Raw genomic sequence first — 54,792 nt, forward strand, 5'->3', positions numbered from 1 at the left:
ATCGACGCCGCGCTGGAACGCCTCGACGCCGGCACCTATGGCATCTGCGAGAGGTGCGGTCGGCCGATCGCACCGGGCCGGCTCGAGGCGCGGCCGGTCGCGCGGACCTGCATCGGGTGCGCGTCGGGCTGAGGCGGCGGCGAGCGCTCTCGAGCCCACGGCTCGAGGGTCGGGGCGAGGTGCGCCGTGGCCGAAGGTGCTCGTCGGGCATCGATGGGACCGGATCCTTGCCGGGATCGTCGATGCCCGCGGCAGGTGGTCACCCGCGGTGGGCCGGACCCGATGATCACCTCGAACTCCAGGAGCAGCAGCTCTTCGTCCTGCAGGACGACGTCGACAAACCGCTCGCGGGTGGTGTCGAGGATGTCGTCGTGCTCGATCAGTGCCATGGTCATGTCGCACCCCTGGTCACGCGTCGATCGCCGTGTGACCACCGCCCCGGGCGGTGATCTGGATCTTGCGGGGCTTGGCCTGCTCGGCCACCGGGATCCGCAGTGTGAGGACACCGGCGTCGTAGGCGGCGTCGATGCTGCTGGTGTCCAGGTTGTCCCCGAGGATCAGCTGCCGGGTGAAGGTGCCCCTGCGCCTCTCGGCAGCGATCATCTCCTGTCCAGCGTCTCTGGCCGGGCGCTCCGCCCGCACGGTGACCACGTTGCGCTCGACGTCCAGGTCGACGTCCTCCGCCCGGAGGCCGGGCAGGTCGAACTCGACGACGAAGGTGTCACCCTCACGCCACGCATCCATCGGCATCGATGTGGGGGCCAGGCTCCCGTCACCGCGGAACAGCTGCTGGGTCACCCTGTCCAGCTCACGGAACGGGTCGGTGCGCATCAGCATCTGCGTCATCTTCGGACTCCTTCCTCGTGTTGACCACCTCCACAATCTGTGACGGTGGTGATAGATTTTTTATAGCAGACACCAAGGACGTACTCAAGAGGCACTGGAGAATCATGACGACGGACCCGGCACGAGGCGTGTACGGCATCTCGGTGGCGGCCGACCTGGTGGGCATGGGCTCGCAGCAGTTGCGCTGGTACGAGACGCAGGGGCTGTTGAGCCCGGATCGCACCGAGGGAGGCACCAGGCGCTACAGCGAGGACGACCTGGTGCGTCTGCGCCGCATCGACGTGCTCCTCGACGCCGGACTCAACACCGCCGGCATCTCGATGGTCATCGACCTGCAGGACGAGGTCGATGGTCTGCGTGAGGAGCTGGCGAAGGGCAATCTCGACACCTGATGTGAGGACCGAGGAGGGCGAGCATGACGACCATCTCTCAGCACCGACCGGCGACGACGCTCGAGCGTCCCATCGGCGCAGGCGGGCCCGCTCCGGGAGCCCAGCGCCCGACGGCCGCCGCGTCGGGGACCGACCTCTGCATGCTCACCGTGAGGGAGCTCATTGCCCAGCTGGCGCGCAGCGAGGACCAGCTCAAGCTCGCTCGCCTGCAGCAGGGTGAGCAGCAGGTCGGTTCGATGCGACAGCTGCGTGACCGGCAGGCAGCGATCATCCGGGAGCTGCGGTCTCGGCCCGCCTGAGCCGCCGTACCGGTTGAAAAGGCTGTACCGCCTCCCCGGAGGGGCTGGGAGGGGTCAGTCGGCGAGCAGGCGGGAGCGAGCTCGTCGAGCCGGCGAGCCAGCTCATCGTCGCGTCGAGCGACTCGGCGACCGGTCGGCCGATGCCGCGGTTGGTGAACCAGGCGTAGCCACCCCCTTCGGGGCCGCAGCCCTCGCGGGTCAGTCGGTGGCAGCCGATCGGTGGTCCAAGCCGGTCCGCCAGACGCTGGGGTCCGCGACGGCGAACCGGCGGCCGGAGATGACATCGGGGGTGATGCGCACGAAGCGGTCCTTGCGCCCGCCGTGCCAGGGGTGCAGCGGGAGGTCGGCCGTGTCCATGACGTCGTGCTGCTCGGTGATCGAGTGCGCGCGGCCCCGGACGACGACGCTCCATGCCTCGCCGGTGGCCTCGTCGAGACCGTCGGCCTCCAGCGCGACGGGGGTTCCGCTGATCCCGGCGACCTTGGTCCCCTCACCGGTGCGGAAGATGACGGTGCCCTGATCGACGACGAAGTTGAGCGGGAAGATGTCCGGATGGTCGTCGAGCCAGACCGCGAGACGGCCGACCGTGGTCGACCTCATCAACGACCAGCACGCGTCGGCCGTCAGCTCTTGGACTGCCTGTGGAGCACTCATTGTGCCGCCTCTCGAGGGTCCTTCGAGGTTAGCGCGGACCGCCAGGAGAGGCCATGGGGCGTCCAGGCTCCGGTAGCCGTCCCGATCCAGGAAGCCCCGGGATCGACCTCGGCCAAGACCCTTGGCCGGACTCGAGGAAGCTGCGGCTGGTGGAACGGTCCCGAGCAATTGGCCGCTGAGCAGCGGCGGGTCTTCGAAGCCTCTTGTCCACACCCCCAGGGCGAAGGGGGCGACCGTCCACAGGGCTTCGTGAGCCGGGGACGCTGTCGGTGCTCCTACTTACGATCGAGGTATGTCAGAGGCGACGGTGCGTTACGCGGATCCGGGGTTGCTCCCGGGGTTGCGAGACGCGTTGCGCGCGTTGACATATGGCGATGTCTCGACGATATGGCAGGTCCCCGACAGCGACGTGGGAGAGGCCCTTGCCCTGGTGGGGCAGATCCGTCAGCTGACCGAGGTCGCCGAGGTCGCGGCCGTGCGTGAGGGGGTCTCGCGGGGTCTGCCGACGCAGGAGTCGTGGTCGGTGCGTGACTGGGTCGGTGTCAGCGAAGGGCGCCGGGCACCGCGTCCGCAGATGCGCCACGTGGGGTCGGTGGTGCGGGTGGCCGAGGCCGGCCTGCGGACCGGGAGCGGCCTGAGCGAGCCGGCCCCGGAGGCAGCCCCGCACTACGACACGGGCGACGAGGCCTCGTCCAGCCCGGCGGCCGGCGTGCCCGACGTGGTCGCAGCCTTCACCGAGGGTGACCTGCCGTTGGGCAAGGCCGACCAGCTCGTGCGGTTCGAGGAGGGCGTGCGCCGGGTCGCCGACGCGGACCTGCTGGCGGATGACCTGGGGATCCTGCTCGGTCAGGCCCGCGATGACGAGGTCTTCACCGGTCCGCAGGACCGGACTCGGGAGCGGGTGTCGGGCTTGGACGAGAAGAAGTTGGCCGCGGCCATCACGATGACCACGCGGATGCTGCGTCCGGACAAGGACCTGCGTGAGGACGACGAGCGGCTCAAGGCGTCGCGCTCGTTGACCCAGCACACCGACGGGTGCGGGCTGACGCGCTACAAGCTGGTGCTGGACCCCGAGGGTGCCGCCATCATCGACGCTGCGGTCGCTGCCCTGTCGGCCCCGGTCAAGGGACCTGAGGGCGAGCTGGACGAGCGGACCCCGGCCCGACGTCGCGCGGACGCCCTGCTGGCGATCGTCGGCCGAGGAGTGTCCTCACCCGGCCAGGCGCCCAAGAGCGACAAGGCCCAGGTCGTCGTGACCATCAGCCTGACCGCGCTCACGGCCAACCTCACGGCCGGACGGTGCGGAGCCTGCGGGCAGGACCTGCCGACCAATGCCTTCGGCCAGCCACTCACCCATGTGGGCGACCTCGTTGGCGGTTTGGGCGGCGGCGTCGATCGTGGCGGCGCTGGACACGGGTTGGGTGCTGCGGGAGTGGCCGGGGGTGGTCACGCGGGTGGGCTGACGGCGACCGGGCAGGTGCTGGCGCCCGCGGTGGTGCGCAAGATGGCCTGCGAGGGCGCGATCATCCCCGCGCTCCTGGGCACCGACTCCGAGCCTCTCGAGCTGGGCCGTGCGGCCCGCTACTTCAGTCCGGGACAAAAGCGGGCGCTCTACCTGCGAGACGGTGGCTGTACCTTCCCCGGCTGCACCATGCCCGCCCACTGGTCAGACGCCCACCACGTCGACTACTGGTCCCTGGGCGGCAGTACCGACATCGGGCGGGCAGCGCTGCTGTGCGAGCGCCACCACACGACGGTCCACATCCATGACCTGACCTGCACCATCACGGCCGCCGGCGTCACCTGGCACACCTAGCAGGCCCGCCCCGCACCCGGCCCCACACGGGGCCGGGACACAGGCCTGCCATGACCGGCTCCCACTGCTGAAGCGAATTCACTCCCCGACTCCTGCCCCGTCGGCGCTCTAGGCTGCGGGCGTCGTCCCCTTCGTAGGAAGCAGCCCATGACCGACCTCGCCCAGGACCCCCGCCGAGCCATCGAGCTGTGCCGCGCAGCGGAGGAGCGCCTGGCGGCGACGGTCGCCGACCTCGGTGACGACGAGCTGAGGGCACCCAGCCTCCTGCCGGACTGGTCGGTCGGGCACGTGCTCACCCACCTGGCAAGCAATGCCGACGGTCACGCCCGCCGGGTCGAGGGGGCGCTGCGCGGCGAGTCCCTCGGCAAGTACGCCGGGGGTGCCGAGCAGCGCCGCGACGAGATCGAAGGGGGTGCCCACCGGCCTGCGGTCGAGGTCCTGGCGGGCCTTCGGGCGAGCCGGGCGCGGCTGCTGGATCTCTTCGGGACGGCCGACGCCGCGGGCTGGCCGCACGGCGAGCTCCTCGGTGGCGAGGCCTACCCCGTCACGGCCTGCCCGGCGCACCGCCTGCGAGAGGTCGAGATGCACCACGTCGACCTCGGCCTGTCGTACACGGTGGCGGACTGGCCGCAGGAGTACGTCGACTGGGACCTGCCTGTCCTGCTCGCGACTCTCCCGGACCGGTTGGACGCGCTGGACCAGCGGAGTCTCATGGCCTGGGTTGCCGGGCGGGGGGTGGCCGACCCGGGCTGGAACGTGGGTGCGTGGGGATGACATCGCGGACCCAGAGCCAATCACCGACCCGCGTCTTCCCACAGCCTCCGGGCCGATGCGCGGCCTTTCCACAGGTCGTCGGCCGTCACAGGGCTGACACCACCCGCGCCTAAGGTGGATGACATGCCGATCCCGCCCCCTTCGCCAGCTCGGAGATGACCCGTGGTCTGGGATCTCGACTCGGCGACATGGATGCGTGTGCTGTCCGACCAGCGCCTCGACGAGGCGCTCGACCGCGGCACCCTGCAGCGAGGTGCCGACTATGCCCGCGAGGGCATGGTCACCCAGATCGCCACGCTCAACCGCGGCCGGGTCGTCGTGGCCAAGGTGCGAGGCTCCGGCTCGCAGAGCTACCAGACGATCGTCTCCCAGCACAGTCACCCCAAGGACGACGTCCTCGAGTGGAGCGCGCGCTGCAGCTGCCCCGTCGCGACCGACTGCAAGCACGCGGTGGCGGTCATCCTCACCGTGCGTGAGGTGCTCGGCGTCGCCGCGGTGGTGCCGTCCTGGGAGCAGGCACTGTCTCCCTTCGCCGCGGAGCAGCCCGCCGAGCGTCTCGAGCAGGGAGGGTCGCCCATGGCACTGATCGTCGAGATCGTCCTCGACTCACGTGGTGTGTGGAACCAGCCGCCAGAGCCACGTGTGCGGCTGCGGCCGACTCGCCGCACCAAGGCGGGCGGCTGGGCGAAGAAGTACGGGTGGTCCGAGGTGCGCGGCCACGGCTGGTCCTCGGCGACGGTGCTGGAGTCCCATCGTCAGGTGCTCGACGAGCTCGCCAAGCTGCACGACCTGCGGTCCGGGGGCGGCTATCGCTACTCGTACGGCACGGCGATGGCCTGCTACCTCGACGATTTCGGCGCAGACGTGTGGCCGGCGCTGCGACGGGTCCGAGACGCGGGCGTGGCCCTCATCGACGGTGAGTCCCATGAGCCGATCGAGCTCGACGACTCGCCGGCCGAGATGGTGCTCGACGTGACCCGCACCGGTGGGGGACTGCTCTTGCGCCCCGTCGTCGAGGGACTCGCGGGAGGCGGCGACGACGAGGACCAGATCGAGGAGATCCATCTCGTCGGCGATCCGAGCCACGGACTGGTCATCACCCGCGAGGACGGCAGCCTGACGCTGGCGTCGCTCGCATCGCCTCTGGCGGCGGACGTGACGTCGTTGGTCGGACTCCAGCAGGGGGTCGAGGTCCCCGAGGCCGATGTCGATCGTTTCCTCGCGCTGTATCTGACCCGCCTGCGACGACGCCTCCCGGTGATCTCGTCGGACCACAGCGTCGACCTGCCCGACTCCGTCGCGCCTCGGCTGCACGTGCACGTGCGTGCTGCCGGCCATGGCATCCGTCTGGACCTCGGCTTCATCTACACCGCGGGGGCGCAGAGCCATGTCGTCGGTGCCGCAGCAGCAGGCGCCGTCCCCCGTGACCACGCAGCCGAGCGTGCCCTCGTCCGGGAGATCGAGGCCTTGACGGCCATCCCCGGAGCGATCTCGGGGGACCGAGCCGGTCACCGCTGGATGCTCCAACCCTCCGTCAGCCTGCGCGGGCCCCACGCCATCCACGTGCTCACGCAGGTCGTGCCCCTCCTCGACGACGATCCGCGCGTCGTGGTGGATCTCGACGACGACCTCCCCGCCTACGAGGAGCTCGACGACGAGCCGCGGATCGCGATCGGCGCCGGCGACGCAGCGGGCGGGTCCGACTGGCTCGACCTGCACGTCTCGGTGACCATCGGTGATGTCGAGATCCCCTTCGAGCCGCTCTTCGAGGCGCTCGTCCGCGGCGACGAGCTGATGCACCTCGAGACCGGCGAGTGGTTCCGCCTCGACCACCCCGTCCTCACCGACCTGCGCGCGCTCATCGCGGAGGCCCGCGAGCTCGCCGAGCCCGAGACCGGCCACGTGCGCCTGAGTCGCTATCAGGCCGACCTCTGGGACGAGCTGTCCGATCTCGGCGACATCCGGGTCGAGCGCGAGCACGAGTGGCGGGCCAGCGTCGAGACCCTCCGCGAGATCGACACCCTGCCCGCCCCCTCGGTGCCCCGCTCGCTCGGGGCGACGCTGCGGCCGTACCAGCTCGAGGGGTATCACTGGCTGACGACGCTGTGGGATGCCGGCCTCGGCGGCGTGCTGGCCGACGACATGGGCCTGGGCAAGACCGTGCAGACGCTCGCGCTGATCGCCCGGGCCCACGAGGCAGGCGATCTCGATCGTCCCGTCCTCGTCGTGGCCCCCACGAGCGTCGTCGGCACCTGGGCGAGCGAGGCGGCGAAGTTCGTCCCCGACCTCGAGGTGTGCACCGTCGGGTCCACCCACAAGCGCCGGGGGAGCTCGGTGGTCGAGGCCGTCGAGGGCGCCCAGCTCGTCGTCACCTCCTATGCCGTGCTGCGCATCGACGCCGAGCAGTTCTCCGAGGTCGAGTGGCGCGGGGTGATCCTCGACGAGGCGCAGTTCGTCAAGAACGACCGGTCCAAGACCCACCAGGCACTGAGGGGGCTGTCCGCTCCCTTCGTCCTGGCGGTGACGGGGACCCCGCTGGAGAACTCGCTGATGGACCTGTGGTCCCTCTTCGCGCTCGCGGCACCAGGGCTCTATCCCCGCCGCGACCAGTTCAACGACCTCTATCGCAAGCCCATCGAGTCCGGGGCGCAGCCCGAGCTCCTCGACCGGCTGCGCCGGCGCATCCGTCCGCTCATGCTGCGGCGTACCAAGGACCAGGTGGCGCTCGACCTGCCGCCCAAGCAGGTCCAGGTGCTGCCGGTCGACCTCACCCCGACCCACCGCCGGGTCTACGACCGGCACCTGCAGCGCGAGCGCAAGCGGGTGCTCGGCCTCCTCGAGGACCCGGACGGCAACCGCGTGGCGATCCTCGCCTCGCTCACCCGGCTGCGTCAGCTGAGCCTCGATCCCGGGCTCGTCGACGAGGAGCTGCTCGGGCAGGGTGCCTCGGCCAAGGTCGACGTGCTCGTCGAGCACCTGCGCGAGCTGGCGGTCGAGGGGCACCGGGCCCTGGTCTTCAGCCAGTTCACCGGATTCCTGCGCCTCGTCCGCGATCGCCTCGACGCAGAGGGCATCACGACCAGCTATCTCGACGGCTCGACGACCGACCGGCCCGAGGTCATCGACGGCTTCAAGCAGGGCGAGCAGACGGCCTTCCTCATCAGCCTCAAGGCCGGGGGCGTGGGTCTGACCCTGACCGAGGCCGACTACGTCTTCGTCCTCGATCCCTGGTGGAACCCCGCGGCCGAGGCGCAGGCCATCGACCGGGTGCACCGCATCGGGCAGGACAAGCCGGTCATGGTCTACCGGCTCGTCTCGACGGGGACGATCGAGGAAAAGGTGCTCGCCCTGCAGGAGCGCAAGCGGGACCTCTTCGAGCGGGTCGTCGACGAGGGCGGAGCGCTGTCGGGGGCGATCACCTCGACCGACATCCGAGCGTTGCTCGACCCCGGAGAGTGAGGCGCGGACGCGGCGGGCGCCCACGCGCTGCTGCTCGACGCCCACGCGTCATGCTGCTCGGCGCCCACGCGTCACGCTGCTCGACGCTCAGGGTTGCTCGACGCTCAGGGTTGCTCGACGCTCAGGTCCCCCTCGCGGTAGCGCTGCCGCAGCACCTTCTTGTCGAACTTGCCGACCGAGGTGCGCGGCACCTGGTCGATGAAGGCAAAGGCGTCGGGGAGCTGCCACTTCGCGAAGTCGGCGGACAGGAATTCGCGCAGCTCGGCCGCGGTGACGCTGGCCCCGTCGCGCACGACGATGCTGGCGAGGGGGCGCTCCTGCCACTTCTCGTCCGGGATCCCGACGACGGCGGCCTCGAGCACGGCCGGGTGTCCCATGAGCGCGTTCTCGAGGTCGACCGACGAGATCCACTCGCCGCCGGACTTGATGACGTCCTTGGCCCTGTCGGTCAGCGTGATGTACCCGCGCTCGTCGAGGTTGCCCACGTCGCCCGTGCGCAGCCAGCCGTTGTCGAACTTCGCCTCCGACTCGGGGTCGTCGGACAGGTAGTAGCTCGCGGTGACCCACGGGCCGCGGACCTCGAGCTCGCCCACGGCCACCCCGTCACGCGGCAGGACCTCGCCGTCGTCACCGACGATCCGGCCCTCGACCCCGCACAGGAGCCGACCGGCCGTGCCCTTGTAGCGCCACTCGTCCTCACCCTCGGCGCCGAGGGGAGCGTTGGCGACGGAGGCGACTGGTGATGTCTCGGTCATGCCCCAGGCCTGCACCATGTCGAGTCCGTGGCGCTCGCGCAGGGCCTTCATCAAGGCGACGGGGACGGCGGACCCACCGCACAGGATCCGACGCAGGGAGTCCAGCTGCAGATCCGGGTTGTCGTCGAGGTGGGTCAGGACGTCGTTCCAGACCGTCGGCACCGCCCCCGAGATCGTGGGTCGGGTCTCGCGGATGAAGCGGACCAGGGGCTCGGCCTGCAGCCACCGGTCGGGCATGCACAGCGAGGCGCCGCTCATGATCGCCGCGTAGGCCAGCCCCCACGCGTTGGCGTGGAACATCGGCACGATCGGCAGGACCCGGTCGGCGAAGGTCAGCCCCGCGACATCGCCCGTGCAGACCGCCAGCGAGTGCAGGTAGGCCGAACGATGGCTGTAGACGACCCCCTTCGGGTTGCCGGTCGTCCCGCTCGTGTAGCACATGGCCGCGGCGTCCCGCTCGTCCACCTCGGGCCAGTCGAAGGTCTCCTCCTGCTGCGCCAGGACGTCCTCGTAGAGCAGGATCTCCTTGCCGCTGGAGCGAAGGGAGTCCAGGTTGGCGCTCGCGGCATCCGGGCCGGCGACGAGCACGTGGGTCACGGTCTCGAGGTGCGGTAGCTGGGCCGCGAGCAGCCCGACGAGGGAGTCGTCGACGATGACGACCTTGTCCTGCGCGTGGTTGGCGACATAGATCAGCTGCTCGGGGAAGAGCCGGATGTTGAGGGTGTGCAGGACGGCGCCCATCGCGGGGATCGCCAGGTAGCCCTCGAGGTGCTCCTGGTTGTTCCACTGGAAGGTCGCGACCCGATCGTCACCCGTGATGCCGAGCGAGCGCAGGCCGTTGGCCAGCCGCGCCACCCGCCCGCCGAGCTCGCCGTAGGAGATCGATCGGCTCCCGTCGGCCGTGGCCGTGACGACTTCGGAGTCGGGATGCACCTGCGTGCCGTGGCGCATGAGGGAGCCGATGGTCAGCGGGTAGTCCTGCATGGTGCTCTGCATGGGCCCATCCAACTGGGTGATGGCCGTCACGTCCAGAGTCTCGGGCGAACCCGCCCTCGTCAGTCTCGTCGGTGCACCCGCACGCAGCACCGGCCGTCGCCGGGCTCGAGTCGGGCGTCAGCGCCACCGCAGCCCATGCCGTCGGCCACTCCCTGCACATACGACTCGTTGAGGCCACAGACCAGAGCCCGGTGCTTGTCGGCGAGGGCGTCGAAGGGGCAGTTGTGCAGCTCGACCACGTCGTCGTCATCGCGGGGTTCGTACCCCTGCCCGGCGAGGGCCGTCGTGAGGTCCTCGAAGGTGGCCTGCTCCTCGCGCGTGGCCGCGCGACCCACCTCGATGCCCTGCTCGCGGGCCGACTCCTGCAGCGCCGCGTCGAGGGGCTCGCCCGCGCTCGCCCGGGTCACCGATGCCGCGAGGATGTCGCCGACCAGGTCGTAGCGGCGCGGGGGCAGCGAGAGGGAGAACTCCTCCTCGGACCGGCGGTAGAGCTTGCTCGGACGGCCGGCGCCGGGGCCGGTGCGGCCGGTGAGCCGGCGGTACTCCACCTCGAGCAGTCCCTCCTCGACGAGGCGGTCGAGGTGGAAGTTGGCCTTGTGCGGGCGCAGCCCGGTGGCCGTGGCCGCCTCCTCCCTGGTCACGGGCTCGCCCCGGCCCACGACGTACTCGTAGAGCTCACGGCGGGTGTCGTCGGACAGGGAGCCGATGCCGGAGGCGAGCGAGCGCAGGTTCATGACCCCACTCTAAAACACAATTCCATTGACACAAGAGATGGTGGAGGGTCTAAAATCGAAACACGTCTTGTTTAGAAGGAGTTCTGTCATGAGCACCACAGCCGCACCCCAGTCCCCGTCCAGCCACGCCACCTCCACCACCGCCATCTCGCCGAAGGGAGCCGAGCGCGCCTTCCTCCTGCTGCGCACGGTCTTCACCATCGCGCCGATCGTCTTCGGCCTCGACAAGTTCGCCAATGTCCTGACCGACTGGCCCGCGTACCTCGCGCCGTGGATCGACAACATCGTCCCCGGCGACGCCCAGCAGGCGATGTACATCGTCGGCGTCATCGAGATCGTCGCCGGCATCGTCGTCGCCACCCGCCCGCGCTGGGGAGCCCTGCTCGTGTCCGCATGGCTGGTCGGCATCATCATCAACCTGCTGACCTACAGCGGCTTCTACGACGTGGCCCTGCGCGACTTCGGCCTCCTCGTCGCGGCACTGTCCCTCTACGTCCTGGCCACCCCGGACCGCATCACCGCCCGAGCCGCCACCGATCGCGGGCCCAGCGCATGAGCCCCGCACCCTCACCAGCAGCCGGTCGCGATGCCCGGGAGGCGTCGCGGCCGCACCTGCGGGTCGCCGGTACCCACCCCGCGGTCGACCCGGCCGCTGCCGAGGCAGCAGCCGCCGACCTGCTCGCCGCCCTCGGGCTCGACCTCACCGCCGAGCACCTGGCGCGCACGCCGCACCGGATGGCCCGGGCGCTCATCGAGATGACGAGCAGCGAGGACTTCGAGCTGACGACCTTCCCCAACGACGAGGGGTACGACGAGCTGGTCCTCGTGCGCGACATCCCGGTGCAGTCGGTCTGCGAGCACCACATCCTGCCCTTCACGGGAGTCGCCCACGTCGGCTACCTGCCGGGCGGGCGCATCCTCGGCCTGTCCAAGTTCGCCCGGATGGTGGAGTGGCACGCCCGTCGTCCGCAGACCCAGGAGCGGCTCACCCACCAGATCGCCACCCACCTCGACGACGCGCTCGGACCGCGGGGCGTCGGGGTCGTCATCCAGGCAGAGCACACCTGCATGACACTTCGCGGGGCTAGGGTCGCAGGGACGGCCACCACCACCTCAGCACTCTTCGGACGACTTCGGGAGGACCCGCGCAGCCGCGCCGAATTCCTCGCACTCACCAGGAGCACGCCATGACCATCGCCATCATCGGAGCCGGTCTCACCGGCGCCAGCGCCGCCGCCGAGCTGCGTGAGCAGGGCTACGACGGGGACATCGTCCTCGTGGGAGCGGAGTCGCACGCACCCTACGAGCGGCCGCCGCTGTCCAAGGACATCCTCCTCGGCAAGGGCACCGCCGCCGATGCCGCAGCCAAGGACGAGGGTTGGTACGCCGACAACGGCGTGGAGCTGATCACCGGCACCCGTGTCACGGCACTCGACACCGCAGCCCGCACCTTCGAGGTCGACGGACGGACCATCTCCTACGACGACCTGCTCATCGCCACCGGCGCCACCTCCCGTCACCTGCCGATGGCCGACGAGTCGGGTGTGCCGGTCGCCTACCTGCGCACCATCGAGGAGTCCGAAGCGCTCAAGGAGCACCTCGGCGGCAGCCTGCTCATCATCGGTGCCGGCTGGATCGGCCTCGAGGTCGCGTCGGCCGCCAGAGCGGCAGGTGGCGCGGTCACCGTGGTCGAGAGCGCCCCCCTTCCCCTCGTCGGCGCCATCGGTGAGGACATGGGCCGCCTCTTCGCCGACCTGCACCGCGAGCACGGCGTCGACCTGCACCTCGACACCTCGCTCACCACCCTCGAGCAGGACGAAGGCGTCGTCCTGAGGAGCGACGAAGGAGCCTCGAAGGGGGGGACCCGCGCCGTCCTCTCCGACGGCACCGAGGTGCGCCCCGACCTCGTCCTCGTCGCCATCGGCGCGGAGCCCGACACCGCGCTCGCCGAGGCGGCCGGGCTGGACGTCGACCACGGGATCCTCGTCGACGCGCGGCTGCGCACGAGCGACCCGCACGTCTACGCGGCCGGCGATGTCGCCCACCACGACCACCCCGACCTCGGGCGACTGCGCGTGGAGCACTGGGACACCGCGATCAAGCAGGGGCAGCACGCCGCCCGCAGCATGCTCGGCGGTCAGGAGCCCTACGCCCGTCAGCCGTACTTCTTCACCGACCAGTACGACCTGGGCATGGAGTACGTCGGCCACCTCGGGCGCGATGGCTACGACGAGATCGTCGTGCGCGGTGACCACGCCAGCCGCGTGCTCAACGCCGTCATGATCACTGACGGCACGGTCGTCGCGGCCATGCACACCAACGACTGGGACGCGACCGATCACCTGCGCGCCTGGCTCGGTCGCGAGGCCACCGACCGGCTGCGGGACACCTCGGTCGCGCTCGCCGACACCCTCGAGGGATAGCCGAGGGGGAGGCCGTGGGCGAGGTCAGCCGCGCAGCACCTTGTCCATCGCCTTGCCCTTGGCGAGCTCGTCGACGAGCTTGTCGAGGAAGCGGATCTTCTGCATCAGCGGGTCCTCGACCTCCTGCACCTTGACCCCGCACACCGAGCCGGTGATGAGGTCGGTGTGCGGGTTGAGGGTCGCCTGCTCGAAGAAGTCGGCGAAGGTCGTGCCCGCGTCCAGATGTCCCTGGAGCGTCGCCTGGTCGAAGCCGGTGAGCCACCGGATGACCTCGTCGACCTCGGCGCGGGTGCGCCCCTTCTTCTCCACCTTGGTCACGTAGTGCGGGTGGACGTCGGCGACGCTGGTGGTGAAGATCCGGTGCATGCCGTCAAGCCTAGCGAGCGCGGTTCCTCACTCCTCGCCGTCGAGCGGGATCGAGATGTGCACCGGCAGCGTCCGTGGTGACTGCGTCCCCTCGAGCGTGAGGTCCTGCTCGACCGCCAGCTCGCGAGGCGCGGTGTCGGCATCGATCGCGAAGACCACGCTGCCCACCCGGGTCCCCACGAGACGGTCGTCGTCCAGGCCTGTCGAGCGCTCGGGCTCGGCCCCGTCGAGGGTGACCTTCACGGGCCCTGCTCGGTCGACGGACCGGTACCCGGTGCCCTTCTCGACCCCGCTCACCGACGCCGTGTGCACCCCGGTCGTCGCCCAGCGCTGCCCCTCGGCCGCCCAGCCCAGCTCGGGGTCGTAGGGGTGGATGGTCAGCCGCCGGGCCGTGATCGTGGCGTCGCTGCGGTCGACCTGCCAGGTCGAGTCGGGGTCGACGGTACTCATGTGGCACCTGACGGTGCGGTCCGCGCACCCGGTGTCGATGGCGGGCTCGGGTGAGTAGAGACCTTCGGCGAGGCCGGTGTCCAGCTCGCCGGTCGCGACATCGAGGGTCTGGGTCGCGCCGTCGTACTCGACCTCGATCGACAGGCTGGCTGCCTCGTCGACCCCGATGAGCGACATCGGGGGACTGGTCTCGCGCTCGGCCGAGCGCAACGACTGCAGCGAGCCGTCGGCCAGGTCCACGGACCTCTCGCCCGCCACGAGCCGGACCGTGAAGGGGACGGCCTGGATCTCGGCGCTGCTGCCACTCGTTGCCGGCCGCACGCTCCAGGACACGGGGACGAGAGCCGCCCCGTCGTTGGCCCGCACCGGGTCGTCGGAGCCTCGGGCGCGCTCTGCGTCCGCGAGGTCCTCGAGGTCGACCAGCGCGGTGTCGACCTCCTCGACGGGCTGGCCGACCCGCACCGTGATCGTGGCGCTCGGCACGATGATCTCGTGGACGTCGCCGTTGTAGGGGGCGGCCTGCAGGGGGAGCTGCTCGCCGACCTCGACGACGTGGGAGGAGTCCGTCGACGTCGTCATCGCCAGCGTCACGAGGAGCACGAGGACGGCGAAGAGCGCCGTCAGGGCCAGGTTGACCTCGCCCCGGGTGGCCTGCGCGCGAGTGTGCCGACGCGGTGAGTGGAGCGGCCTCATCGCAGGTCCTCCTCGGGCACGGTCGACTCCAGGCGCATCTGCTCGTGGCCGGGGTCCGCAGGGTCGTCGGGGCGGGCATCGATGTCCAGGCGCAGGACGAGGTCACCCGTGGAACCCGTCTCCGGGACCTCGAAGACCAGCATGCGCGGGCCGTCCACGAGCTGGATCGCGAGGGTCCCGGCGTTGACGGCGTTGACGTCCACGGGGTCGACGACGGGCTCGGCCCCGTCCAGGCGTCCCGTGAGCGTGTCGGTGGCATTCCACCGCTCGCCGGCCGGGCCGTCGACGGAGGGGACGTCGTCATGGGCAGCGACGACGACGAGGTACTCATGGCCCTCCGGCGCCCATCCGACCCCGTCGACATAGGGCGTGCGGAAGGTCGTCCTGACCGTGCAGGCCAGATCGTCCAGACCATCGGGCAGTCGCAGCGAGGAGTCGTCGACGCGCCGGGTCGGGCCGCACGCGACCTCGTCGGCCCGGCTGCCCGACCTCAACCCCGGCAGCTCGGCCAGGCCGGCGGCCCGCCCTGCGCTCACCGTGCCGTCGGCGTGCACGGTCTGCTCCTTGCCGTCCACGAGGACGGCGACCTCGAGCTCGCTCGGGTGGCCCGGTACGGCGACCCACCGGCTGCCCGTCGCGCCGACGAAGAAGTCATTGGGGTCGAAGCGCAGCCCGCCGGGACCGCTCAGGGAGTACTCGGCACCGTCGGCGCGCAGCACGATCTCGACCGCCACCTGCAGGGGGCGGCCGGTGGCGGCGAAGGGCAGCTGAGCGTTGTCGGCCGGTCGGGCGTCGACCCGCACGAAGCTGCCCCCCTCGGGCGGCGCGACGTCGGCGGCGCCGTTCAGGATCGTGGGCAGCTCTCGCTGGGGCGTGCCCACCGCCACCTCGATCCGTGCCCACGGCAGCGAGACCTCGCCGGCGTGCGGCAGCTCGTCCTCGGCGAAGGGGTAGTCGTAGACCTGCCCGGGGTCCGCGACGGGGCGAGGGTCGCTCCCTTCGCCCATGGTGGTCACGGCCTGGGCCAGGACCAGCGCGATGACCGTCCCGACCGCGAGGGTGGCGACGACGCGCCACCACGACGGGAGCTCGCTGCTGGGGGTGCTGGCCATGCCGGTCACTCTGGTGCACGGGCCGGCCCCGGACAACGGGGAGCAGTCCCCGTTTGCACCTCGTCCTCAGATCCTGTACACCTGTGCATGTACTTTTGTACAGGATCGAAGGGAGGAGCCATGGGCTCCCAGCAGGACCGGCCGACACCGGGGCGACGCGACCCCGAGGGGCGTCGTCGCGCGATCATCGCGGCCGCCGCCGAGCTCATCGTCGAAGGTGGCGCCGCGTCGATCACCCATCGCGCAGTCGCCGCGCGGGCCGAGGTCTCACTCGGCTCGACGACGCAGTACTTCACCTCCCTGGACGAGCTGCGCGAGGCCGCGCTGCAGGCTCTCGCCGAGGACGTCGACGTCGACCTGGCGCGGGTCGCAGACCAGATCCTGCCGCTCGAGTCCGCGCCCGAGCGGTTCGCCGCAGTGATGCACGAGTTCCTCACCGACACCCGGCAGGTCCGCGCCGAGATCGAGCTCATGGGGTCCGGCATGACCGACCCTCGTCTGCGCGACATCGCCCGTCGGTGGACCGATCGGCTCACCGAGATCCTCACCGAGCACGTCGGCCGGGAGGCAGCGGAAGCCATCGCGGTGTACCTCGACGGCGTGACCCTCCACGCCGGCCTGCACGACGAGCCGATCCCCGCCGACGCCATGGCCCGCACCCTCCGAGCCCTCATGACCATCCCCCCGAGCGAAGGGAGTGACCCCCGATGACCACCACCCTCACGACCTCCGTGGCCGAGCCGGTGTCCACCCGCCGCGCCTGGGCTGCCGTCGCCGTCCTCAGCGCCAGCCTGCTCGTCGTCACGATGGACATGACGATCCTCAACATCGCCCTGCCGGAGATGTCCGCCGAGCTGCGGCCGACTGCCACCCAGCAGCTGTGGGTCGTCGACGTCTACTCCCTCGTCCTCGCCGGGTTGCTCGTCTCCTTCGCGGCGATCGCCGACCGGATCGGCCGCAAGCGGATGCTCATGACCGGGTACGCGATCTTCCTCGTGGCCTCGCTCCTCGTGCTCCTGGCTGACTCTGCGGAGTCCGTCATCGCCCTGCGCATCTTCTTGGGTGTCGGCGGCGCGATGATCATGCCCAACACCCTCTCGCTCATCCGGGTGATCTTCACCGACGCGAGCAAGCGGGCGACCGCGCTGAGCATCTGGGCCGCGGTGTCCGGTCTCGGGGCGGCCGTCGGGCCCTTCGTCGGCGGCTTCCTCCTCGAGCACTTCTCCTGGCACGCGGCCTTCCTCGTCAACGTGCCGCTGATGATCGTCGCGATCATCGCCGGGCTGCTGATCCTGCCCGAGTCCAAGGTGGTCGGCGCCGGACCGTGGGACGCCCTCGCCGCAGCGCTGTCACTGGTCGGCATGGTCCTCGTGGTGTGGGCGCTGAAGGACTTCGGCAAGAAGGCGACCTTCGCCGACCCCGCCGCGCTGCTCGCCCTCACGGTCGGCATCGGCGCCATGGTGTGGTTCGTGCTCCGCTGCCTGCGCAGCGCGCACCCGCTGCTCGACATCAGGCTCTTTCGCAACCGACCCTTCTCCGCCGGCATCATCGCGGCCCTCGGCACCACCTTCGCCATGCTCGCCGCGCTGCTGCTGCTCACCCAGTGGCTGCAGCTCGTGGACCACTCGAGCCCCATCGAGTCGGGCATCAAGCTCATCCCCGTCGCGCTCGCTGCCGCGGCCGCCTCACTCCTGGCCCCGCCGCTGGCCCACCGCATCGGTGCGCGGGCCGTCCTCGCCGGCGGCCTCGCCATGGCCGGTGTCGGCCTGCTCGTCGTCGGCTTCGGCCCCGATGTCCTGACCTATCGCCTGGTCCTCGTCGCGATGCTCTTCGTCGGGACCGGTACGGGGTCGCTGGCCATCGCCTCGGCGATGATCATGCTCGGCTCACCGGAGGACAAGGCGGGCAACGCGGGAGCGCTGGAGGAGACCTCGTACGAGCTCGGCGGGACGCTCGGCGTGGCCGTCCTCGGCAGCATCTCCGCGCTCGTCTACCGGGATCACCTCGCAGGCTCGCGAGCACTCGAGCAGGCCGGACCCCAGGCCGCCGGGCAGGCCCAGGACTCTCTGGGGGCGGCCATCGCGATGTCCGACCAGCTCGGGCTCCCGATGCTCGCGCACGACGCCGGGGCCGCTTTCACCCAGTCACTCCAGACGGCCGGCCTCGTCGGGGGAGCCCTCATGCTCGTCGTCGCGGCCACGGTCTTCGTCCTCACCCCGCGCGGGACGGACATCGCGGGCACGACGCACTGAGCGAAGGGGGAGTTCTCCCCCTGTCCTCGGGTCGAAGCCGTTCCTACACTCTCGCCATGACCACCACATTCCGCGCACGGGCCGCCGCCGTCCTGGCCACCCTGGCCCTCGCGTCCGCCCCCTTCGTCGGCAGCACACCCCAGGCCACCGCGCAGCCCAACGGGACCAAGGTGACCAAGGTCGGCTCGGCACGAGTGGAGACGACCTTCAACAAGAAGGGCAGCACCGCCCAGATCAGCAAGGCGGTCGCGCTCATCAACGGCGCGCCGAGCGGGGCGACGATCCGCATGGGGATCTACAACGTCACCCACGGCTCGATCGTCTCCGCGATCCGCCGGGCGCACAACCGGGGCGTGCGGGTCTACGTCGTGATGAACGGATCCCACGCCAGGGACGCCGTCCCCCAGCAGATCCGCGCGATCATCGGCTCGCGCTACAAGAACTGCGCATCCAAGGGGACCAACCCGTGCATCTCCACGGCGACGGGCCACATGCATGCCAAGTACATGACGCTGTCGACGACGCGGGACAGCGCCGGCACCGTGCGCAAGAAGGTCGTCTGGTACTCCTCGGCGAACTTCAGCGCCTCCGGGTGGGACCTGTCCAACAACGCGGTGACCGTCTACGGCGACAGCGACCTGTACGCCGGCTTCCTGTCAGACGTGTGGACGCCGATGTGGGAGCAGCGCAGCTACTCGGGCAACGACTACTACGTGGCCGGGTCCGAGCGGGGATACGTGGACTCCCGGTTCTCCAAGCACACCGTCTACGTCTCGCCCGAGCAGACGACCGATCTGGTCGCCAACCGGCTGGCCTACGTCAACCCGGGCCGGGACTGTGACGTCCGGGTCATGCAGGCCCAGGTGACGGGGTCGCGCTCCGCGGTGCTCAAGCAGCTCGTCCGGCTCAAGAAGGGTGGCTGCGGCGTCCGCCTCGTCACCGGCCAGGGAACGACGGGCCTGACCGCCTCGGCGAGGAACACCCTCAACGAGGGCGGCATCTCCAACGCCTACATCGAGTCGCAGAAGCCGATCCACGACAAGGCCTTCATCATCAAGGCGCGCTACGCGGGCTCGTCGACGCCGCGCTACGTCGTCCTCACCGGCTCGCACAACATCACGGGGCCGGCGCTGCGCTCCAACGACGAGATCCTCACCAAGGTCACCGACTCCAAGGGCTTCTACGACGGGTTCCGCAGCCACTTCGACGACGTCTACTACGGCTGAGGACTCGGTCGGGACGCGCTCTCGCGGGTAGCGTCGCGACCATGAGCACCTCTCTCGAGCGCGCCCTGAAGGCTGCGCGCCACGACGACTCCTCCGTCCGGCAGCGGGCGGCCTTCTGGCTCGGCACCCACGGCGACGAGTCGATCGCCGAGGAGCTCGTGTCGCTGCTGCTCACCGAGCCCGACTTCTATGTCCGAGAGACGCTCACCTGGGCGGTGGTGACCCGATCGGCGAGCACCTACCCGCTGCTCGTGCAGGCGCTGACCGGCCCCGGCCCGGCCCGCGTGCAGGTGCTCCACGCCCTGAGCAAGATCCGCGACCCGGCCTCCGTCGCCGAGATCCTCCCGCTGGCCGACGACGAGGACGACGCCGTCGCGGCCAAGGCCTGGTGGGCACTCGGGCGCATCGGCACCCCGGGCGCGGTCACGGCGCTCGTCGACCACCTCGGGGACGAGGACGAGTTTCGTCGCAAGGAGCTGACCCGGGCACTGGAGCAGGCCGGCGAGGCCGCGGTCGCCGCGCTCGCGACGCGGCTGGCCGACCCGGACACCTCGGTCCGTCGGCACGCGGCCGAGGTGCTGCTCGGCATCGGCGACCCCGCTGCCCGCGCGGCCGCCCCGGAGCTCTTCCACGTCGTCGAGCACGACGACAAGGAGGTCGTCCTGCCCGCCATCGAGGCGCTGGCCGAGCTCGACCTGCCCGAGGTCGACGACGTGCTGGTCCGGCTGCGCGACGGCGACGACGCCTGGCTGTCGATCACCGCGGGCTGGTTGCTGACCGATCGCGCCGAGAGGCACTGAGCCCGACCGAGCGGATGCCCTCGCCCGACCGGGCGAGGGCATCCGCTCTCAGGCCCGCTCTCAGGCCCGCTCTCAGGCCCGGTCCCAGGACCGTCCGAGGAAGGCAGCAAGCTGAGTCGTCGGGCCGGCCCCGACGGGTGCCTCGACCGGGACGCCGAAGGGCATCCCGGGGCCGCGCGGCGCCTCGGCCAGCGCGTGCTCGCCGATGGCGCGTGCCTTGGCGACGAGTGCCGGGTCGGCCTCCGGGTCCTGCCCCGTGGCGACGGCCAGGTCCCACCCGTGCGTCACGGTCTCCATGACGAAGCCGCCCAGGGCCGCTGCCCCCGGGGCAGGCCCCCACGGTGCGGTGACGGTGGTGGACAGCAGGGTGTCGTCGGCCCATGCGCCCAGAGCCGCGCCGGCCTCCTCGCCGTAACGCTGTCCGACGCCGTCCTCGTCGATGGCCACCTGTGAGGGCAGCTCCCGTGGGTTGCCCCCCGTGGCGACCGCAGCGATCTTGGCCGGGAGCGCGGAGATGTGCTGGAGCAGACCGCGCACGTCGTACTCGGCGCAGGGAGTCGGGGCATCGAGCTGGGCGGGACGCACCGCGCTGATGAGGTCGGTGACCCAGCTCTGGGCGGCGTCGAGATCGGGACGGAAGTCTGGGAGCTGATCCATACTGATGATCGAACCCCTGACCCCCGACAACGTCAACCAGCCCAGGAGGACCCGTGCCGGACATCGTCGTCACCGATGACGCGGACAAGGGCCGATTCGAGGCTCATCAGGGAGCGGTGCTCGTCGGCTTCGCCGAGTATCAGCTCACCGACGACCTCTACGTCTTCACCCACACCCAGGTCGACCCCGCTCACGAGGGCCAGGGCGTCGGTGGGGCGCTGGCCCGAGGCGCCCTGGACCGGGTGCGCGAGGATGGCACGCGCCAGGTGCTGGCGGTCTGCCCCTTCATCGAGTCGTGGATGGCGCGACACCCCGACTACGCCGACCTCAACCTGCGCGCCGCGAAGTCCACCCCGACCGACTGAGCGCTCGGGCTCAGGCGGGTCGGCGCAGCTCGCGCGGCAGGTCCTCGAGCAGCCGCAGCCACACCTCTGAGGAGGTCGGGTAGCTCGGCACGGCGTGGCGCAGGACGTGGACCGGGACCCGGCCGGTGATCGCCACGGTGGCAGCGTGGACGAGCTCACCCACGTCGGGCCCCACGAAGGTCGCCCCGAGCAGCAGTCGGCTCCTGCGGTCGACGACGATCCGGGCGGTGCCGGACACGTCATCGCGCAGCAGCGATGCACCGGCCACCCCGGAGAAGGGGGCCGATGCGACGACCACGTCGTGCCCGGCATCCCTGGACTGCTCCTCGGTCATCCCCACGGACGCGACCTGCGGGTCCGTGAAGACCACCTGCGGCACCGGGGCTTCCTCGACCGCGGCGGGTGCCGGGGCGCCCGTCGCAGCGGCAGCGATCTGCGCCCCGACGACACGCGCCCGGTACTTGCCCCAGTGGGTCAGCGGGGCGTCACCGCTGGCGTCGCCGACGGCATGGAGCCACCCGGGCAGACGCTCCTCGAGGACGTCCTCGGCGGTGAGACCGACCGTCTCCAGCCCGACGTCGTCCAGTCGCGGCCGCCGACCGGTCGCGACAAGGACCTCGTCGGCCTCCACCGGCCCGGCGTCGGTATCGACCGTGACCGGTCCACCGTGGACCCGGCCCACGCCGGTGTCCTGTGGGTCGGGTCGGGTGCAGGCGGTGCTGGACGTCGACAACCGGACGTCCACCCCCTTCGCCCGCAGGGACTCGAAGACCTCCTGGCCGACGAAGGGTTCCAGCCCCGCCAGCAGACGATCGCCGCGCACGAGCATCGTCACCTGCGCGCCCAGGGCGCTCATCCATGTGGCGGCCTCGCACGCGACGACGCCACCACCGATGACCACGAGATGGTCGGGCACCTCCACGACGCCGGTCGCGTCGCGTGATCCCCACGGCCGCACGTCGACGAAGGGAGCGGGGACGGCGGGTTCGCTGCCCGTCGCGATGATGACGGCATGCCGGGCGCGCAGCCGCCGCGTGCCGTCGGGACCCGTGACCTCGACGAGGCGATCACCGACGAGTCGGCCGTGCCCACGCACGGTCGCGATGCCCGTGTCGTGGGCCCACCGGACCTGCCCGCTGTCGTCGTAGGACGAGACCCAGGCGTCACGTCGGGCCAGGAGCGCGTCGCGATCGACCTCGGTGGGTCGCACCCCCGGCAGGTGACGTGTGGTGGCCGCGACGGCGATCGGTCGCAGGAGCGCCTTGCTCGGCATGCAGGCCCAGTAGGAGCACTCGCCGCCGAAGAGCTCGCCCTCGACGAGGACGGCGCTGAGGTCGGTGTCCTCCGTCGCGTACTGCGCCGCGTTCTCCCCGACGGGGCCGCCGCCGATGACGACGATGTCGTAGTCGTCCGTCATCACTCCTGCCCCTCGAGCAGTGCGGCCTGACCGAACATCTCGGCCGTCGCCCGCGCCGTGGGCGTCCCGGCGTCGGGATCGGCGCCGTGATCGAGCAGGACGGCGACCACCTCGGGCTCGGCCTTGAAGATCGCTCCCGCGAGCGGGGTCTGACCGCGGTCGTTGGCCCGGTTGACGTCCGCCCCACGACGGGCCAGCTCACCGACGAGACCGGCGTGACCGTGGTACGCGGCGAGCATGAGCAGGGTGTTGCCTGCCGGGTCGGCGAGGTCGGCCGGGGCGCCCGCATCGACATAGGCGGCGACCCGGTCGGTCTGCCCCTCCCTGGCCCAGTCGAAGAGCTGGTGGGCCAGGTCGACGGCTGCCTCGTCAGGGGTGCGCTCGCTCATCCACCCAGTGTGCCGGGCGATGGTGGCACCCGCCAGCGACCGCCGCCGGACCGCGGCGAGCCGTCTGCCGGCCGGTCACTCAGGGCAGTGCCTCGCCCTTCATCAGACGCGAGCTGTAGACATTGGTGATCCTCACCCCGTCGAGCCAGGCGGTCAGCCGCTGCGCCTCGAGGGCGAGGGCGGACCTCCCTTCGCCACCGAGGTCGGTGCCGGGGCACTCGACCACGGACACGACGCCGTCGTCGTCCTGGACCCAGGCGCCGACGATCCGGCCGTCCCACCAGGCCGTGCTCCCGCCGTTCCCGAAGCTGTCGAAGAGCAGCTCGCGGTGGGCCGGGTCGAGATAGACCTCCCGCTGCTTCCACCCCATCGTCGTCGGGTCGAGCGTGGGCAGCAGCGCGGCCCACGGGGAGACCTCGGCGACCGGGTCGAGGTCGTCGGGCAGCACCCAACCCGTGCGGTCGCGCTCGAGGGCGACCTCCACGGCGCCGACCGCGGCGAGGGCCGCGCGCGTGGCTCCCTTGGTCGCGCCCAGCCACCACTGCACGTCCTCGACGGTCCCCGGCCCGAACTGCGACAGCCACCGCCGCACGAGCAACGCGTAGGCCTCGTCGAGCGGCAGCGGGGTGACGGTCTCACCGAGCCAGTCGGGCAGCAGGGTCCACGCAGGCTTGGACAGCCTCCAGTGGCCGGCATTGGCGCCGCGGGTGATTCGCCCCTCGGCGCCCAGCCAGGTGAGCACCCGAGGCGCGAGGTTGAAGGTGCCGCCGTAGCGCTTGTCCTCGTTGAGCGTGATGGCCCCCGACAGCTCGGGCAGCTCCTCTCGCAGGGCCCGGGCGCTCAGCGGCGCTGAGCCGGTCAGCCGGGAGACGACGGCGCCGCCGGCGGCATCGAGCCAGGCGTCACCGTCCTCGGCGATGCCGTGCCGTGCGGCATCACGGGCGATCAGGCGTCGCTGCTCCGGTGCGAGCCGAGAGAGAGCCAGGCCCAGCGCCGCCGGCAGGAGGTCTCGGGGGAAGGCGAAGAGGGTTCGGCGCATCGCCAGCTGCTTGACGAGCGAGCGGTCCTCGTAGAGCGATGTCTCCACGTCGACGGGGGCGATCCCTGTCGTCCGTGCGCCGACGGCGAGGTGGACGGTCGCCGCCTCCGTCGCGTGGAGGCAGACGACAGCCTCGGCTGCAGTGACAGGGTCGCTCGCCCGGTGGTCGGGGTGCAGACCGTGCCGGACCGCCAGCCGGGCACGGCGCTCGCGGTCGTCGACCAGCCTCACGACTCAGGCCTTGCGCGCGACCGCGAGGAAGACGGAGTAGTCCCGGCCCCCCTTGACGACCTTGCCGGCGTCGCCGACTCGGACGTCGGTGAGTCCGGCCGCCTCGATCTGCGCGGCCAGCTCGTCGCGGGAGAACCCGTGGTGCCCGCCGAAGTCGTGGTCGTGGAAGCTCCCGTCCTCGCGGTCGAGGTCGGCGATGCAGAGGTGACCTCCGGCATCGAGCAGCTCGGCGAAGCCGCCGAGGACTCGGTCCAGCTGCTGCACGTGGTGCAGGACGTTGGACGTCAGGACGAGGTCGAAGCGGTCGCTCGGGACCGGGGCGGACTCGAGGTCGAGGTCCCACACGCGGGCGGGCGAAGGGAGGCTCCCGGCCTCGACCTTGTCCGCGAGGACCTGACGCATGCCCGACGAGTTGTCGGCGAAGGTCAGCGCCGGGTCGGTCAGGTGCTGCAGGAGAGCGGTCGTCACCAGGCCGGTGCCGGCGCCGTACTCGAGCACTCGTGCCCGGGGAGGGAGGGAGAGCGCTGCCGCGATCGCGTCGGCGACCTCACCCGACTGCCGGATCTTGTCCGGGTCGTCGTCCCAGGTGGCGGCCCGGTCGTCGAAGTGTCCGCCGCCTGCGTGGCCCCCGTGGTCGTGCCCGTGGCCCCCGTGGTCGTGCCCGGCGTTGTCGTGTCCCGTGTGTGCGCTGCTCATGGGCCCACCCTCCCACCGGGCCGGGACAACCGACAGGGGAGCCTGACGCCGAAGGGCCCCGACCGTGACGGTCGGGGCCCTTCGAGGACGACGACGGCGTCCGTCGTCAGAGGTGGATCAGACGCGACCGTAGGTGACGGCGCTGGTCCAGATGGCGCGCTTGCTGGTGTCGACGCGCGAGTTGCCGGCGTCGTACATCTGGCCGTTGCCGGCGTAGATGCCCACGTGCCAGGCCGGGGCCCCGAAGAAGACGAGGTCGCCGGCGCGGGGCGAGGAGACCCGCGTGGTCGACTGACGCTGCTGCTCAGCCGTCCGCGGCAGGGTCTTGCCGTTGCGGGCGAAGACGTACTTGGTGAAGCCCGAGCAGTCGAAGCCGGAGGTGGTCGTGCCGCCCATGACGTAGCGCGTGCCGACGAGGCTCGCGGCCGTGTTGAGGACGCCGCTGCCGGAGACCGCGGTGCGCGTCGTCGAGCGCGAGGCCGTGCTGGTGGAACGCGTGGAACCGGTGATGCCCATCGCGGAGCCGGTGCGCGGGCCGACGACGCCGTCGGCGGTCAGGCCGTGGCTGCGCTGCCAGCGCTTGACGGCGGAGGCCGTGCCGGAGCCGAAGATGCCGTCGGCGCTGGCGCCGACCACGCGCTGGACCTGCTTGACGACGGAGCCGCGTGAGCCCTGCCGGACCAGACCGGTGAAGTTGCTCTTCGCGGCGCTCGAGGCGGTCTTGGCGGAGCGGGTCGTGGTCGAGCCCGACGTCAGACGCATCTTGGTGCCCGTGCGGGAACCGACGATGCCGTCGGCGACGAGGCCGTGACGCTGCTGCCAGCGCTTGACCGCGTTGCGGGTGGCGGGGCCGAAGATGCCGTCGGCGCTGACGCCGACCTTGCGCTGGACCTGCTTGACGACGGAGCCGCGCGAGCCCTGCTTGACCAGGCCGGAGAAGGTGGCGGTGGCGTTGGTGGCCTGGGCCGAGGTGACGGCGCTTGCGGACTGGGCGCCGATGGTGGCGGTGCCGAGGCTGACGGCGGCGACGGCGACCATGGTCGCGCCAGCGCGCTTGCTGACCTGCGAGGTGTTGCCCGAACCGCGGTGGCGTCCGGCGTAGAACATCGACATGGGTCTCTCCTACGCCTACGGAGTTAGCTGTCGGGTTGGAGTGGAGATCACTCCGCCCTGTGGTCCGTGGACCACGAGGACTTCACCCCAAGGCTGATGCGGCCATGGATCGGTGGGTCCCCCGCTCCTGCCGTGCTGACTCAGGGGACCAGTCGGGTTGGCAGGATTAGGCGGCCCGGTGGCAACCCCTCGTGTGTGGGGTCGCGAGAAGAGTAAGCCATTGGGACACGAAACGGTAACGGGGGGTGTGGACGAATTTAGTTTTCAGGAGCCACCGTGTACGGCACGGTGCAGCTCCGCCATCTCCTCGTCCATCCGGGCGGCCGTCGCGGCCGCTTCCGTGATGCGCTGACGCATGTCGGGAGGGACGTCCCCTTCGTACTTGTAGAAGATCTTGTGCTCGGTGCTCGCCCAGAAGTCCATCGCCACCGTGCGGAACTGCACCTCGACCGGCACCTGCACGGGCCCGGAGGAGAGGAAGACGGGGATCTCGAGGATCACGTGCAGCGAGCGGTAGCCGTTGGGCTTGGGGTTGGCGATGTAGTCCTTGACCACCCGCACGGTGATGTCGGCCTGGGCGGTGAGCGAGTCGACGAGCCGGTAGACGTCGGCGACGAAGGAGCAGATGACCCGCACCCCGGCGATGTCGGTGATGTGCTCACGCAGTGCCGGGATCTCCAGCTCGACGCCCTGACGGGCGGCCTTCTCCAGGATGCTCTCCGGGCTCTTGACCCGGGTGGAGATGTGCTCGATCGGGTTGTCGAGGTGCAGCTCGGCGAACTCCTCGCGCAGGATCTCCAGCCGCATCGCGACCTGCTCCATACCGAACCGGTAGCCGAGCATCATCCGCGTGAAGTCGTCGCGGATCTGGGCGAATCGGCGAATCGCTTCGTCGGGCAGCTCCGCGGGCAGCGCGGGGGGCTGGGTCATGGTCTCTCCGGGGTCGGGTGCCGAGCCAGCCTAGGGGTCGAGTCTGGGAGGGCGCAGGGCAGGGAGCGGGCATGCTGGTCGGGTGCACGCCGACACCTTCCTGCCGATCCGGACCGAGCGCCTCACCCTGCGAGCCCACAGCGAGGACGACCTCGAGTCGCTGCTGGAGTACGAGTCCCTGCCGGAGGTGGCGCGGTACCTCCCCTTCCACCCGTGGACCCGGGAGACCGGCCGGGAGCACCTGGCCAAGCGCCTGCTGCGTCTGGGACTGGACACCCCGGCCCGCAGCCTCGGCCTCGTGGTGGAGCGCGAGGGCCGCGTGATCGGGGACGTCGTGCTCTGGGTCACCGACGAGACGGGAGCGAAGGGAGAGATGGGCTGGGCCTTCCGCCCGGACGTCGCGGGGCAGGGCTTTGCCACAGAGGCCGCGGCCGCGGTGCTCGAGATCGGCTTCGCCCGGTACGGGATGCACCGGATCATCGCTCAGATGGACGCTCGCAACACGGCCTCGGCGCGAGTTGCCGAGCGGCTCGGGATGCAGCTGGAGGCCACGCCGCGACTGGACTACTGGAGCAAGGGGGAGTGGACCGACTCCCTCGTCTACGCCGCCCTGGCGAGCGACCGGCCACGTGATGTCGACGCGATCGTCGTCAGTGCGGTCGTGCTCGAAGATGCCGACGGCCACGTGCTCACCGTCCGCAAGCGGGGCACGGACTCCTTCATGCACCCCGGTGGCAAGCCGGAGCCGGGAGAGACCCCTGCGCAGTGCGCGGTCCGTGAGGTGGAGGAGGAGCTCGGCCTCGTCCTCGACCCGGAGCGGCTCGACCTCGTCGCGGTGCACCGCACGGCCGCCGCCAACGAGGCGGGCAGGGCGTTGGTCGCGAGCGTCTTCCGCCACCCGCACCTGTCGGGGGCGTCTCGACCGCACGTCGCGCCGGCCGCCGAGATCGAGGAGCTGCGCTGGCTCGACCCGACCCAGCCGCTGCCGGACGACTCCGCCCCGCTGCTGCGCCTGCTCGTCGCGGGGGCGGACGCGCGATGAAGGTCGTCGACCCGCAAGGCCGGACCTGGCGCGTCTCGCGGCGGTGGATGCCGTGGCGCCGCAGGACGAGCATGGGTGACTGGGGGAGCGGTCCCTCCATCAGCGACAGCAACCTCGGGGACGACCCGATCAGCGCCATCATCGGCGTCGTCCTGCTCATCCTCTTCATCCCGGTCCTGGTGCTGGGGATCCTCGTCGCGCTGGAGGTGTTGCTCCTGCTGCTGCTCCTCCCCTTCGCCATCGTGGGCCGGATGATCTTCGGCCGGCGCTGGCGGGTCGAGGTGCGCGAGGGGTGGACCTTCGCCTGGGAGACCGAGGTCGGGGACTGGTCCGCCAGCGGGCGGGCCATCGACCAGATCGCGCAGGGGCTGCGGCAGGGGTCGCCGCCGTGGCAGGCGGCCGGTCCACCCGTCGTGGGGGGCCGGCCTCCGCACGGGCAGCCGCCACCGCCTGTTTGATGTCAACTGATTCTTGACAGCGAGTGGAGCGTCAACTTAGGGTTGACACATGGACATCAGACGCACCGGAACCACCGCGATCGCTGTCATGCTGGCCTTGGGCGTTGTCGCGCTGATGACCGGCGTGGGCATCGACGGATTTTTCGGGGGGATGTTGCAAGGGGCCGGGCTGGCGCTCGTGCTCCTCGGGGTCTACGGCCTCGGCATGCGCCACAGGTCGGACCGCAGCGCCTCCCGGGGCGAGGAGCCCGAGGCCTGGCTGCCGAGTCGTGATGACCAGCGCTGAGGGTCCGACCCCCGGGGTCAGCGAGGCGCTCGGCGCCGCGATCCTCGAGGGCATCGACGCGGAGGGCGACCCCCAGCAGCACCTGACCGTCGTGCGACGTGCTGCGAGCGCGGAGGACGAAGCCGCAGCGCTGCTGCGACAGGCGGTCCTCGCCGCACGGGGAGCCGGTCACAGCTGGGCGGCGCTGGGTGCCGAGCTCGGGATGAGCCGACAGGCCGTCCAGCAGCGCTTCGGTGCGCGGTCGTCGCAGGCCGACGATGCAGGGGCCGGCGCGCAGGAGCGGTGGCTCGGCCCGGTCACGGCCTTCGACGAGATGGCTGAGCTGGAGATCGCCGGACGGCAGGGCTGGCGCACTGTCGGTGCCGGGATGCTCAAGCACCGCGTGCGGCGCACGGCGACGCAGTGGGAGCACAAGCGGATCGGGTGGACGGGCCCCCTTCGCCGCTGGGAGGACGATGGCTGGGAGGTCGCCGTACGAGCCTTCCCGTGGATCTACCTGGTGCGCGACACCGGCCGTCCGGCGGAGGTTGCCTGACACCGTTTGGCGCACGGGGCGCCGAGGAGTTGACTGGGGGTGATCCCCCTTCGTCCACGAGAGGAGCGCACCCATGCGCACCGTGAAGGCTTGGGCGGCCACGTCCGCCACCGCACCCCTGTCCGCGACGACCATCGAGCGTCGGGACGTCGGCGACCACGATGTCCTCATCGACATCGCCTTCGCCGGCATCTGCCACAGCGACATCCACACCGCGCGCAGCGAGTGGGGCGAGGCTCCCTACCCGCTCGTCGTCGGCCACGAGATCGCCGGCATCGTCAGCGAGGTCGGCTCCGCCGTCACCAAGCACAAGGTCGGCGACCGGGTCGGCGTCGGCTGCCTGGTCAACTCCTGCCGCGAGTGCGACGCCTGCACGGCCGGCAAGGAGCAGTACTGCACCCAGCAGATCGGCACGTACAACGCGACCGACCGTGACGGCACGATCACCCAGGGCGGGTACTCCACGCACGTCGTCGTGGACGCAGACTTCGCCCTGAAGATCCCGGAGGGGATCGACCTCGACGTCGCCGCCCCGCTGCTGTGCGCCGGCATCACCACCTGGTCCCCGCTGCGCCGCTGGGGCGTCGGCGAGGGCTCCAAGGTCGCCGTCGTCGGTCTCGGCGGGCTCGGCCACATGGGCGTCCAGCTGGCCGTCGCGCTCGGCGCGGAGGTCACCGTGATGTCCCAGTCGCTGAAGAAGCAGGAGGACGGCCTCGCCCTCGGCGCGAGCGACTACCGGGCGACGAGCGACGACTCGACCTTCAAGGACCTCCGGGGGAAGTTCGACCTCATCCTCAGCACGGTGAGCGCCGACATCCCGATCCGCAAGTACATGTCACTGCTCGCCAATGAGGGCACCTTCGTCAACGTCGGTGCGCCGGTGGAGCCCTTCTCGGTGCCGGCCTTCTCCCTGATCCAGGGCGGGAAGTCGCTCGCCGGATCCAACATCGGCGGCATCAGCGAGACCCAGGAGATGCTCGACTTCTGCGCGGACAAGGGCATCGGCTCCAAGATCGAGGTCATCCCCGCGGACAAGGTCAACGAGGCCTGGGAGCGCGTCGTCGCCTCCGACGTGCGCTACCGCTTCGTGATCGACGCCGCGACCATCTGACACCCCACGGTTGGAGGTGATGGAGACCGGTGACCCGGTCCCCATCACCTCTCAGCGGATCACTCCCGGCCGGAGGAAATCCAGTCGTCGCTGCTCCAGCTGAAGTTCCGAGACCCGTGGACGAGCTCGCTGGCGCCGTCGAGGGCGGTCAGCTGCTTGGTCGACAGGGTGAGGGCGAGAGCGCCGAGGTTCTCATCGATGCGCTCGGCACGGCGCGTGCCGGGGATCGGGACAACGCTCAGCCCGTGCCGCTGACCCTGGGCGAGGAGCCACGCGAGAGCAACCTGCGCGGAGGTGGCTTCGAGCTCCTGCGCGACGCGACCGATGACCTCGACAACTGACTGGTTGGCGTCGAAGTGGGTGTCGAAGCGAGCCTCGCCGTTCAGCACGGGGATCTCGGCGAGCCGCTCTCGCGTCATCGTGCCGGTGAGGAATCCGCGACCGAGGGGGCTGTAGGGCACGAAGCCGACGCCCAGCTCGACGGCCGCCGGCACGACGTGGTCCTCGACATCACGTGACCAGATGCTCCACTCGCTCTGGACGGCTGCGATCGGGTGGACGGTTGCCGCTGCCCGCAACTCGGTGGCCGTGACCTCCGACAGGCCGAGGTGACGGACCTTCCCTTCGTCCACCAGCTCGGCCATCGCCGCCACGGTCTCCTCGATCGGGCGCGAGAGCTCACGTCGGTGCAGGTAGTACAGGTCGATGACCTCGACGCCGAGCCGACGCAGGCTGGCCTCGCAGGCCGAGCGTACGTAGTCACGATCGCCGCGAGTGCCGCCTCCGGCGGCGGGGTTGCCGGTGATGCCGAACTTCGTTGCGAGTTGGACCTCGTCGCGACGCGTGGCAAGGATCTGCGCCAACATCTCCTCGTTGGTGCCAGCAGGCCCGACCGTGCCGGGCCGCGGCTGGCCGTACACGTCGGCCGTGTCGAAGAAGGTCATGCCGGCGTCGATCGCGTGGTGCGCCGTGGCGAGCGCCGTGGCCGGGTCGGTCTGCCCGTAGATGTGGCTGAGGGCCATGGCTCCGAGGCCGAGGCCGCTCACCTCGAGGCCGGGCGCGAGGGTGGTCCTGGTGGGGTTCATCGGTGGCTCCTCTGCCGGGTGATGGTCGTGGGGTCGGTGACGGGCGCGCCGTCACAGTCGAGGCCTTGGCTGATGAGCTGCGAGTAGTGCTCGGCCTTGGCGTCGATGGCCACGAGGTCCTCACGCAGCTGAGCTATCTGGTCCAGGATGCGTTCGCGGTGCTCGGTGAGCAGCATCATCCGTTGGCCGTGGCTGGCGGCGCCCTCTGCGACGAGGGCGATGAAGTCGCGCATCCGCACCACGGGCATGCCGGTGCGCCGAAGCCGAAGGACGAGCTCGATCATCCGCACGGTCCGCTCGTCGTAGGCGCGGTAGCCGTTGCGGTTGCGGTGGACGTCGGGCAGGAGGCCCTCACTCTCGTACCAGCGCAGGGTGTCCTTGGTCAGGCCTGTGCGTGCCGCGACCTCCCCGATGGAGAGCGCCCCACTGATGGAGAGCGAAGGGAGGTCAGCCCGGGTGGTCGTTGCCGTCATGTCGTGGACGCTAGACCTTGGAGTGCACTCCAAGGCAAGCCCGGGGATATCCAGACCTCTCCCTCACCTCCCGTTCACCCACTCGACCGCACGGATCGCCAGCATGGGGTGACCCCCTTCTCCCACCGTGAGGTCCACCCATGTCCCGCACCCTTCGCCGGCTCGTCGGGCTGGCTGGCGCTGCCGCCCTCGTTGCCGTGCCGTCCCTCCCTTCGCAGGCCGCCGACTCCGCGACCACCCGGTCCACGTCCCCGCTCGTCGCGACCGCCACCCCGCTGAGCGTCACCGCGGCCCTGGGCCAGCAGGACGGGTCAACACAGACCGTCCGCGGGTACGTCGTCGGCCAGCCGACCGCGAGCGACACGGTGGTCACCAGCGGGTTCCCCAACGACTACGCCATCGCGATCGCTGCGACGCAGGGGGAGAGCGACACCTCGAAGATCCTCTACGTCCAGGTGCCCTCGGCCCTGCGCTCGCAGTGGGGACTCGCCTCCAACCCCGACCTCATGGGGCAGCAGGTCGATGTCACGGGTGCCCTATCGGCGTACTTCTCCCACCCCGGGGTCAAGGGCACGAGCTCGATCGCGCTCGCTGACGGCTCGACTCCGGAGGACCCGGGCGACCCCGGCGATCCGGGCGAGCCCACGGACCCGGGCAGCTACTACAGCGGGACCGAGGGTCTGAGTGGTCAGGCCCTCGAGGACCGGCTGCACGCGATCATCAGCAACCAGACCGTCCTGAGCTACTCGCAGGTGTGGGAGGGCATCAAGGACGTCGACGAAGACCCGCAGGACACCAGCAGCGTCCGGCTCCTCTACTCGGGCACGACCTCACCCAAGACCAACAACGGTGGGGGAGTGGACAACTGGAACCGCGAGCACGTCTGGGCCAAGAGCCACGGCGACTTCGGGACCTCCAACGGGCCCGGCACCGACCTGCACCACCTGCGACCGACCGATGTCACGGTCAACTCCGCGCGCGGCAACCTCGACTTCGACAACGGTGGGAGCGAGAACCAGGAGGCCCCCGGCAACTACGCCGACGGGGACTCGTGGGAGCCGCGCGACGCGGTCAAGGGCGACGTGGCCCGGATGATCTTCTACATGTCGGTCCGCTACGAGGCCGGCGACATGGTCGACCTCGAGGTCAACGACCGGGTGGGCAATGGTTCCGCCCCGTACATGGGACGGCTCTCCGTCCTCAAGCAGTGGAGCCAGCAGGACCCGCCCGACGCCTTCGAGAAGCGCCGCAACGAGCGGATCCATGCGAGCTGGCAGGGCAACCGCAACCCCTTCATCGACCACCCGGAGTGGGTCGAGTCGGTCTGGTGAGGGTTCACCCTGACTGCCGGTCGGGTGATCAGGCTTCGGTGTGCTCGGCGAAGTAGTCGGTCATGATCTCGCGGGACCAGTCCGGTTGGAAGGTCGCACCGCGTGGCTCGAACTCCTCCATGTGCGGCTTGAGGTCGAGGATCGGGGTGCCGTCCATGGCGTCCAGACCCTCCACGGTCAGGGTGGTCCCCTCCACGCCGACCACACGGCAGGTGGTGGCCCCGATGAAGTTCGGGCGCTTCTTCGCCCGCTGGGCGAAGATCCCCACGATCGGCCAGTCAGCACGCCCACGCGGGTGCCGTCCACCGGTCTCCTCCGAGCCGGGCTGCAGCAGGTGGAACCGGTAGAGCACCAGCACGTGCGAAAAGGTGTCCAGGGCAGCCAGGGCTTCGGCGCCGAATCGCTCGGTGTCGAGCTCGATCGTGGACTGGAACCCGCCCCAGTAGTCGTCGTCTCCGGTGGGCCGTCCGCCGCGCACCACACCGATCGGCTGAACGGCGATGGGGCTACTCCAGTCCTGGGGCGATGTCGTCATGACGGGCTCTCTCTTGATGGTCAGGGCCCGGTTGATCGAGCAGCCGGACTTCCGGGCTTGACCCTCACATCGTGTGAGGGGACAGAGTGAGCCTATGACCGACACCGTGAGACTCATGTCGATCGGCACGTTTTCCTCCCGGAGCCGCCTCAGCGTGCGGATGCTGCGCCACTACGGCGACCACGGCATCCTCGTGCCCGCTGAGGTCGACCCCGTCAGCAGCTATCGCCGCTTTGCCGAGGAGCAGCTCGTCGAGGCCGCGCACGTGCGCCGGCTGCGCGACGTGGGATTCACCGTGTCCGCCATCTCAGTCCTCCTCGCTGCCCGTGGCACCGAGAGCTACCGGCAGGCTCTCGCCCTGCAGCGGGATGCCCTCGCTGACGAGCTGCGCGCGGCCCGGGAGCGGCTGGCCCTCATCGACCAGCTCCTCGACCAGGAAGGCGCCACCATGTCAGCCATCACCATCACCCACGAGACCATCCCCGCGCGCACCATCGTCGCCCTGCGCGGCACCATCCCCGCCTACGACCAGGAGGGTCGGCTGTGGCAGCAGCTCATGCCCCAGCTCGCCCAGCAAGGGATCGCCCCGATCGGGCCGGGCGGTGTCTTCGAGCATGACCCGGAGTACGTCGAGTCCGACCCGACGGTGTCGATCTGGCTCCCGGTGGCGCACGGGACCACGGCGGTGGCCCCGCTCGAAGTGCACGAGATCGCCGAGCAGCAGGTCGTGCAGGCCCGCGTGGAGGGCCCGTACACGCTCATCAGCGAGGCGCACACCCGGATCGAGGAGTTCGCGTCCGCAGCTGGGCTGACCTTCGCCGCGCGCCGCGACCTCGACGACCCGATCGAGCAGCTCGGGTTCAACCGCTACCTCGTGGACTGCGCCGTGGCGCCGCCAGAGGCTCTCCTCACCGAGGTCTGCATGCCCCTCGTCCGCGACTGACGGCAGGAGCACGAAGGGAGCGGCCGGCCTGATGGCCGGCCGCTCCCCACACCCTGACCGCTCAGTCCTCGAGCAGGTCCTTGCCCTTGGTCTCCTTCAACGTCAGGACCGCTGCGGCCGAGACGATCAGGAGGACCACCGAGTAGGTGACGAAGGCGTTGGGTCCGATCTCGGTGCCCATCCACGCCTGCAGGTAGGGCGCGGTGCCGCCGAAGAGGGCCACGGCGATCGAGTACGGGATGCCGACGCCGATGGTGCGGATGCGGGTGGGGAAGAGCTCGGCGAAGACCGCCGGCAGGATCGCTGCCGCCGCGGCGACGAAGAACAACGCGACGATCATCGACACCGCGAGCTGCACGGCCGAGTCCTGCAGGTACGCGTTGAGCGGGAAGGACACGGCGGCCATCCCCAGGGCGCTCGCCATGAAGACCGGCTTGCGGCCGATCCGGTCGGACAGCGCGCCCCACAGCGGCAGGATCGCGATGAAGACGAAATTGGCGATCACCCCGGCCCACAACGCCTGCTGGGCGTCGATGCCGAGCGTGGCGATCGCGTGCGCCGGAGCAGCGATGGCCCAGGTGTAGAAGGCGACCGTGAGACCCACCGTCAGGCCGATGACCTTCAGCGCCGCGGCGCGGTGCGTCCAGATCTCGGCGAACATGCTCGGCCCACTCGCCTCGGCGGGCTCGACCGTGACCTCGAAGTGCTCGGTCTCGTGCATCCGCGAGCGCATGACGAGCGCGTAGAGGCCGAAGAGTCCACCGATGACGAAGGGGATGCGCCACCCGTAGGCCTGCATCTCGGGCTTGGACAGGACACCCGTGAGGACGACGCCGACGATGACACCCAGGACATTGCCCAGCGTCCCGGAGACGTAGATCAGGCTCGCCCACAGGCCGCGGTTGTGGTTGTCGGCGAACTCGGACACATAGGTCTGCGCCGACGGCAGCTCACCACCGTGGGCCAGGCCCTGGATGAGCCGAGCGAGGACGAGGATGACCGAGGCGAAGACGCCCACCTGACCATAGGTGGGCGCGACGGCGATGAGGATGCTGCCCGCCGCCGCGGCGCCGACGGTCGCCGCCATCGCGAACTTGCGTCCGCGCACGTCCGAGATCCACCCGAAGAGGAAGCCGCCGAGCGGCCGGGCCGCGAAGCCCACCGCGAAGACGATGAGCGTGGAGAGGAAGGCCGATACCGGGTCATCGGGGTTGAAGAACTGGGTCGCGAAGAAGGGGGCGAAGATGGCAAAGATGCCCCAGTCGAACCATTCGAGGGCATTGCCCACGCCGGTGCCGAAGATCGTCTTGGCGCGGCTCTGCCCATGGGGCGCGTCGTGCGGGGTGCTGCTCGGGGTGGGGACGGCGGTGTCGGTGCTCATGTCGTGCTCCTGTGGGTGAGCGGGGTGAGACGTCGGGCGGCGAGCTCGGCGAGGAGGGTGGCCCCGTCCGGGAGGACGGAGTCGTCGAAGGTGGCGTGGGGGCTGTGGTTGTAGGGGGCGGTCGCGGGGTCGGCGCCGTGGGGGACGGCGCCGAGGCCGATGAAGCTGCCGGGGACCTCGGCGAGGACCCGCGAGAAGTCCTCGGACGCTCCGAGCGGGTGGACCAGCTCCGCCCCGCGCCCTTCGTCGAAGACCTCGGTGATGGTCTCGGCGGCGAAGGCCGTCTCGTCGATGTCGTTGACCGTCACCGGGTACTCGCGCTCCAGGCGCACCTCGACCTCCACCCCGTGGGCGTGGGCGATCCCCTGCAGCAGGCGGGGGAGTGCCGTGGCCAGGTGCTCCCGGGTCCGCTCGGAGAAGGTGCGCACGGTGGCCTCGAAGGAGGCGGTGTCCGGGATGACATTGCGCCGCGTGCCGGCCTCGAGCCGGCCGACGGTGATGACGGCCGGGTCGAAGATGTCGACCTGCCGCGTGAGCATCGTCTGCAAGGCCGTGACCATCTCGGCGACCGCGCTCACCGGGTCCTTGGCCAGGTGGGGTGCCGACCCGTGCCCACCGGCGCCCCGCACCCGGACGAAGAGCCCGTCGGAGGCCGAGAGCATCGGGCCCGGCTTGGTGAGGAATCGTCCGGTCGGCTGCAAGGAGGAGAAGACGTGCAGGCCGTAGGCGGCCTCGACCCGGGACCCGGCGGCCTCGAGCACCCCCTCGCGGATCATGTGCGAGGCGCCGTCCCAGCCCTCCTCGCCGGGCTGGAACATCAGCACGACGTCGCCCGCCAGGCGGTCACGCTGACCGGCGAGCAGGTGGGCGGCGCCGACGAGCATCGCGGTGTGCAGGTCGTGGCCGCAGGCGTGCATCGCGCCGTCGACCTGCGAGCGGTGGTCGAGGTCGGTCCGCTCCGTCACCGGGAGGGCGTCCATGTCGCCGCGCAGGAGGACCGCCGGAGCCGCTCCCTTCGTCGCACCGCCGCGCAGGACGGCGGTGACGGAGGTCGAGGAGGTGCCCAGGGTGATCTCCAGCGGGAGGCCGTCGAGCGCGGTGAGCACCCGCTCCTGGGTGCGGGGCAGCTGCAGCCCGATCTCGGGCTCTCGGTGCAGGTCGCGGCGCAGACGAGTCATCTCGTCGGCGAGCGCGGTTGCGTCGTCCAGCAGGGTCATGTGGTCCTCCGGCGTCGTTGCAGGATCCCTGGGCTGCGGACAAGTGTGCGATCCTCGACCTCTGCATGCGGTGAGACGTACGATTTCGTGACGCCGAGCGGATGATCGAGGAGGATTCGTGCTGACCACGGCCTTCGACGAGCTCGACCTCCAGCTGCTCCACGGGCTGCAGATCGCGCCGCGCGTCCCCTGGGCCCAGGCGGCGCGGATCCTCGGGACGAGTCCGGTGACCCTGATGAGTCGGTGGGATCGTCTGCGCGACGAGGGGCTCGCGTGGGTCGTGGCGCACCCGTCGGGGGAGGGCGATGTCCTGACGGCCTTCGTGGACGTCGACCTCGAGCCGGGGCGGCAGAGCGAGGCGGTCGCGACCCTCGTGCGAGACCCTCGCGCGCTGTCCATCGAGCAGAGCGCCCGCGGCCGTGACCTGATGATCACCGTCATGGCGCGGGACCTGGGCGCCCTGTCCCGCTTCGTCCTCGACGACCTGCCGAGGGTGCCGGGTGTCCGGCGCCAACGCACCTCGCTCGCCCTGCAGATCCACCGGCAGGGCCGCGACTGGCGGTTGCAGTCGCTCGACCAGCACCAGCGGGAGGGGTTCGAGATCGCGCGCCGCCAGTCGACCGCGCCCGCCGGCCCGCTGCCCCGTGACCCGCAGCCGATCATCGACCTGCTGGCGGCGGACGGGCGAGCGGGTGCCGCGGACATCGCCAGGTCCGCCGGTCGCAACCCGGCGACCGTGCGCCGTCACCTCGGCCGGGTCGTCGGGTCGGGACTGCTGTCCTTCCGCTGCGAGATCGCCCAGGACCCGACGCTCTGGGGGCTGCACTGCACGTGGCTGGCGCGTGTGCCCGAGGAGAGCAAGGAGCGGACCGTCGCCGCGCTCGCGACCCTGCCCGAGCTGCGCCTGTGCGTCTCGACCTCCGGCGAGACCAACCTGCTCGTGTCGGTCTGGGCCCGCTCGCCGTCGGACCTGATGCGGCTCGAGCGCCTGGTGGGCGAGCGTCTGCCGTGGCTGTCCCTCGTCGAGTCCGTCGTCATCCTGCGCACACCCAAGCGATTCGGCTGGGTCGTCGACGAGCGCGGCCGGGCCACCGGCGAGGTCATCCCGCCCGTGATCATCGGCGACGACCCGGGCACCGCGTGACAGGATCGGCCGCATGGACAACCCCGTGCCCGACTACCTGGCCGAGGTCGCCGAAGCCTGCGCGTCACTGACCTCCGGCGAGCCGGCCTCCTACATCCCCGAGCTGGCCGCGGTCGACCCGGACCGCTACGGGGTCGCGATGGCGACGATCGACGGGACGCTGTACTCCGTCGGCGATGCTCGTCGGGAGTTCACGATCCAGTCGATCTCCAAGGCATTCGTCTACGGGCTGGCGGTGCGCGAGCGCGGCCTGACCGAGGTGCTGCGCAAGGTCGACGTCGAGCCGTCGGGCGACCCCTTCGACGAGCTGTCGCTCGAGGACGGCACCGGGCGGCCGCGCAACCCGATGATCAACGCCGGCGCGATCACGGCGCATGCCCTCGTCGGCGGCGACGGGGTGAGCTCCGCGGGACGCTTCGAGGAGATCCACCAGCTGCTGTGCGACCTCGCCGGGCGCGAGCTGGCGGTCGACGAGGAGGTCTGGGCCTCGGAGATGTCGGTGAGCGATCGCAACCTGGCGATCGCGCACCTCCTGCGCAGCCACGGCATCATCAGCGACTCGCCCGAGGAGGTCGTCTCCGCCTACGTGCGTCAGTGCGCCGTGCTCGTCACGGCCGAGGACCTCGCGGTGATGGCGGCGACGCTGGCCAACGCGGGGGTGCAGCCGGTGACGGGCCAGCGGATCTTCTCCGGGCAGCAGGTGCGCCACCTGCTCTCGGTCATGCTGACCTGCGGCATGTACGACTCCGCCGGGGACTGGGTCTCCAACGTCGGGATCCCGGCCAAGAGCGGGGTGGGCGGTGGGATCATCGGCGCGCTGCCGGGTCAGGTCGGCATCGCGACCTTCGCCCCGCGTCTGGACCCCCACGGCAGCAGCGTGCGCGGGATCGAGACCTTCGAGCGGCTCTCCCACGACATGGGACTGCACCTTATGGAGGTCGCCCCGCCCGCCCGGTCGGTCATCCAGCGCTCCCGCGTCGTCGGGGAGGGAGAGGACGCGATCCGCGTCTTCGAGCTGGCGGGGACGATCGGGTTCACCGGCGCCGAGCGCGTCGTGCGGCGCCTGTCGGAGGACGAGCCGGTCGAGCAGACGATCGCCGTCGACCTCACCCATGTGCACTCGGTGGGTGGCCCGGCACGGCACATGCTCCTCGAGGCCCTGCGCCGGCTGCGGCTCGACGGGTACACGGTCTACCTCATCGACCACGACGAGGTCCTGCCCGACCCCGACCCCGGTGACGGCGAGGTCGTCGAGCAGCTGCAGGAGCTGTGATGCTGCGCCGCCTGATCTACCCGGTGCCCGCCTGGGACCCCGACATCGGACTCCCCGTCCAGACGACGAAGGGTGGTACCCACCTCATCCACTCCCCGGCGCCCGACGCGGGTCGCACCGTCGTCTACCTGCACGGCAATGGTTCCGACCTGGCCTCGATCAGCCCGCTCGCCGGCCTCTTCGTTCGGCACGGGCTGGGCTTCGCCGCCATCGAGTACCCCGGCTACGGCCCCGCGTCGGGGCGCGCCGACCAGGAGGGGATCCTCGCTGCCGCACGTGACGGACTCGCGCACCTCTCCCTTCCTGCCGCGCGCACCGTCCTCGTGGGGGAGTCGCTCGGTTCGTCGGTGGCCGCGCACCTCGCGGCGGAGGGACTGCTCACCGATGACGAAGGGAGCGGACGACTCGTCCTCATCTCTCCCTTCACCTCGATGACCGCGATGGTGCAGCAGGTCGTACGGGTCTTCCCCCGACGGCTGGTCCCGGACCGGTGGGAGACCGATGTGCTGCTCGACCGGATCGAGGTGCCGACCCTGCTCGTGCACGGCGAGCTCGACGACCTCGTCCCGCCGGCGATGAGCGCACAGCTCGAGCGAGGTCTGGCGTCGGCGCGGCGTGTGGTCGTGCCCGGACGTACGCACAACGACCTGTGGGAGTCGCCGAGCGAGTGCCTGGCCGCCGTCGCCCGCTTCGCCCGGGGCGACCAGCAGGAAAACCCGCTGTACTGACGCGGCGCACCCGGAGTAGATTGTGTGTGCGATGCAGACAACTGGATGGCAGGCACACCGGGACGCCGTCGACCGGCTCGTGCGCTCCCATGACTCGATCCCGGTCGGCTCGCCCGTGCGCCTGGCCAAGCGCACCTCCAACCTCTTCCGCCACCGTGCCACGGCCGATGTGCCGGGTCTCGACGTCTCCGGGCTGGCCGGCGTCATCGAGGTCGACCCCGGCACCCGGACCGCGCAGGTGCAGGGCATGTGCACCTACGAGGACCTCGTCGCCGCCACGCTGCCGCACGGACTCATCCCGCTCGTCGTGCCGCAGCTGCGCACGATCACCCTCGGCGGCGCAGTCACCGGGCTGGGCATCGAGGCGACCAGCTTCCGCAACGGCCTGCCGCACGAGTCGGTCCTCGAGATGGACATCCTCACCGGCTCCGGCGAGGTCGTCACCGCGCGGCCTGACAACGAGCACGCCGACCTCTTCTTCGCCTTCCCCAACTCCTACGGCTCGCTCGGCTACGCCGTGCGCCTGCACATCGAGCTCGAGGCCGTCCCGCCGCGAGTCGCGTTGCGGCACCTGCGCTTCCACGACGCGCAGTCGGCCACGGACGCGATCGACGCGATCGTCGTGGCCGGTGAGCACGAGGGCGTGCGAGTCGACGCGCTCGATGGCGCCGCCTTCACGCCCGACGAGATCTACCTGACGCTGGCCACCTGGACGCATGACGCCCGGCCGACGAGTGACTACACCGGTCAGCAGATCTACTACCGCTCCCTGCAGGAGCGCACGCGCGACCTGCTGACCATGCACGACTACCTGTGGCGGTGGGACACCGACTGGTTCTGGTGCTCCGGAGCCTTCGGGGTGCAGAACCCGCTCGTGCGTCGGCTCTGGCCGCGCCGGTGGCGCCGGTCGGACGTCTATCACCGGCTCGTCGGCCTCGACCAGCGCTTCGACATCGTGGGGCGGCTCGACGCTCGCGCCGGTCGGCCGCAGCGCGAGCGAGTCATCCAGGACATCGAGGTGCCCACCGAGCGACTGCCTGAGTTCCTCGCGTGGTTCGACGCAGAGGTGGGCATGCGACCGGTCTGGCTGTGCCCCCTTCGGCTGAGGGAGGGTCCTGACGGGATCCGCACCTGGCCCTCCTACCCCCTCGACCCGGGCCGCACCTACGTCAACGTCGGCTTCTGGGGCACGGTGCACGTCGGTGACGACGCGCCGAAGGGCCCCACCAACCGGGCCATCGAGACGCGGGTCCACGAGCTCGGCGGGCACAAGTCGCTCTACTCCGAGGCCTTCTACCCGCGTGACGTCTTCGACCGCCTCTACGACGGTGCAAACCGCGCTGCTGTCCAGCAGCGATATGACCCGGCCGGCCGCCTGACCGACCTCTACGACAAGGTGGTGCGGACCCTGTGAGCACGATCAACATTGCTGAAGCCCTCGCCGGCGTGATGCCAGCCGACCTCCCGGTGCGACTCACGGCCTACGACGGCAGCTCTGCCGGTCCGGCCGATGCCGAGATCGGCCTCGAGCTGCGCAACGAGCAGGGGCTGCGGTACCTGCTCACCGCCCCGGGTGACCTCGGCTTCGCGCGGGCGTGGGTGGCGGGCGACCTCGTCGGGACCGGCTTCCACCCCGGCAACCTCTACCCCGTCCTGGATCTCATGACCAGCACCGCCCGTTGGCGGATCCCCGGTCCGGTGGAGGCTCTCAAGCTCGTGCGCGGCCTCGGGTGGGAATACCTCAACCCGCCGCCGATCCCGCCCCAGGAGCACCTGCCGCGCTGGCGCCGCGTCGTCGAGGGCCTGCGGCACAGTCGCGCCCGCGACGCCGAGGTGATCCACCACCACTACGACGTGTCCAACCGCTTCTACGAGATGGTCCTCGGGCCGTCGATGACCTACACGTGCGCGGTCTTCCCCACGGCCGACGCGACGCTCGAGGAGGCGCAGGCCTGCAAGTACGAGCTCATCTCCCGCAAGCTCGACCTGCAACCCGGGCAGCGGCTGCTCGACGTCGGCTGCGGCTGGGGCGGCATGGTGATCCACGCGGCCAAGCACCACGGCGTCAAGGCCCTCGGTGTGACCCTCTCGCAGGAGCAGGCCGACTGGGCGAAGCTGGCCATCGACCGCGAAGGCCTCGGCGATCTCGCCGAGGTGCGCTTCATGGACTACCGCGACGTGCCCGAAGGTGACTTCGACGCGGTGAGCTCGATCGGTCTGACCGAGCACATCGGGGCGAGCAACTACCCGGCCTACTTCGCTGCCCTGCGCGGCAAGCTGCGTCCCCACGGTCGGCTGCTCAACCACTCCATCACGCGCGACCAGAACCGCTCGACGCGTACCGGGGCGGTCATCGACCGCTACGTCTTCCCCGACGGTGAGCTCACCGGCTCGGGGGCCCTGCTCGTCCAGCTGCAGGACGCCGGTCTGGAGCTGCAGCACGCAGAGAACTTCCGCATGCACTACGCCCGCACCCTCGCCTGCTGGGTCGACAACCTCGTCGCCAACTGGGACGAGGCAGTGGCCGAGGTCGGCGAGGGCACCGCCCGCCTGTGGGGGCTCTACATGGTCGGCTCGCGCATCGGGTTCGAGCGCAACGACATCCAGCTGACCCACCTGCTCGCCACGAAGACCGACGACGTCGGGGTGAGCGCCTACCCCCTTCGCCACACCTTCTAGGGGGCTGGGGGCGGCCGGGTGGCTGGGGCGGCCGGGTGGAGGTAAACGCGCGGATGAATCGTCGGCGTGTCGACATCCACCCGCCCCCGTCCGTCGGCGCCCCCGCTCCGGGTGGAGGTAAACGCGCGGATGAATCACCGGCGGGTTTACCTCCACCCAGCGAAGGGGGAGTAGCGCGAAGGGGGTGGCTCAGACGTGACCGCTGAGCTGGGCCATGCGGGACTCCAGCGCTGCGAGCATGGCGCTGCAGCGTTTGTCGGCCCCCTTGCGAGCGGCCTTGCCGGTCGCCTCGCCCGGTTCGGTGCACATCGGCAGGACGTCGACGGACAAGCGGGCCCCGCCGGCGAGGGAGCGCAGCTCGTCGAGCTTGGCGGCGAAGGGGGAGCCGCTGCCGGGGGAGTAGTAGCGCACCGCCTCGTCGAGGTCGTCGGGGAAGAGGTCGGCCTTGGTGACGACGATGATCAGCCACACCGGGCGGTCGCGGCGCAGGGCCATCGACGCGATCCGGTGCGAGGTGATGGTCCAGTCCTCGAGCTCTGCGGCCAGCTGCTCTTCGCGGGTGGCCTCGGCAGTGCCGGTCGTGCCCGCGGGGCGGCGCGGGGTGGCGTAGCCGTTGGCGACGACGTGCAGGATCCCGTCGACCGGGTCGTCGTGGAAGACCTCGTCGAGGGCGCCCAGGCGGGTCGCGGCGTTGTCGCCGGGGACCACGCGGAAGCGGAAGCCCCTGCCCTTGGCCGAGCGGCGGGTGCGGCGCTCCATCGTCGCCGAGCCGACCTCGACGGTGCTCTCGGCGGAGGTGCGGCGGGCGATCCGGTCGGCCAGGCGGGTCTTGCCGACACCGGTCATGCCGGTGACGGCGACAGCGGGGAAGCGGCCGCGGAAGAGGTGGGTCAGCTGGTGCGGCGCGGTGGACAGCGCCGACAGCGCGGTCCCGGCGAGCGTCGTGCCCACGGCGGTTCGGGTGACGGGGGACACGCGCGCCATGTCAGCCCAGCGCCTTCTTGACGTCGGCCAGCGACGGGTTGGTCGCGGAGGAGCCGTCGGGGTAGAGCAGCGTCGGAACCGTCTGGTTGCCGCGGTTGATCGTCTCGACGAGCTCGGCCGTGCCGGGTGTCGTCTCGATGTTGATCTCGGTGTAGCCGATGCCCTCGCGGTCGAGCTGCGACTTGAGGCGACGGCAGTAGCCGCACCATGTCGTGGAAAACATCGTGACCGTACCTTCAGGGGGCAGGTCGAGGCCGGGGGGCAGGATCTCGCGCACGTTCACCCCTCCAGCCAACCACGACTTGGCCCCAAGTCCAGCACGCGGCGCCCTCAGGCAGAGGCGAGTCCCCCTGCTCGTCCCTCGCGGGCCGCCTCGCCCGGCGTCCTCCCGGATGCAGTCTCCACGTGGTCGAAGGGGACGGTGAGCAGCGATCCCGAGCCCCGCACGTGAAACCGGGTGCGCCCACGTTTGATCACGACTCCGACGAAGCCCTGGTACCGGCCGGGAGTGAGGACGCGCACTCGGTCGCCCACGCAGACGAGATCGCCCGTGCCCGCACGCTCGGTGGTGAAGCGCAGCGCGGCCAGCTGGCGTTGGTAGGCCGGGGTCATCTGGGCAGCGACGCCGTGATGGGTCCAGGTGAAGAGCGCCTGCGCGCTGAAGGTCCGACTGCACTCACGGCACGAGGTGACCTGCGACGGGCGGCGGTGCCGGTCGATGGTGTGGCCGGCCGGGCAGGTGCCCAGCCACGCACCGGGGACGCTCGGGGCGTCCTGCGGCAGGCAGCGCTCGGGTGAGGCTCCGATGCTGCGGGCCATCACCTGCCACTTCGGCCCGTGACCGTGCCGAGGACCGACGAGGGCGTGAGCGATCTCGTGCAGCACCGTGTCGCGGACCTGGTCCGGCGAGTGCAGGCGCGTGAGGGGCGCGCTCAACCCGATCGTGTGCTCCGCTGCGCGACAGATGCCCGCGCGCTTCTTGGCGCGGTCGAAGACGAGCCGCCAGTCCTGCAGACCGTGGTCGTCCATGAGTGCGCGACCCATGCGTCGCGCCTCCTCGATGTCCATGAGCAGGAGGGTAGGCGCTGGCCCCGACAACCCCCCCTTCGCCCGGGTGCTGACGGGAATACCCCTCGGTGCCCAGCGGTTGCCGCTGTCGTGCTCCCCAAACTCTCTCTCCTCGACCTGGCCACTGTGGGCCACGACCAGCCGATCAGCGAGGCGCTCGCCGAGACCGTCACCCTCGCGCAACGCGCCGACGAGCTCGGGGCCTTCGAGCGACTGTGGTTTGCCGAGCACCACAACATGTCGCGCATCGCGTCCGCCGCGACCTCCGTGCTCATCGCCCACGTGGCGGCGCGCACCGAGCGGATCCGCGTCGGCTCCGGCGGGGTCATGCTGCCCAACCACTCCCCGCTCGTCATCGCAGAGCAGTTCGGCACCCTCGCCGAGCTGCACCCCGACCGCATCGACCTCGGCCTCGGTCGCGCGCCCGGCACCGACGGCGCGACGATGCGCGCCCTGCGCACGGACCCGCGCAGCGCAGAGTCCTTCCCCCAGGACGTGCGCGAGCTCCAGGGCTATCTGTCCGGGGACACCCTCATCGACGGGATCCACGCCTACCCCGGCCGCGAGACGCAGGTGCCGCTCTACATCCTCGGCTCATCGCTCTTCGGCGCGCAGCTGGCCGCGGCCTACGGTCTGCCCTACGCCTTCGCGAGCCACTTCGCCCCGGATGCCCTGCAGCAGGCGGTGCGGGTCTACCGCGAGCGCTTCACCCCGAGCGAGCAGCTGAGCAGCCCCCATGTCATCGCCGCGGCCAATGTCGTCGCCGCCGACGAGTCCGCCGACGCCACCGCGATCGCGGACAAGGTGCTGCGTGCGCGGGTGCGGATGCTCGCCGGCCGGGTCGGCAGCGGCAGCCTTGACGAGGACATGATCACCGCGCTCATGGACAGCGCCGTCGGGGCCCAGGCCCGACACATGCTCACCCACACGATCGTCGGTGACCCGAAGCAGGTCTCGGCAGGGCTGGCCGACTTCGCGTCACTCGCCGACGCGGACGAGCTCATCCTGACCAACCCGGCTCCCGGTCTCGACCAGCGCGTGCGCACCCTCGAGATCCTCGCCGGCCTCGTCGAGTCGGCGAGCTGACCCCCCTTCGTCCTGACGAAGTCGGCACGTCTCCTGCCGGAACCTTGACGCCCCGGGGGTGGAGTCGTGACGCGGTGTGCGCGTAGCGTCGACATCGTGCACGAGACCTGATCGGGCGGACCGCGAGGGGATCCACCCGATCACTGGTTCTCGAGTCTCCCCGGGCTCGGAACCACCCCTGAGGGGATGCCCCTCCGCGACGGATTTCCTCCCCGTCGTGGAGGGGCATCCTGCTGTCTCGGCCCGCTCGTCACCCGGCCGTCGGGCCACCGCAGGCCTTGACCAAACCCATGCGAAATCTGACCCGAAGTCGGGTGGAGTGCGGGCCGCGACGGTCATAGATTCCCCACACCCGCAAGGCGCGACCGCGCCGCGGGACCTCACGAAGGGTGAATCGCATGAAGCGTGCAGCAACCGTCCTGGCCGTCGCCGCCACCGTCTCGCTGGGGGCCGCCAGCGTCGGGTACGCCGGGGTGACCGAGGAGCCGACGTACCAGGACTTCAAGACGCAGACCCTCCAGGACACCGACCGGCAGTACATCGTCAACGGCGACATCCCGGTGTCGGGTGAGAAGCAGCTGCGCGAGTTCTACCAAGGGATGGTCAGCCCCGGGCAGGACAACCAGCTCATCGTCAACACCGTCTACGGCAAGGACGACGTGTGGACCGCGAGCCAGGCGAAGAACCTCACCTACTGCGTGAGCACCAAGTTCGGGTCCGACCACGCCCGGGTGCGTGACGCCATGGCCAGCGGTGCGGCCCAGTGGGAGGCGGCCAGCTCCGGTGTCGACTTCACCTACGTCGCCAGCCAGGACGGCAAGTGCACGACGCGCAACAACGACGTCGTCTTCTCCGTCGAGCCGACGCGGACGACGAGCTACATCGCGCGGGCCTTCTTCCCCAGCACCAGCAAGCGCAGCCGCAACGTGCTCGTCAGCACCAGCCAGCTCTTCAACGCCGGCTCGTGGACCCCGAGCAACATCCTGGCCCACGAGCTGGGTCACGCCCTCGGCTTCCGCCACGAGCACACGCGCCCGGAGGCTGGAACCTGCTTCGAGGACAACAACTGGCGTCCGCTGACGCCCTACGACTCGGCGTCGATCATGCACTACCCGCAGTGCAACGGCTCGAGCGACGACCTGAGCATGACCACCGCGGACCGCGAGGGCATCCGCTCGGTGTACGGCTCCTGAGCCTTCCGCCCCACGACTGACGCCCCCTTCGTCCGCGCTCCCCCCCATGGACGAAGGGGGCGTCTGCCTGTCCGCGGTCAGCGGACCGGGAGCTCGCGGACCTCGATGAGTCCCGGCTCGCAGATGACGCCGACGTCACCGGTACGGGCGAAGTTGGCGAAGATGCGCCGCAGCGTTCGACCGGAGCGCTCGAAGTCGTCCGGGTCCACGCCAGCGACGAGGTCGGCGTCCAGCCAGGTCGCCAGCTTCCCCTGTAGTAGCGGCAGCTCGATGGTGTGCGCACCCGCATAGGGGTTGCCGGGGACGCCCCAGGTGATGAGGTAGCGCTGCCCTCGTCCGCCCGCGCGGTGGTGCCGCTCGGCGAAGTCGAGGATGCCGCGACCGTAGATCCGGTCGGTCAGCGCCTGCCCGACCCGCCGGACGAAGGCGCCGCCCAGAGGTGCGACGAAGGAGCCTCGAAGGGGAGCGACCCACGGGCTGAGCGGTCGGCCGCCGAGAGCCTTGGCGATGAAGAGCGAGGCTTCTCGGTCGGTGGACCCGATGAGGACGTCGACCCGCTGGGCAGCTTCGCTCCAGGCCGCGTCGAGGTCCCGCTCGGCGGGCAGGGGGTGGTGGCCGTACTGGACGCCGAAGGGCATCCCCGCGGACATCCCGTGGCGGGCGATCGATGGCTCGACGGTCGGCTGGGCGGCGAGCACGTCGTCGATGTCCGTCTCATCGGTCAGGGACTGCGCGATGCGCATCATCGCGTCGGTCATCGCGGACCGCCCGGGCATGACGCCGATCGGTGGGCTCTGGATGATCGCGCGGCGGAAGAGCCCCTCGGCACCCTCGGCGATCATCAGGTGCGCGATGGCGTCGCCGCCCGCGGACTGGCCGAAGAGGGTGATCTCGTCGGGGTCTCCGCCGAAGGCCGCGATGTTGGTCCGCACCCACCGCAGCGCCTCGATCTGGTCGAGGAGGCCGAGGTTGGCGGGGCGGGTCGCGCCGTCACCGAGGTAGCCGAGCAGGCCGAGCCGGTAGGTCACGCGTACGACGATGACCCGCTGCTCGACGACGAGGACCTCAGGGTCGTAGATCTCGAGATCGCCCGCGCCCGAGACATAGGAGCCGCCGTGGATCATCACCATGACCGGCAGCGTCTCGCCGACGGCCAGATCGGCCGGCACGGTCACGGACAGCCGCAGACAGTCCTCGTCGAAGGGCAGCTCGCCCGGGGTGAGCCCGAGGACCTCCTCCAAGAACTCGACCCGGGGCTGCGGGCAGGCGGGCGACGGGCCGGTGGCGTCGATGCGCTCGACCGGGGTCTGCGCCACGGGTGGGGCGAAACGTGCGGCCCTCGCGTAGCGGATCCCACCCGCGCGCAGGACCTGGCCGTCCCGGCGACCGACGATCTGCCCGGCCGGCGCCGACCACACGGGGGACGCCCCCTTCGTCGTGGTGTCGCTGCGTGAGGTGCGGGCCGGTGTCGTCATGCGGTCAGCGTGCCACGGTGGCCAAGGGTCAACGCATCATGAGTGGATCCTCAGGGCCTTGCAGCGCGGCAGGCTCTGACTCGTACCGACACACCGTGAGGACATGGCCCGCGGCCACGTCCTCGAGGCGTGTCCGGGGGCATGATGGGCAGATGGATGACCTTGAGGCCTTCTGGCAGCGCGCGCAGCCGCACGCAGTCGCGACGGTGAACTCGTACATGGGTGAAAACCCGCTGGCACTCCTGCGCCCACCGGCTTGGGCCTTCGGGGCCACCCCCGAGCAGGCGGACGAGCTGCTCGCGCTCGTGCTCGACGGGACCAAGACCTCGACCTCGTCAGCCCTGTGGGACTACGAGGCCGAAGGGGAGGACCTCCCGACCGAGGGCACCCTCGGCATCGTCACCGACGGGAGAGGAGCTGCTCGGGCCCTCGTCGTGACGAGTCGGGTGCGGACGGTCCCCTTCGACCAGGTGGACGAGGAGCACGCCAGCGCCGAAGGGGAGGGCGACCGTTCCCTGGCGTACTGGCGGCAGGTGCACGAGGCCTTCTTCACCGACCACGCGAGCCACGACCGGGGCTTCGCCCCGGACATGCCCGTCGTCCTCGAGGACCTACGGGTCATCTACTCGGAGCCGGCGGACGCGCCCCAGTAGCCCCACGCATACCGCGGGCCACCGGGTCCATCTCGTCGAGCTGTCAGACCCGGTGCCGCAGCCCCGTGGCCCGCTGGGTGCGCCGGGTCACGGCGGCCCGGATCGCCTCGTGCGACCCCACGAGCGTGATCGACCTCTGGGCGCGCGTGATCGCCGTGTAGAGCAGCTCGCGGGTCAGCAGCCGGGAGTCGGCATCGGGCAGGAGCACGGTGATCGACTGGGCCTGGCTGCCCTGACTCTTGTGGATCGTCATCGCGTGGGCGGTGTCGACCTCACCGAGCGTGGACGCGGCGTGGACCTGCGGTGCCGTCGGCTCACCGAAGACACCCACGAGCCGACCGTCCTCGCGCAGCGACATGACGCCGGTGTCGCCGTTGTAGAGCCCGAGGCCGCGGTCATTGGTCGTCACGAGCAGGGGGCGTCCGAGGACCTGGCGTCCGGCGTAGTCCGTGGTCTCGCCGAGCCAACGCTCGACGCGGTCGTTCCACGGACCCACACCCCAGGGACCGTCGCGGTGGGCACACAGCAGGCGGTGCTCGCCGAGGGCGCGCAGGGCGTCGGCGTGCCGACGGGCGAGGGCGAGGTCACGCAGTCGGGCCGCGTGCTCGACCAGCCGGGGCCGCAGGACCTCGTCGGCCCCGAGCACGTCGTCCACCGGCAGATGCTCGACCGGTCCGCCCGGGGCGGCGGCCTCGAGCAGCTCGATGACCCGGTCGGCGTCACCGACGCGGACGGCCTCGGCCAGCTCGCCGATCTCCTGGCCGAAGCGGTGCGAGGTGCTCAGTCGCACCACGGGTCCGCTCTCGCCGTAGCCCGCGACGAGGTCGGCCAGGACGGCACCGGCCTCGACCGAGGCCAGCTGGTCGGGGTCGCCGACGAGCAGCAGTCGGGTCGTCGGACGCAGCGCCTCGAGCAGGCGTGCCGTGAGGGTCAGGGAGAGCATCGACGCCTCGTCGATGATGACGATGTCGTGAGGCAGGGGGTTGCGGCGGTCCCGCCGGAAGCGGTTGCCGCTGTCGGGACGCCAGCCCAGCAGACGGTGGATGGTGACGGCTTCGATGTCGGTGCCGAGGCGGTCGCGGTCCTGGGGTGGGAACTGCGCCAGTGAGCCGAGGACCGACTCGCGCAGCCGGGCCGCGGCCTTGCCCGTCGGTGCGGCGAGAGCGATGCGGGGGCGGTGGCCACTCGACTCGGCCTGCTCGAGCAGCAGGGTCAGCAGCCCGGCGACGGTCGAGGTCTTGCCGGTGCCCGGGCCACCGGCGAGGACCGTCGTCAGCCGCCCGGCCGCAGCCTCCACTGCGGCCCGCTGCTCCGTCCAGGTCTCCTTCGCGAAGACCCGGTCGAGCCCCGCTGCGAGCATCTGCTCGTCGACGATCGGCTGCTGCGCCTGCGCCCGTCGGGCCAGGTCGTCGGCCACCTGGACCTCTTCGCGGTGGTAGCGGTCGAGGTAGACGAGGTCGTGCTCGACGAGCAGCACTCCCGCGTCGGCGAGGGCGCTGGAGCGCACCCGCTCCAGCCACTCGTCGGTGGGCGCTGGCTCGAAGGAGACGCCCTCGGCCTCCCTCGTGGCCGCGGCCACGCTCTCAGCCCCTGATCCTCCGTCGGCCTCCGTGTCGCTGGTGGTCCCCGCAGCGAGGAGGTCGCGTGCGTGCTCGGGGTCCAGGCTGGTCGAGCCCTCGCGCGCTGCCCGCACGGTGAGGGCGAGGGTGATCCGCACGAGCGGGTCGCTCTCCTCGACGAGCTCGGCCAAGCGGGTGGCGACGTGGACATCGGCGGCCTCGAGGACGCCGGCGGCGTTGAGATCCGCCAGCTCACCGGTCGCCATGCGCGCGATGCGCCGGTCGTAGCGATCGAGGACCTCGATCATGGCGTCTCCTCGGGGTTGGTGGTCGACGTTCCGGACGTCGAGGGTCCGGACGCCGCTGGCTCGGACGCCGCGGGTCGACGGCCGTCGAGCAGGTCGGACACGCCCTCGATGAGCGCGATCGGCGGCTGCCAGGAGAAGACGCCGGTCGGGTGCCCGTCGACGGTCGGGGTGGCGGGCCCGGCCATGCCGCGCAGGTAGAGGTAGAGCACCCCACCGAAGTGCACCGCCGGGTCGTACCCGGGCTGGCGCCACCGCAGGAATCGGTGCAGCACGACGCCGTAGAGGATCGCCTGGAGCGGGTAGGAGGAGTGGTTCATCGCCTCGCGCAGGGCCGAGGGGTCGTAGTGCTGCGTCGTCAGTGGGGTGTCGACAGGACCGAGCCAGTTGGTCTTGTAGTCGACGACGAGGTGACGCTGCCCGACGCGCAGCACGATGTCGACCGACCCGGTGAGGTAGCCGCGCAGGGACTGGTCACCGAGGAGCGGGTTGTCGAGCACATCGGCGAAGGGGAGGACCGGGTCGTCGCTCGGCAGGTGCGCCCGCATGAGCTCGGCCAGGTCCCCGAGGACGGCCTGATCGGCCGACGGCGCCGGCGCATCGTCGCCCCCACCCAGCGGCAGCTCGAAGTCCATCTCGCAGAGTCGGTCCCGGGCCCCGATGTCGGCGAGGCTCGTACCCGGCGCCAGCGGCCCGAGGGGGGTGCGGACCACCTCGACGAGCGCTTCGGCGAGGGCATCGCGATCGAGGTCGGGCACCGGCCACGAGATGATCTGCTCCTCGATGCGGGCCCGCAGCTCGGTGAGCAGGTCCGGCGCCTGGGCGTCGGCCTCCTCGAGCACGGCGTGGACGAGCGAGCCGAAGCCGGCTCCCACGGGCAGGTCGGCCATGGGCGAGGGGATGTGCCCGTCGCCCCCCTGAGCAGGAGAGTGCCCTTCGCCCCCTCCAGAGGGGGCGAAGCCGTCGCCGACGACGGCGAGAGGGGCGCTCCCCTTCGAGGCTCCTACGTCGCTCCTCAGGACATCGCCTTCGTCGTCCTGACGGTCGGTGACCTCCGGCTCGCTGGCCACGAGGGTGTCGGGCGCGGCGTGGGCCACGTCGTCGAGGGGCCGGGTCAGGGCGGTGTAGGAGGTGCGCCGCCAGTCGTCGTCGACGGTGCGGGTGAATCCGCGCACCGACAGGTCGGTGGTCGTCTCGGGCTGCACCATCGGCACGGGCGACGGCTGGTCGACGTACTCGACGCGCAGGGCCCCCCGCTGCTCCCACTGGGTCAGCTGGTCCTGCAGGGTCGCGTCGCCGGGGACGGGGTGGGTGCGCGGCACCGGTCCCTGCCCCTGCGAGCGACCGAGGAGGACGCGATGGAGCGAGGAGGGGCCGGTGTTCTTGGCCGAGGGGAACCACCACGTGACGACCTGGCTCTGGGCGCGGGTCATCGCCACGTAGAGCAGCCGCAGCGACTCGCCGCTCTCCTCCGCCGCGGCCCGGTCGAGGCGGTCCTGGCGGCCCTCGTCGGAGCTGATGCCGATGTCGAGGCAGCGGGTGCGATCTGCGCGGTGGAAGTGCAGGACGTCCGGGCGCGGCAACCACCGGTCGCAGACGAAGGGGAGCATGACGATCGGGTACTGCAGCCCCTTGCTCGCGTGGATCGTCGCGAGGTGGACGGCGTCGGCGTCGCTGTCGAGGCGGCGGGTGCGCTCCTCCTTGCGGGTCGCGCCCATGCGCTCGCGCAGCCACGCGGTCAGCGAGGCCAGCCCGTCGTCCTCGGTGACGACCCGCTGGTGGAGGGTCTCGCCGATGTGCCGCAGATCGGTCAGGAGGCGTTCGCCGTCGGTGCGGGCGAGGACACGGGCGTCCATCCCGTCGGCGGTCGCGGCGGCGAGGACCGCGGCGACCCCGCGCCGTCCGAGCAGAGCGGCCCAGGTCCGCAGCCGGTGGGCGACCTCCTCCGTGACGTCATCCCCGCGCTCGTCGAGCTCGCGTGCATCGAGCCCGACGAAGGGAGTGAGCGCTGCGGCCCGCACGCGCTCGGGTCGGTGGGTCAGCTCCATCGCCTCGAGCAGCGTGAGCCATGCGGTCGCGGCGGGGGAGTCGTAGATGCTGTCGCTGGAGACGATGACTGAGCGCAGCCCGACTGCGGTCAGGGCCGAACGCACCTCGTCGAGCTGTCGGCGGGTGTGGGCGAGGACGGCGACATCCCCGGCGCGCAGCTGACGCCCGTCGAAGGTGGTGCGTCCCGCGAGGAGCCGGGTGATCTCGGCGGCGCAGTCCGCCGCGACGAGCGGTCGCACGGCGCCGATCGACACGGAGCGCTCGCCGGGAGGCAGGACGCGCTCGCTGGGCAGGGCGCGCAGGCGCACCGGAGCGAGCAGCCCGTCGGGCGCGATGCCGTCGGCGACCCCGAGGCGGGAGTCCTCGCGAGCGGCGCTCACCGCGTGCACGACGATCTCGGGGTCCCCGAGCTGTGCCCCGCCGAGCAGCACTCCCAGACTGCGCACGAGCGGCCCGTCCGAGCGGTGGTTGACCCCCAGCGTGTGCTTGGTGGTCGCGCTCTCGGAGGCGGTCAGGTAGGTGTCGACGTCGCCGCCGCGGAACCCGTAGATCGCCTGCTTGGGGTCGCCGATGAGGACGAGGGTGCTGTGGCCGCTGAAGGCCCGGTCGAGGATCTGCCACTGCACGGGGTCGGTGTCCTGGAACTCGTCGACGAGGACGACCTTCCACCGCTGACGCATGCGCTCGCGGGCGGGTGAGTCCTCGTCCTCGAGGGCAGCGGCCAGGTGGGAGAGCAGGTCGTCGTAGCCGAGGACTCCCTGGCGGCGCTTGCGACGGTCGAGCTCGGCACGGACCAGGTGGGCGAAACGCAGGCTGCGTGCGTCTGCGGTCCCGCCCTCGAGGGCGCTCGGGTCGAGCTGCGCATGCGGGTTCTCGGTCACGGCCCGGGCGATCTCCCCGGCGCGCTGCCGAGAGAAGGCCGGTGGGCCACCTTGGGCGAAGCCGCGGACATAGAGGTCGTCGACGACCTCGTCGCGCAGGTCGGACAGGTCGTCGACGAGCCGGGAGTGGGGGTCGGAGTCACCGGCGACACCGAGGCCGCGTAGCACGAGCTGGCAGAACTGGTGGGTCGTGGCGATCGTCGCCGCGTCGAAGTGGGTGAGCGCATCCCGCAGCCGCCGGACCCGTGCGGCCACCTCGTCGTCGGTGCCCTCACGCAGCAGCGCCACGACCGGGTCGGCGGTGGTCAGTCGGGGGTCGGCGACGTGCCGATGGACATGCCGCAGGTGCTCACGGACCCGTTCGCGCATCTCGCGCGACGCCGCCCGACCGAAGGTGATGACGAGCATGTCCTCGAGCCGCACGACGCCCTCGG

54 protein-coding genes and 1 riboswitch (2 of these 55 cut by a window edge) are annotated in these 54,792 nt (G+C 71.0%); of the genes, 29 read left to right on the forward strand and 25 right to left on the reverse strand.

The annotated features are described in order from the left end of the window. Positions 1-132 carry the 3' portion of a TraR/DksA family transcriptional regulator gene (locus tag ASG73_RS02160; RefSeq protein WP_055990083.1) on the forward strand. 207 nt of this gene lie to the left of the window's left edge, so the window shows 132 of its 339 coding nt (coding positions 208-339); its start codon lies off the left edge, out of view; the stop codon is at positions 130-132. 276 nt (positions 133-408) lie between these two features. Here the strand turns inward: ASG73_RS02160 and ASG73_RS02170 are convergent, their stop codons facing one another. Next, positions 409-837: an Hsp20/alpha crystallin family protein gene (locus ASG73_RS02170; RefSeq protein WP_055991342.1), complete on the reverse strand. Its 429-nt coding sequence runs from the start codon at positions 835-837 to the stop codon at positions 409-411. A gap of 113 nt (positions 838-950) precedes the next feature. On the opposite strand from ASG73_RS02170, the gene ASG73_RS02175 reads away from it, so the two are divergent. After that, the gene (locus ASG73_RS02175) at positions 951-1,238 is read left to right on the forward strand and encodes a MerR family transcriptional regulator (RefSeq protein ID WP_055990090.1); all 288 of its coding nucleotides are present in this window, start codon (positions 951-953) and stop codon (positions 1,236-1,238) included. Between the two features lie 23 nt (positions 1,239-1,261). Then, positions 1,262-1,537 carry a hypothetical protein gene (locus ASG73_RS02180; protein ID WP_055990092.1) on the forward strand — a complete coding sequence of 92 codons (276 nt, stop codon included), beginning with the start codon at positions 1,262-1,264 and terminating at the stop codon, positions 1,535-1,537. 198 nt (positions 1,538-1,735) lie between these two features. Here ASG73_RS02180 and ASG73_RS02185 read toward each other — a convergent pair whose 3' ends face one another. Continuing rightward, positions 1,736-2,191: a pyridoxamine 5'-phosphate oxidase family protein gene (locus ASG73_RS02185; protein WP_055990094.1), complete on the reverse strand. Its 456-nt coding sequence runs from the start codon at positions 2,189-2,191 to the stop codon at positions 1,736-1,738. A 292-nt stretch (positions 2,192-2,483) separates the two neighbouring features. On the opposite strand from ASG73_RS02185, the gene ASG73_RS02190 reads away from it, so the two are divergent. The 3 genes from ASG73_RS02190 (at position 2,484) to ASG73_RS02200 (ending at position 8,240) form a co-directional block, all read left to right on the forward strand. Then, complete coding sequence (locus ASG73_RS02190; protein WP_156466104.1) at positions 2,484-4,007, forward strand: HNH endonuclease signature motif containing protein; 1,524 nt, start codon at positions 2,484-2,486, stop codon at positions 4,005-4,007. Positions 4,008-4,154: 147 nt separating this feature from the next. Then, the gene (locus ASG73_RS02195) at positions 4,155-4,781 is read left to right on the forward strand and encodes a maleylpyruvate isomerase family mycothiol-dependent enzyme (protein WP_055990100.1); all 627 of its coding nucleotides are present in this window, start codon (positions 4,155-4,157) and stop codon (positions 4,779-4,781) included. Positions 4,782-4,943: 162 nt separating this feature from the next. Further along, positions 4,944-8,240, forward strand: a complete 3,297-nt coding sequence (locus ASG73_RS02200; protein ID WP_235499334.1) for a DEAD/DEAH box helicase — start codon at positions 4,944-4,946, stop codon at positions 8,238-8,240. Positions 8,241-8,344: 104 nt separating this feature from the next. Here ASG73_RS02200 and ASG73_RS02205 read toward each other — a convergent pair whose 3' ends face one another. Then, on the reverse strand, positions 8,345-9,991 hold the full coding sequence (locus ASG73_RS02205) for a fatty acid--CoA ligase (RefSeq protein WP_055991349.1): 1,647 nt from the start codon (positions 9,989-9,991) through the stop codon (positions 8,345-8,347). Positions 9,992-10,050: 59 nt separating this feature from the next. After that, on the reverse strand, positions 10,051-10,725 hold the full coding sequence (locus ASG73_RS02210; RefSeq protein ID WP_055990103.1) for a helix-turn-helix transcriptional regulator: 675 nt from the start codon (positions 10,723-10,725) through the stop codon (positions 10,051-10,053). A gap of 88 nt (positions 10,726-10,813) precedes the next feature. On the opposite strand from ASG73_RS02210, the gene ASG73_RS02215 reads away from it, so the two are divergent. The 3 genes from ASG73_RS02215 to ASG73_RS02225 are packed head-to-tail and all read left to right on the forward strand — an operon-like array spanning position 10,814 to position 13,148. Beyond that, positions 10,814-11,281: a DoxX family membrane protein gene (locus ASG73_RS02215; RefSeq protein ID WP_055990106.1), complete on the forward strand. Its 468-nt coding sequence runs from the start codon at positions 10,814-10,816 to the stop codon at positions 11,279-11,281. After that, a complete protein-coding gene (folE, locus tag ASG73_RS02220) occupies positions 11,278-11,916 on the forward strand; it encodes a GTP cyclohydrolase I FolE (RefSeq protein ID WP_055990110.1) in 639 nt (212 codons plus the stop codon). The genes ASG73_RS02215 and folE overlap by 4 nt, the downstream gene beginning before the upstream one ends. After that, positions 11,913-13,148 carry an NAD(P)/FAD-dependent oxidoreductase gene (locus ASG73_RS02225; protein ID WP_055990113.1) on the forward strand — a complete coding sequence of 412 codons (1,236 nt, stop codon included), beginning with the start codon at positions 11,913-11,915 and terminating at the stop codon, positions 13,146-13,148. Before folE ends, ASG73_RS02225 begins: the two co-directional genes overlap by 4 nt. Before the next feature lie 24 nt (positions 13,149-13,172). Here ASG73_RS02225 and ASG73_RS02230 read toward each other — a convergent pair whose 3' ends face one another. From ASG73_RS02230 to ASG73_RS02240, 3 genes are read right to left on the reverse strand one after another with little or no spacing between them, the layout of a single operon-like run. Next, entirely contained in the window at positions 13,173-13,514 is a 342-nt protein-coding gene (locus tag ASG73_RS02230) for a DUF2200 domain-containing protein (RefSeq protein WP_055990115.1), read from the reverse strand. Positions 13,515-13,541: 27 nt separating this feature from the next. Next, positions 13,542-14,657, reverse strand: a complete 1,116-nt coding sequence (locus ASG73_RS02235) for a hypothetical protein (protein ID WP_055990118.1) — start codon at positions 14,655-14,657, stop codon at positions 13,542-13,544. Further along, positions 14,654-15,769 (reverse strand): hypothetical protein, encoded by a 1,116-nt coding sequence (locus ASG73_RS02240; RefSeq protein ID WP_055990121.1) that lies wholly within the window; start codon positions 15,767-15,769, stop codon positions 14,654-14,656. Before ASG73_RS02240 ends, ASG73_RS02235 begins: the two co-directional genes overlap by 4 nt. Before the next feature lie 120 nt (positions 15,770-15,889). Between ASG73_RS02240 and ASG73_RS02245 the strand changes: the two genes are divergently transcribed. From ASG73_RS02245 to ASG73_RS02260, 4 genes are read left to right on the forward strand one after another with little or no spacing between them, the layout of a single operon-like run. Then, entirely contained in the window at positions 15,890-16,480 is a 591-nt protein-coding gene (locus ASG73_RS02245) for a TetR/AcrR family transcriptional regulator (protein ID WP_055990124.1), read from the forward strand. Then, positions 16,477-18,021 carry an MFS transporter gene (locus ASG73_RS02250; RefSeq protein ID WP_055990127.1) on the forward strand — a complete coding sequence of 515 codons (1,545 nt, stop codon included), beginning with the start codon at positions 16,477-16,479 and terminating at the stop codon, positions 18,019-18,021. The genes ASG73_RS02245 and ASG73_RS02250 overlap by 4 nt, the downstream gene beginning before the upstream one ends. Before the next feature lie 56 nt (positions 18,022-18,077). Beyond that, positions 18,078-19,247 carry a phospholipase D-like domain-containing protein gene (locus tag ASG73_RS02255; RefSeq protein WP_055990130.1) on the forward strand — a complete coding sequence of 390 codons (1,170 nt, stop codon included), beginning with the start codon at positions 18,078-18,080 and terminating at the stop codon, positions 19,245-19,247. Positions 19,248-19,288: 41 nt separating this feature from the next. Continuing rightward, positions 19,289-20,047 (forward strand): HEAT repeat domain-containing protein, encoded by a 759-nt coding sequence (locus tag ASG73_RS02260; protein WP_055990133.1) that lies wholly within the window; start codon positions 19,289-19,291, stop codon positions 20,045-20,047. 72 nt (positions 20,048-20,119) lie between these two features. On the opposite strand, the gene ASG73_RS02265 is transcribed toward ASG73_RS02260, so the two are convergent. Further along, a complete protein-coding gene (locus ASG73_RS02265) occupies positions 20,120-20,704 on the reverse strand; it encodes a TIGR03086 family metal-binding protein (RefSeq protein WP_055990136.1) in 585 nt (194 codons plus the stop codon). Positions 20,705-20,757: 53 nt separating this feature from the next. Here ASG73_RS02265 and ASG73_RS02270 point away from each other — a divergent pair, with 53 nt between their 5' ends. Then, entirely contained in the window at positions 20,758-21,069 is a 312-nt protein-coding gene (locus tag ASG73_RS02270) for a GNAT family N-acetyltransferase (protein WP_055990140.1), read from the forward strand. Positions 21,070-21,079: 10 nt separating this feature from the next. On the opposite strand, the gene ASG73_RS02275 is transcribed toward ASG73_RS02270, so the two are convergent. From ASG73_RS02275 to ASG73_RS02300, 6 genes are all read right to left on the reverse strand, one after another. Beyond that, a complete protein-coding gene (locus ASG73_RS02275; protein ID WP_055990144.1) occupies positions 21,080-22,486 on the reverse strand; it encodes a dihydrolipoyl dehydrogenase family protein in 1,407 nt (468 codons plus the stop codon). Continuing rightward, entirely contained in the window at positions 22,486-22,875 is a 390-nt protein-coding gene (locus ASG73_RS02280) for an ankyrin repeat domain-containing protein (protein WP_055990147.1), read from the reverse strand. The genes ASG73_RS02275 and ASG73_RS02280 overlap by 1 nt, the downstream gene beginning before the upstream one ends. Positions 22,876-22,954: 79 nt before the next feature. After that, a complete protein-coding gene (locus ASG73_RS02285) occupies positions 22,955-24,145 on the reverse strand; it encodes a winged helix DNA-binding domain-containing protein (protein WP_055990149.1) in 1,191 nt (396 codons plus the stop codon). A 3-nt stretch (positions 24,146-24,148) separates the two neighbouring features. After that, entirely contained in the window at positions 24,149-24,841 is a 693-nt protein-coding gene (locus ASG73_RS02290; RefSeq protein ID WP_082566931.1) for a class I SAM-dependent DNA methyltransferase, read from the reverse strand. Between the two features lie 117 nt (positions 24,842-24,958). Next, complete coding sequence (locus tag ASG73_RS18040; protein ID WP_055990153.1) at positions 24,959-25,954, reverse strand: C40 family peptidase; 996 nt, start codon at positions 25,952-25,954, stop codon at positions 24,959-24,961. A gap of 3 nt (positions 25,955-25,957) precedes the next feature. Further along, positions 25,958-26,127: riboswitch (cyclic di-AMP (ydaO/yuaA leader) on the reverse strand. 91 nt (positions 26,128-26,218) lie between these two features. Beyond that, entirely contained in the window at positions 26,219-26,884 is a 666-nt protein-coding gene (locus ASG73_RS02300) for a GTP pyrophosphokinase (protein ID WP_200946647.1), read from the reverse strand. An 82-nt stretch (positions 26,885-26,966) separates the two neighbouring features. Between ASG73_RS02300 and ASG73_RS18520 the strand changes: the two genes are divergently transcribed. The 5 genes from ASG73_RS18520 (at position 26,967) to ASG73_RS02325 (ending at position 30,316) form a co-directional block, all read left to right on the forward strand. Continuing rightward, positions 26,967-27,926: a GNAT family N-acetyltransferase gene (locus tag ASG73_RS18520; RefSeq protein ID WP_327077474.1), complete on the forward strand. Its 960-nt coding sequence runs from the start codon at positions 26,967-26,969 to the stop codon at positions 27,924-27,926. After that, on the forward strand, positions 27,923-28,384 hold the full coding sequence (locus tag ASG73_RS02310; protein ID WP_055990155.1) for a hypothetical protein: 462 nt from the start codon (positions 27,923-27,925) through the stop codon (positions 28,382-28,384). The genes ASG73_RS18520 and ASG73_RS02310 overlap by 4 nt, the downstream gene beginning before the upstream one ends. A 49-nt stretch (positions 28,385-28,433) precedes the next feature. Continuing rightward, positions 28,434-28,670, forward strand: coding sequence for a hypothetical protein (locus ASG73_RS02315; protein WP_055990157.1), 237 nt, complete (start codon positions 28,434-28,436; stop codon positions 28,668-28,670). Continuing rightward, positions 28,657-29,205, forward strand: a complete 549-nt coding sequence (locus ASG73_RS02320; RefSeq protein WP_055990159.1) for a hypothetical protein — start codon at positions 28,657-28,659, stop codon at positions 29,203-29,205. The genes ASG73_RS02315 and ASG73_RS02320 overlap by 14 nt, the downstream gene beginning before the upstream one ends. Before the next feature lie 73 nt (positions 29,206-29,278). Next, positions 29,279-30,316: an NAD(P)-dependent alcohol dehydrogenase gene (locus tag ASG73_RS02325; RefSeq protein ID WP_055990161.1), complete on the forward strand. Its 1,038-nt coding sequence runs from the start codon at positions 29,279-29,281 to the stop codon at positions 30,314-30,316. Between the two features lie 59 nt (positions 30,317-30,375). On the opposite strand, the gene ASG73_RS02330 is transcribed toward ASG73_RS02325, so the two are convergent. Both ASG73_RS02330 and ASG73_RS02335 read right to left on the reverse strand, forming a co-directional pair. Continuing rightward, complete coding sequence (locus tag ASG73_RS02330) at positions 30,376-31,401, reverse strand: aldo/keto reductase (RefSeq protein WP_055990165.1); 1,026 nt, start codon at positions 31,399-31,401, stop codon at positions 30,376-30,378. Continuing rightward, positions 31,398-31,874 carry a MerR family transcriptional regulator gene (locus ASG73_RS02335; protein WP_055990168.1) on the reverse strand — a complete coding sequence of 159 codons (477 nt, stop codon included), beginning with the start codon at positions 31,872-31,874 and terminating at the stop codon, positions 31,398-31,400. The genes ASG73_RS02330 and ASG73_RS02335 overlap by 4 nt, the downstream gene beginning before the upstream one ends. Before the next feature lie 140 nt (positions 31,875-32,014). Between ASG73_RS02335 and ASG73_RS02340 the strand changes: the two genes are divergently transcribed. Continuing rightward, entirely contained in the window at positions 32,015-33,205 is a 1,191-nt protein-coding gene (locus ASG73_RS02340; protein WP_055990171.1) for an endonuclease, read from the forward strand. A gap of 28 nt (positions 33,206-33,233) precedes the next feature. On the opposite strand, the gene ASG73_RS02345 is transcribed toward ASG73_RS02340, so the two are convergent. Next, on the reverse strand, positions 33,234-33,740 hold the full coding sequence (locus tag ASG73_RS02345) for an SAM-dependent methyltransferase (protein ID WP_055990175.1): 507 nt from the start codon (positions 33,738-33,740) through the stop codon (positions 33,234-33,236). A gap of 94 nt (positions 33,741-33,834) precedes the next feature. Here ASG73_RS02345 and ASG73_RS02350 point away from each other — a divergent pair, with 94 nt between their 5' ends. Beyond that, positions 33,835-34,683, forward strand: coding sequence for a MerR family transcriptional regulator (locus tag ASG73_RS02350; RefSeq protein ID WP_055990178.1), 849 nt, complete (start codon positions 33,835-33,837; stop codon positions 34,681-34,683). 61 nt (positions 34,684-34,744) lie between these two features. Here ASG73_RS02350 and ASG73_RS02355 read toward each other — a convergent pair whose 3' ends face one another. Both ASG73_RS02355 and ASG73_RS02360 read right to left on the reverse strand, forming a co-directional pair. After that, entirely contained in the window at positions 34,745-36,064 is a 1,320-nt protein-coding gene (locus tag ASG73_RS02355; protein ID WP_055990180.1) for an MFS transporter, read from the reverse strand. Then, positions 36,061-37,281 carry a M20 metallopeptidase family protein gene (locus ASG73_RS02360; protein ID WP_055990183.1) on the reverse strand — a complete coding sequence of 407 codons (1,221 nt, stop codon included), beginning with the start codon at positions 37,279-37,281 and terminating at the stop codon, positions 36,061-36,063. Before ASG73_RS02360 ends, ASG73_RS02355 begins: the two co-directional genes overlap by 4 nt. Before the next feature lie 118 nt (positions 37,282-37,399). Between ASG73_RS02360 and ASG73_RS02365 the strand changes: the two genes are divergently transcribed. From ASG73_RS02365 to ASG73_RS02385, 5 genes are read left to right on the forward strand one after another with little or no spacing between them, the layout of a single operon-like run. Then, positions 37,400-38,425, forward strand: coding sequence for an Lrp/AsnC family transcriptional regulator (locus tag ASG73_RS02365; protein ID WP_200946648.1), 1,026 nt, complete (start codon positions 37,400-37,402; stop codon positions 38,423-38,425). A gap of 13 nt (positions 38,426-38,438) precedes the next feature. Beyond that, entirely contained in the window at positions 38,439-39,698 is a 1,260-nt protein-coding gene (locus ASG73_RS02370; protein ID WP_055990186.1) for a glutaminase, read from the forward strand. Further along, positions 39,698-40,426, forward strand: a complete 729-nt coding sequence (locus tag ASG73_RS02375) for an alpha/beta hydrolase (RefSeq protein ID WP_055990189.1) — start codon at positions 39,698-39,700, stop codon at positions 40,424-40,426. Before ASG73_RS02370 ends, ASG73_RS02375 begins: the two co-directional genes overlap by 1 nt. A 31-nt stretch (positions 40,427-40,457) precedes the next feature. Continuing rightward, positions 40,458-41,840, forward strand: a complete 1,383-nt coding sequence (locus ASG73_RS02380; protein ID WP_055990192.1) for an FAD-binding oxidoreductase — start codon at positions 40,458-40,460, stop codon at positions 41,838-41,840. Beyond that, a complete protein-coding gene (locus tag ASG73_RS02385; protein ID WP_055990195.1) occupies positions 41,837-43,105 on the forward strand; it encodes an SAM-dependent methyltransferase in 1,269 nt (422 codons plus the stop codon). The genes ASG73_RS02380 and ASG73_RS02385 overlap by 4 nt, the downstream gene beginning before the upstream one ends. A gap of 189 nt (positions 43,106-43,294) precedes the next feature. On the opposite strand, the gene ASG73_RS02390 is transcribed toward ASG73_RS02385, so the two are convergent. The 3 genes from ASG73_RS02390 to ASG73_RS02400 form a co-directional block, all read right to left on the reverse strand. Further along, positions 43,295-44,089 carry a GTPase domain-containing protein gene (locus ASG73_RS02390; protein ID WP_055990198.1) on the reverse strand — a complete coding sequence of 265 codons (795 nt, stop codon included), beginning with the start codon at positions 44,087-44,089 and terminating at the stop codon, positions 43,295-43,297. A 1-nt stretch (position 44,090) separates the two neighbouring features. After that, complete coding sequence (locus ASG73_RS02395) at positions 44,091-44,312, reverse strand: mycoredoxin (protein ID WP_055991361.1); 222 nt, start codon at positions 44,310-44,312, stop codon at positions 44,091-44,093. Positions 44,313-44,419: 107 nt separating this feature from the next. Next, complete coding sequence (locus ASG73_RS02400) at positions 44,420-45,157, reverse strand: SprT-like domain-containing protein (RefSeq protein ID WP_082566932.1); 738 nt, start codon at positions 45,155-45,157, stop codon at positions 44,420-44,422. A 90-nt stretch (positions 45,158-45,247) separates the two neighbouring features. On the opposite strand from ASG73_RS02400, the gene ASG73_RS02405 reads away from it, so the two are divergent. Both ASG73_RS02405 and ASG73_RS02410 read left to right on the forward strand, forming a co-directional pair. Next, positions 45,248-46,243 (forward strand): LLM class flavin-dependent oxidoreductase, encoded by a 996-nt coding sequence (locus tag ASG73_RS02405; protein ID WP_055990201.1) that lies wholly within the window; start codon positions 45,248-45,250, stop codon positions 46,241-46,243. A 398-nt stretch (positions 46,244-46,641) separates the two neighbouring features. Next, entirely contained in the window at positions 46,642-47,436 is a 795-nt protein-coding gene (locus ASG73_RS02410; RefSeq protein WP_055990205.1) for a M57 family metalloprotease, read from the forward strand. Between the two features lie 77 nt (positions 47,437-47,513). Here ASG73_RS02410 and ASG73_RS02415 read toward each other — a convergent pair whose 3' ends face one another. Continuing rightward, positions 47,514-48,911, reverse strand: coding sequence for a carboxylesterase family protein (locus ASG73_RS02415; protein WP_055990208.1), 1,398 nt, complete (start codon positions 48,909-48,911; stop codon positions 47,514-47,516). Between the two features lie 152 nt (positions 48,912-49,063). Here ASG73_RS02415 and ASG73_RS02420 point away from each other — a divergent pair, with 152 nt between their 5' ends. Continuing rightward, positions 49,064-49,564 (forward strand): ASCH domain-containing protein, encoded by a 501-nt coding sequence (locus ASG73_RS02420; RefSeq protein ID WP_055990211.1) that lies wholly within the window; start codon positions 49,064-49,066, stop codon positions 49,562-49,564. Positions 49,565-49,607: 43 nt separating this feature from the next. On the opposite strand, the gene recD is transcribed toward ASG73_RS02420, so the two are convergent. Then, the gene (gene recD, locus ASG73_RS02425; protein ID WP_082566933.1) at positions 49,608-51,431 is read right to left on the reverse strand and encodes an exodeoxyribonuclease V subunit alpha; all 1,824 of its coding nucleotides are present in this window, start codon (positions 51,429-51,431) and stop codon (positions 49,608-49,610) included. Next, a protein-coding gene (locus ASG73_RS02430; RefSeq protein WP_055990214.1) for a UvrD-helicase domain-containing protein crosses the window boundary here: on the reverse strand, positions 51,428-54,792 show its 3' portion. 121 nt of this gene lie beyond the right edge of the window; only the last 3,365 of its 3,486 coding nucleotides appear in the window; its start codon lies off the right edge, out of view; it ends in the stop codon at positions 51,428-51,430. The genes recD and ASG73_RS02430 overlap by 4 nt, the downstream gene beginning before the upstream one ends.

It is taken from the genome of Janibacter sp. Soil728, from assembly GCF_001428305.1.
In the GTDB taxonomy this organism is placed as follows: domain Bacteria; phylum Actinomycetota; class Actinomycetes; order Actinomycetales; family Dermatophilaceae; genus Janibacter.

Excerpts from the sequence above, each read along its gene's own strand:
- ASG73_RS02170 (WP_055991342.1), bottom strand. The coding sequence starts at position 837 with ATGCTGATGCGCACCGACCCGTTCCGTGAGCTGGACAGGGTGACCCAG.
- ASG73_RS02175 (WP_055990090.1), top strand. The coding sequence starts at position 951 with ATGACGACGGACCCGGCACGAGGCGTGTACGGCATCTCGGTGGCGGCC.
- ASG73_RS02180 (WP_055990092.1), top strand. The coding sequence starts at position 1,262 with ATGACGACCATCTCTCAGCACCGACCGGCGACGACGCTCGAGCGTCCC.
- ASG73_RS02185 (WP_055990094.1), bottom strand. The coding sequence starts at position 2,191 with ATGAGTGCTCCACAGGCAGTCCAAGAGCTGACGGCCGACGCGTGCTGG.
- ASG73_RS02190 (WP_156466104.1), top strand. The coding sequence starts at position 2,484 with ATGTCAGAGGCGACGGTGCGTTACGCGGATCCGGGGTTGCTCCCGGGG.
- ASG73_RS02195 (WP_055990100.1), top strand. The coding sequence starts at position 4,155 with ATGACCGACCTCGCCCAGGACCCCCGCCGAGCCATCGAGCTGTGCCGC.
- ASG73_RS02205 (WP_055991349.1), bottom strand. The coding sequence starts at position 9,991 with ATGCAGAGCACCATGCAGGACTACCCGCTGACCATCGGCTCCCTCATG.
- ASG73_RS02210 (WP_055990103.1), bottom strand. The coding sequence starts at position 10,725 with ATGAACCTGCGCTCGCTCGCCTCCGGCATCGGCTCCCTGTCCGACGAC.
- ASG73_RS02215 (WP_055990106.1), top strand. The coding sequence starts at position 10,814 with ATGAGCACCACAGCCGCACCCCAGTCCCCGTCCAGCCACGCCACCTCC.
- folE (WP_055990110.1), top strand. The coding sequence starts at position 11,278 with ATGAGCCCCGCACCCTCACCAGCAGCCGGTCGCGATGCCCGGGAGGCG.
- ASG73_RS02225 (WP_055990113.1), top strand. The coding sequence starts at position 11,913 with ATGACCATCGCCATCATCGGAGCCGGTCTCACCGGCGCCAGCGCCGCC.
- ASG73_RS02230 (WP_055990115.1), bottom strand. The coding sequence starts at position 13,514 with ATGCACCGGATCTTCACCACCAGCGTCGCCGACGTCCACCCGCACTAC.
- ASG73_RS02235 (WP_055990118.1), bottom strand. The coding sequence starts at position 14,657 with ATGAGGCCGCTCCACTCACCGCGTCGGCACACTCGCGCGCAGGCCACC.
- ASG73_RS02240 (WP_055990121.1), bottom strand. The coding sequence starts at position 15,769 with ATGGCCAGCACCCCCAGCAGCGAGCTCCCGTCGTGGTGGCGCGTCGTC.
- ASG73_RS02245 (WP_055990124.1), top strand. The coding sequence starts at position 15,890 with ATGGGCTCCCAGCAGGACCGGCCGACACCGGGGCGACGCGACCCCGAG.
- ASG73_RS02250 (WP_055990127.1), top strand. The coding sequence starts at position 16,477 with ATGACCACCACCCTCACGACCTCCGTGGCCGAGCCGGTGTCCACCCGC.
- ASG73_RS02255 (WP_055990130.1), top strand. The coding sequence starts at position 18,078 with ATGACCACCACATTCCGCGCACGGGCCGCCGCCGTCCTGGCCACCCTG.
- ASG73_RS02260 (WP_055990133.1), top strand. The coding sequence starts at position 19,289 with ATGAGCACCTCTCTCGAGCGCGCCCTGAAGGCTGCGCGCCACGACGAC.
- ASG73_RS02265 (WP_055990136.1), bottom strand. The coding sequence starts at position 20,704 with ATGGATCAGCTCCCAGACTTCCGTCCCGATCTCGACGCCGCCCAGAGC.
- ASG73_RS02275 (WP_055990144.1), bottom strand. The coding sequence starts at position 22,486 with ATGACGGACGACTACGACATCGTCGTCATCGGCGGCGGCCCCGTCGGG.
- ASG73_RS02280 (WP_055990147.1), bottom strand. The coding sequence starts at position 22,875 with ATGAGCGAGCGCACCCCTGACGAGGCAGCCGTCGACCTGGCCCACCAG.
- ASG73_RS02290 (WP_082566931.1), bottom strand. The coding sequence starts at position 24,841 with ATGAGCAGCGCACACACGGGACACGACAACGCCGGGCACGACCACGGG.
- ASG73_RS18040 (WP_055990153.1), bottom strand. The coding sequence starts at position 25,954 with ATGTCGATGTTCTACGCCGGACGCCACCGCGGTTCGGGCAACACCTCG.
- ASG73_RS02300 (WP_200946647.1), bottom strand. The coding sequence starts at position 26,884 with ATGACCCAGCCCCCCGCGCTGCCCGCGGAGCTGCCCGACGAAGCGATT.
- ASG73_RS02310 (WP_055990155.1), top strand. The coding sequence starts at position 27,923 with ATGAAGGTCGTCGACCCGCAAGGCCGGACCTGGCGCGTCTCGCGGCGG.
- ASG73_RS02315 (WP_055990157.1), top strand. The coding sequence starts at position 28,434 with ATGGACATCAGACGCACCGGAACCACCGCGATCGCTGTCATGCTGGCC.
- ASG73_RS02320 (WP_055990159.1), top strand. The coding sequence starts at position 28,657 with ATGACCAGCGCTGAGGGTCCGACCCCCGGGGTCAGCGAGGCGCTCGGC.
- ASG73_RS02325 (WP_055990161.1), top strand. The coding sequence starts at position 29,279 with ATGCGCACCGTGAAGGCTTGGGCGGCCACGTCCGCCACCGCACCCCTG.
- ASG73_RS02330 (WP_055990165.1), bottom strand. The coding sequence starts at position 31,401 with ATGAACCCCACCAGGACCACCCTCGCGCCCGGCCTCGAGGTGAGCGGC.
- ASG73_RS02335 (WP_055990168.1), bottom strand. The coding sequence starts at position 31,874 with ATGACGGCAACGACCACCCGGGCTGACCTCCCTTCGCTCTCCATCAGT.
- ASG73_RS02340 (WP_055990171.1), top strand. The coding sequence starts at position 32,015 with ATGTCCCGCACCCTTCGCCGGCTCGTCGGGCTGGCTGGCGCTGCCGCC.
- ASG73_RS02345 (WP_055990175.1), bottom strand. The coding sequence starts at position 33,740 with ATGACGACATCGCCCCAGGACTGGAGTAGCCCCATCGCCGTTCAGCCG.
- ASG73_RS02350 (WP_055990178.1), top strand. The coding sequence starts at position 33,835 with ATGACCGACACCGTGAGACTCATGTCGATCGGCACGTTTTCCTCCCGG.
- ASG73_RS02355 (WP_055990180.1), bottom strand. The coding sequence starts at position 36,064 with ATGAGCACCGACACCGCCGTCCCCACCCCGAGCAGCACCCCGCACGAC.
- ASG73_RS02360 (WP_055990183.1), bottom strand. The coding sequence starts at position 37,281 with ATGACCCTGCTGGACGACGCAACCGCGCTCGCCGACGAGATGACTCGT.
- ASG73_RS02370 (WP_055990186.1), top strand. The coding sequence starts at position 38,439 with ATGGACAACCCCGTGCCCGACTACCTGGCCGAGGTCGCCGAAGCCTGC.
- ASG73_RS02375 (WP_055990189.1), top strand. The coding sequence starts at position 39,698 with ATGCTGCGCCGCCTGATCTACCCGGTGCCCGCCTGGGACCCCGACATC.
- ASG73_RS02380 (WP_055990192.1), top strand. The coding sequence starts at position 40,458 with ATGCAGACAACTGGATGGCAGGCACACCGGGACGCCGTCGACCGGCTC.
- ASG73_RS02390 (WP_055990198.1), bottom strand. The coding sequence starts at position 44,089 with ATGGCGCGCGTGTCCCCCGTCACCCGAACCGCCGTGGGCACGACGCTC.
- ASG73_RS02395 (WP_055991361.1), bottom strand. The coding sequence starts at position 44,312 with ATGTTTTCCACGACATGGTGCGGCTACTGCCGTCGCCTCAAGTCGCAG.
- ASG73_RS02400 (WP_082566932.1), bottom strand. The coding sequence starts at position 45,157 with ATGGACATCGAGGAGGCGCGACGCATGGGTCGCGCACTCATGGACGAC.
- ASG73_RS02410 (WP_055990205.1), top strand. The coding sequence starts at position 46,642 with ATGAAGCGTGCAGCAACCGTCCTGGCCGTCGCCGCCACCGTCTCGCTG.
- ASG73_RS02415 (WP_055990208.1), bottom strand. The coding sequence starts at position 48,911 with ATGACGACACCGGCCCGCACCTCACGCAGCGACACCACGACGAAGGGG.
- ASG73_RS02420 (WP_055990211.1), top strand. The coding sequence starts at position 49,064 with ATGGATGACCTTGAGGCCTTCTGGCAGCGCGCGCAGCCGCACGCAGTC.
- recD (WP_082566933.1), bottom strand. The coding sequence starts at position 51,431 with ATGATCGAGGTCCTCGATCGCTACGACCGGCGCATCGCGCGCATGGCG.